At 67.3% G+C, this 57,671-nt stretch carries 41 protein-coding genes, 3 pseudogenes and 1 CRISPR repeat array; of the genes and pseudogenes, 15 read left to right on the top strand and 29 right to left on the bottom strand.

The window, feature by feature from the left end; translation table 11 throughout:
• Window positions 1-318: 318 nt before the first annotated feature.
• From CG723_RS41180 to CG723_RS41160, 5 genes are all read right to left on the bottom strand, one after another.
• Entirely contained in the window at window positions 319-3,249 is a 2,931-nt protein-coding gene (locus CG723_RS41180) for a hypothetical protein (protein ID WP_100598678.1), read from the bottom strand.
• Window positions 3,246-6,005, bottom strand: a complete 2,760-nt coding sequence (locus CG723_RS41175; protein WP_100598677.1) for a DUF1156 domain-containing protein — start codon at window positions 6,003-6,005, stop codon at window positions 3,246-3,248. The genes CG723_RS41180 and CG723_RS41175 overlap by 4 nt, the downstream gene beginning before the upstream one ends.
• Entirely contained in the window at window positions 6,002-9,211 is a 3,210-nt protein-coding gene (locus CG723_RS41170; protein ID WP_159032663.1) for a helicase-related protein, read from the bottom strand. The genes CG723_RS41175 and CG723_RS41170 overlap by 4 nt, the downstream gene beginning before the upstream one ends.
• A gap of 475 nt (window positions 9,212-9,686) precedes the next feature.
• Window positions 9,687-10,508 carry a helix-turn-helix domain-containing protein gene (locus tag CG723_RS41165; RefSeq protein ID WP_100598675.1) on the bottom strand — a complete coding sequence of 274 codons (822 nt, stop codon included), beginning with the start codon at window positions 10,506-10,508 and terminating at the stop codon, window positions 9,687-9,689.
• A 33-nt stretch (window positions 10,509-10,541) separates the two neighbouring features.
• Complete coding sequence (locus tag CG723_RS41160; RefSeq protein ID WP_100598674.1) at window positions 10,542-10,799, bottom strand: hypothetical protein; 258 nt, start codon at window positions 10,797-10,799, stop codon at window positions 10,542-10,544.
• A 613-nt stretch (window positions 10,800-11,412) separates the two neighbouring features.
• Here CG723_RS41160 and CG723_RS41150 point away from each other — a divergent pair.
• Window positions 11,413-12,581 (top strand): annotated as a pseudogene (locus tag CG723_RS41150) (IS3 family transposase).
• Between the two features lie 327 nt (window positions 12,582-12,908).
• Here CG723_RS41150 and CG723_RS41145 read toward each other — a convergent pair.
• Together CG723_RS41145 and CG723_RS41140 are read right to left on the bottom strand one after the other, a co-directional pair.
• The gene (locus CG723_RS41145; protein ID WP_100598671.1) at window positions 12,909-14,501 is read right to left on the bottom strand and encodes an SsgA family sporulation/cell division regulator; all 1,593 of its coding nucleotides are present in this window, start codon (window positions 14,499-14,501) and stop codon (window positions 12,909-12,911) included.
• Window positions 14,498-15,349: a hypothetical protein gene (locus tag CG723_RS41140; RefSeq protein WP_234374796.1), complete on the bottom strand. Its 852-nt coding sequence runs from the start codon at window positions 15,347-15,349 to the stop codon at window positions 14,498-14,500. The genes CG723_RS41145 and CG723_RS41140 overlap by 4 nt, the downstream gene beginning before the upstream one ends.
• A gap of 214 nt (window positions 15,350-15,563) precedes the next feature.
• On the opposite strand from CG723_RS41140, the gene CG723_RS41135 reads away from it, so the two are divergent.
• On the top strand, window positions 15,564-15,752 hold the full coding sequence (locus CG723_RS41135; RefSeq protein WP_100598670.1) for a hypothetical protein: 189 nt from the start codon (window positions 15,564-15,566) through the stop codon (window positions 15,750-15,752).
• A gap of 66 nt (window positions 15,753-15,818) precedes the next feature.
• On the opposite strand, the pseudogene CG723_RS48335 reads toward CG723_RS41135, so the two are convergent.
• Window positions 15,819-16,022 (bottom strand): annotated as a pseudogene (locus CG723_RS48335) (kinase); the annotation flags it as partial.
• A 666-nt stretch (window positions 16,023-16,688) separates the two neighbouring features.
• On the opposite strand from CG723_RS48335, the gene CG723_RS41125 reads away from it, so the two are divergent.
• From CG723_RS41125 to CG723_RS41080, 9 genes are all read left to right on the top strand, one after another.
• A complete protein-coding gene (locus CG723_RS41125; protein WP_159032662.1) occupies window positions 16,689-17,237 on the top strand; it encodes a hypothetical protein in 549 nt (182 codons plus the stop codon).
• A 1,794-nt stretch (window positions 17,238-19,031) separates the two neighbouring features.
• Window positions 19,032-20,375, top strand: a complete 1,344-nt coding sequence (gene mycP / locus CG723_RS41115; protein ID WP_234374795.1) for a type VII secretion-associated serine protease mycosin — start codon at window positions 19,032-19,034, stop codon at window positions 20,373-20,375.
• Between the two features lie 31 nt (window positions 20,376-20,406).
• On the top strand, window positions 20,407-20,835 hold the full coding sequence (locus tag CG723_RS41110; RefSeq protein ID WP_442802635.1) for a hypothetical protein: 429 nt from the start codon (window positions 20,407-20,409) through the stop codon (window positions 20,833-20,835).
• Window positions 20,836-20,930: 95 nt separating this feature from the next.
• Window positions 20,931-22,256, top strand: coding sequence for a hypothetical protein (locus CG723_RS41105; protein ID WP_159032661.1), 1,326 nt, complete (start codon window positions 20,931-20,933; stop codon window positions 22,254-22,256).
• A gap of 27 nt (window positions 22,257-22,283) precedes the next feature.
• A complete protein-coding gene (locus CG723_RS41100; protein ID WP_100598665.1) occupies window positions 22,284-22,781 on the top strand; it encodes a hypothetical protein in 498 nt (165 codons plus the stop codon).
• Between the two features lie 2 nt (window positions 22,782-22,783).
• Window positions 22,784-23,299, top strand: a complete 516-nt coding sequence (locus CG723_RS41095) for a hypothetical protein (protein WP_100598664.1) — start codon at window positions 22,784-22,786, stop codon at window positions 23,297-23,299.
• A 1,014-nt stretch (window positions 23,300-24,313) separates the two neighbouring features.
• On the top strand, window positions 24,314-24,478 hold the full coding sequence (locus CG723_RS46630) for a hypothetical protein (RefSeq protein ID WP_159032660.1): 165 nt from the start codon (window positions 24,314-24,316) through the stop codon (window positions 24,476-24,478).
• Between the two features lie 174 nt (window positions 24,479-24,652).
• Window positions 24,653-25,729: a helix-turn-helix domain-containing protein gene (locus CG723_RS41085; RefSeq protein ID WP_100598663.1), complete on the top strand. Its 1,077-nt coding sequence runs from the start codon at window positions 24,653-24,655 to the stop codon at window positions 25,727-25,729.
• On the top strand, window positions 25,726-26,208 hold the full coding sequence (locus tag CG723_RS41080; protein WP_159032659.1) for a hypothetical protein: 483 nt from the start codon (window positions 25,726-25,728) through the stop codon (window positions 26,206-26,208). The genes CG723_RS41085 and CG723_RS41080 overlap by 4 nt, the downstream gene beginning before the upstream one ends.
• A gap of 161 nt (window positions 26,209-26,369) precedes the next feature.
• On the opposite strand, the gene CG723_RS41075 is transcribed toward CG723_RS41080, so the two are convergent.
• The 6 genes from CG723_RS41075 to CG723_RS41050 all read right to left on the bottom strand — a co-directional run bounded on the left by CG723_RS41075 (window position 26,370) and on the right by CG723_RS41050 (window position 34,465).
• Window positions 26,370-26,930, bottom strand: a complete 561-nt coding sequence (locus CG723_RS41075; protein ID WP_100598661.1) for an SUKH-4 family immunity protein — start codon at window positions 26,928-26,930, stop codon at window positions 26,370-26,372.
• Between the two features lie 49 nt (window positions 26,931-26,979).
• Window positions 26,980-28,557 carry a nucleic acid/nucleotide deaminase domain-containing protein gene (locus tag CG723_RS41070; protein WP_100598660.1) on the bottom strand — a complete coding sequence of 526 codons (1,578 nt, stop codon included), beginning with the start codon at window positions 28,555-28,557 and terminating at the stop codon, window positions 26,980-26,982.
• 77 nt (window positions 28,558-28,634) lie between these two features.
• Window positions 28,635-30,143, bottom strand: coding sequence for a hypothetical protein (locus CG723_RS41065; protein WP_234374794.1), 1,509 nt, complete (start codon window positions 30,141-30,143; stop codon window positions 28,635-28,637).
• A gap of 188 nt (window positions 30,144-30,331) precedes the next feature.
• The gene (locus CG723_RS41060; RefSeq protein WP_100598658.1) at window positions 30,332-31,210 is read right to left on the bottom strand and encodes a nucleic acid/nucleotide deaminase domain-containing protein; all 879 of its coding nucleotides are present in this window, start codon (window positions 31,208-31,210) and stop codon (window positions 30,332-30,334) included.
• Window positions 31,211-32,091: 881 nt separating this feature from the next.
• Complete coding sequence (locus CG723_RS41055) at window positions 32,092-33,312, bottom strand: hypothetical protein (protein ID WP_234374793.1); 1,221 nt, start codon at window positions 33,310-33,312, stop codon at window positions 32,092-32,094.
• Between the two features lie 253 nt (window positions 33,313-33,565).
• Window positions 33,566-34,465, bottom strand: a complete 900-nt coding sequence (locus CG723_RS41050) for a phosphotransferase enzyme family protein (RefSeq protein WP_234374792.1) — start codon at window positions 34,463-34,465, stop codon at window positions 33,566-33,568.
• Between the two features lie 324 nt (window positions 34,466-34,789).
• On the opposite strand from CG723_RS41050, the gene CG723_RS46625 reads away from it, so the two are divergent.
• A complete protein-coding gene (locus CG723_RS46625; protein ID WP_159032658.1) occupies window positions 34,790-36,145 on the top strand; it encodes a NucA/NucB deoxyribonuclease domain-containing protein in 1,356 nt (451 codons plus the stop codon).
• Between the two features lie 40 nt (window positions 36,146-36,185).
• Here the strand turns inward: CG723_RS46625 and CG723_RS41040 are convergent, their stop codons facing one another.
• The 5 genes from CG723_RS41040 to CG723_RS41020 form a co-directional block, all read right to left on the bottom strand.
• Window positions 36,186-36,704 (bottom strand): hypothetical protein, encoded by a 519-nt coding sequence (locus tag CG723_RS41040; RefSeq protein WP_159032657.1) that lies wholly within the window; start codon window positions 36,702-36,704, stop codon window positions 36,186-36,188.
• A 151-nt stretch (window positions 36,705-36,855) separates the two neighbouring features.
• On the bottom strand, window positions 36,856-38,358 hold the full coding sequence (locus tag CG723_RS41035; RefSeq protein ID WP_100598696.1) for a UvrD-helicase domain-containing protein: 1,503 nt from the start codon (window positions 38,356-38,358) through the stop codon (window positions 36,856-36,858).
• Window positions 38,355-38,834 (bottom strand): hypothetical protein, encoded by a 480-nt coding sequence (locus CG723_RS41030; protein WP_100598656.1) that lies wholly within the window; start codon window positions 38,832-38,834, stop codon window positions 38,355-38,357. Before CG723_RS41030 ends, CG723_RS41035 begins: the two co-directional genes overlap by 4 nt.
• Window positions 38,831-39,688: a DUF6083 domain-containing protein gene (locus CG723_RS41025; protein ID WP_100598655.1), complete on the bottom strand. Its 858-nt coding sequence runs from the start codon at window positions 39,686-39,688 to the stop codon at window positions 38,831-38,833. Before CG723_RS41025 ends, CG723_RS41030 begins: the two co-directional genes overlap by 4 nt.
• A gap of 157 nt (window positions 39,689-39,845) precedes the next feature.
• On the bottom strand, window positions 39,846-40,109 hold the full coding sequence (locus tag CG723_RS41020) for a helix-turn-helix transcriptional regulator (RefSeq protein WP_100598654.1): 264 nt from the start codon (window positions 40,107-40,109) through the stop codon (window positions 39,846-39,848).
• 176 nt (window positions 40,110-40,285) lie between these two features.
• On the opposite strand from CG723_RS41020, the gene CG723_RS46620 reads away from it, so the two are divergent.
• Both CG723_RS46620 and CG723_RS41010 read left to right on the top strand, forming a co-directional pair.
• A complete protein-coding gene (locus CG723_RS46620; protein ID WP_159032656.1) occupies window positions 40,286-41,299 on the top strand; it encodes a hypothetical protein in 1,014 nt (337 codons plus the stop codon).
• 5 nt (window positions 41,300-41,304) lie between these two features.
• On the top strand, window positions 41,305-41,619 hold the full coding sequence (locus tag CG723_RS41010; protein ID WP_100598652.1) for a hypothetical protein: 315 nt from the start codon (window positions 41,305-41,307) through the stop codon (window positions 41,617-41,619).
• Window positions 41,620-42,135: 516 nt separating this feature from the next.
• On the opposite strand, the gene CG723_RS41005 is transcribed toward CG723_RS41010, so the two are convergent.
• The 8 genes from CG723_RS41005 to CG723_RS40970 form a co-directional block, all read right to left on the bottom strand.
• Entirely contained in the window at window positions 42,136-42,939 is an 804-nt protein-coding gene (locus tag CG723_RS41005) for an ATP-binding protein (RefSeq protein WP_100598651.1), read from the bottom strand.
• Entirely contained in the window at window positions 42,926-44,512 is a 1,587-nt protein-coding gene (locus CG723_RS48805; protein ID WP_100598650.1) for a Mu transposase C-terminal domain-containing protein, read from the bottom strand. Before CG723_RS48805 ends, CG723_RS41005 begins: the two co-directional genes overlap by 14 nt.
• Before the next feature lie 23 nt (window positions 44,513-44,535).
• On the bottom strand, window positions 44,536-45,210 hold the full coding sequence (gene cas6e, locus CG723_RS40995) for a type I-E CRISPR-associated protein Cas6/Cse3/CasE (RefSeq protein WP_100598649.1): 675 nt from the start codon (window positions 45,208-45,210) through the stop codon (window positions 44,536-44,538).
• Window positions 45,192-46,007: a type I-E CRISPR-associated protein Cas5/CasD gene (cas5e, locus tag CG723_RS40990; protein WP_100598648.1), complete on the bottom strand. Its 816-nt coding sequence runs from the start codon at window positions 46,005-46,007 to the stop codon at window positions 45,192-45,194. Before cas5e ends, cas6e begins: the two co-directional genes overlap by 19 nt.
• Window positions 46,004-47,167 (bottom strand): type I-E CRISPR-associated protein Cas7/Cse4/CasC, encoded by a 1,164-nt coding sequence (gene cas7e, locus CG723_RS40985; RefSeq protein ID WP_100598647.1) that lies wholly within the window; start codon window positions 47,165-47,167, stop codon window positions 46,004-46,006. The genes cas5e and cas7e overlap by 4 nt, the downstream gene beginning before the upstream one ends.
• Window positions 47,168-47,773: a type I-E CRISPR-associated protein Cse2/CasB gene (locus CG723_RS40980; protein WP_267893771.1), complete on the bottom strand. Its 606-nt coding sequence runs from the start codon at window positions 47,771-47,773 to the stop codon at window positions 47,168-47,170.
• On the bottom strand, window positions 47,773-49,293 hold the full coding sequence (gene casA, locus CG723_RS40975; RefSeq protein WP_100598646.1) for a type I-E CRISPR-associated protein Cse1/CasA: 1,521 nt from the start codon (window positions 49,291-49,293) through the stop codon (window positions 47,773-47,775). The genes CG723_RS40980 and casA overlap by 1 nt, the downstream gene beginning before the upstream one ends.
• A gap of 488 nt (window positions 49,294-49,781) precedes the next feature.
• Window positions 49,782-52,658: a CRISPR-associated endonuclease Cas3'' gene (locus CG723_RS40970; RefSeq protein WP_100598645.1), complete on the bottom strand. Its 2,877-nt coding sequence runs from the start codon at window positions 52,656-52,658 to the stop codon at window positions 49,782-49,784.
• A 933-nt stretch (window positions 52,659-53,591) separates the two neighbouring features.
• On the opposite strand from CG723_RS40970, the gene CG723_RS40965 reads away from it, so the two are divergent.
• On the top strand, window positions 53,592-54,797 hold the full coding sequence (locus CG723_RS40965; protein WP_100598644.1) for an IS110 family transposase: 1,206 nt from the start codon (window positions 53,592-53,594) through the stop codon (window positions 54,795-54,797).
• On the opposite strand, the gene CG723_RS40960 is transcribed toward CG723_RS40965, so the two are convergent.
• The gene (locus tag CG723_RS40960; RefSeq protein ID WP_100598643.1) at window positions 54,790-55,275 is read right to left on the bottom strand and encodes a hypothetical protein; all 486 of its coding nucleotides are present in this window, start codon (window positions 55,273-55,275) and stop codon (window positions 54,790-54,792) included. The genes CG723_RS40965 and CG723_RS40960 overlap by 8 nt on opposite strands.
• Before the next feature lie 78 nt (window positions 55,276-55,353).
• Window positions 55,354-55,682: a CRISPR direct-repeat array (repeat unit 24 nt; unit sequence GTCCGCCCCACGCACGTGGGGGTC).
• A 698-nt stretch (window positions 55,683-56,380) separates the two neighbouring features.
• Window positions 56,381-57,671, bottom strand: a pseudogene (locus CG723_RS48320) (hypothetical protein); the annotation flags it as partial.

The following is a 57,671-nucleotide window of genomic DNA, read 5'->3' as shown; positions in this document are numbered from 1 at the left end:
CTGGCATGGCCGCACCGCACTGGCGCCACCACCCAACACGATCAATCGGCAGTAGCCAGGAACCCTCCGGCCACCTTCGACTGATCGGCCGGAACACGGCGTTCCGCGACTACTGGTAGGCCGCGCGCCATCATCGCGCCTACCTCAAGGCGGAGTCGAAAGAGGCACAGGTGAGCCGGATGACGGACGTCTCACCCCGATTTGGACGCCGCGAACACCGAGGAATAGTGGGTTGTGGGCGAACGTCCTGCCGCAGGAACCGCCGCCGACGGGGACAAAGCGCCAACCGAGTGAGGCCAGTTGACCTAAAAGCCCCCCTCAAAAGTCGAGTTCCTCCCCATACCAGGAGACTTCCGCCGCTTCGGCACTCTGCTCGATCTTTTCGACCGCGTCGGGGACCGCGGTAAGGCTCAGTTGCAGATCTAGGAGCTGGATGTCACCGCCGACCTCTGGGTCCACGACATCAAGTACCTCTTGCAGGAGGTTGGCGATGGTGCGGCGGGCCTCATGAGAGACCACGCTTCGATTCGGTATCTCAAGTCGGTAGTTGCGGTATTCGGGGGCAGGTGTGGCCTCATCACCCTCCCCAGGCCCAGCCGGAAGCAGCTTTCCGTGGATGGCACCAGTGCCATGGGCTGGGCGTAGCGCTGGCACGGGGTGGCGGTTGGGGGCTCCTGCTGGATGCGCAGGAGTACGTGGGGTGCCGTCAGCCGGGATGACGGGCGCCTTACGCAATCTGAGTTCCATCGAACCGATCGACAACTCATCTGCGGATGAGATGTGCTGCGCTGTGCCTTCGCCGTCGATGACCTGATAGGGCTCTGGGCCGCTCAGCGTCTGATAAACGGCGCGGCGAATGTCGTCGACGGAAGGGACCAGTGGGAAGGCGGGGTTCTTGTAGAACTGCTGGCCGATCTCCTTAAGGGTCAGGTCGCGGGCGATCTTGTTCAAAAGGGTCTTCAGGTATGTGCCGGAGAGCTTGCCGGGATAGACGGCGCGGCTGAAATTAGCGAGCGCGTCCCATACGTGTCCGCCCTTGAGAGCGGTCTTGGTGTCATCATCGAATCGCTGCCAGTCGACCTCGATCTGGTCGGTGCGGGTCAGGTGAGCGAAGTGCTGGAAGGCTTTCTGCAGGTCCTCGTCGACGCGCTGAGTGGCGGTGCGGAGTTCGGCTTGTGCATCGGCGCGCTTGTCGTCCTCGGGGTCAAACTGCGCAATGACGGCTCGCCAGGCCAGCACTTCGACGATGCGCTTGCGGACGGCATCGCGGCGCTGGGTATTGACGCAAGCGATGACGCAGGAGGCCGCGTTGTCGACGGGCAGCGCCTGCTCTCCGACGCCTAGGAGGACAGCAACCTCGGCACGGGTGGGGGTGTCGCGGCCGTTGTGCAGGGTCCACCGGCGTGGGTCGAGGATGACCAGGCGGGTCTTGCTGTTCTGGTCGACATCGCTGAAGACCAGGGACAGGGACCTTCCGGCGGCGTCTGGTGCAGCCACAGGGATGACCTGGTCGAAGGGGCCCTGGTGGACCCGGGCAATGGCCTTGGCCCGTTCCCACAGGTAGGTGTCGCGGTCGGCAGGCTCGATGGCGTTCTTGGCCTGCTTGTAGAACATGCGGAGGGTTTGGGCAACGGCGAGGTGGTAGCGGGTGGTGCCCCGGCCCATCGCGGTATCGGTCACGTCGAGGGCCCCGAGGCCCTCGTCGTCACTGATAAGGGTATTGAACACCTCCTCCGCAGCGTGGAACTCAACCCCGGGAGCATAGACAGCGGCAAGCAGCTCCGGCTTGGTGGCGCCCCGCTTCGCCTGGGCACGTGGCACAAGCGAGTAACAGAACAGAGCGGTAGCCATGCGCAGCGCCGGAGCCGCCTGTCCGGCGTCGACACCTCGCTCGGTCAACAGCTCGTCCAGCGCACGTGCACGGCCTTGGGCACCGTCCTTCGTGGTGACGTCGGTGGCAGCCACTTGCCGGTACCCCTGGATGACACGCTCATTGCCGTGCAGGAGTCCGGAGGAGAGGATGTTCTCGATCGCTACGTGCAGGGGAAGGTCTCCGACCCCGATGAGGTCGGGCGCCCACCGGCCGGCGTCACGCTCGCGCTTCCAGTAAAAGGCTGTCGCCGAGAAGATTTCGACGGTGGAGCGGACCCGCTGGAAGCCGGCATGTCGGGACCAATCATCCCGGACGAGGGCCATGAGGTCCGGTGAGAACGGGTAGCTGGCGGCGAGGCGGTCCTCCAGCCCTGTCAAGCCGCGGCGCGCGCCAAGCCGGCCGAAGACCTGCTCCGCCCACGCCTGTCCAGTGCTGGACTGCCAAGCAGCGGCGACGGCGGGAACTGGCAAGTTTCCGGCCGGCTTGAACACGCGGCGGCGGATGATGGCCGAGAAGTCCTGGGGCTCAGTAACGGAATCGCTGATGCCGTTGCGTTCGATGCCGCTGGTGACGAAGGTGCGCAGGCTTTCGGCCTCGGCGGGATAGCCGCGGTCGTCGCGGTCGGAGCGGATCATCACGATGACGAACGCGACGCGGTCGACCTCGTCCACGGCGTCCATCAGGCTGTCCAGGAAGAACTTCTCGCCCGGCATGGAGCCGAGGTGGCGTTCGTCTGCGAGGGCCAGGGCGTATTGCATGAGCTCGTCTAGGAGGACGAGCACAGGACCGCCAACCGCTTCCAGCGCGCGGGCCAGCGCCGCCTTGTTAGCCCCCTCTGCGAGGTGCTGAGCGTACATGGCCCGGTCCCCCTTGAAGAGGGACCACAGGAACCTCTCGTAGAGGGTGGTCGCCGGCCCGAATTCCGGACTGGTCGCCCCGGGAGTCATGTTGTCGGCTGACAGCACGACAACCCGTGCCGCGCCCAGGTCGAGACTGGCGCCCCTCTGTTCGGCCTCGGCCTTGACCTGTCGGCCAAGTTCGGTAGTCAGAAACACCTCGGGAGTGTTGGCCAGGTGGTACAGACCGACGAGGGCGTGGCTCTTGCCGCCGCCCATGCCCTGATCGAGGTGGAACAGCGCCTTGCCGCCGCGTACACGGGTACCGAGCCTGCGGGCGACAGTGCTCATGAACTGCACCAGCCTGGGCGTCGGTTCGGTGATCTCGGCGTAGTAACCAGGGTCGGCGTAGGGCACGTAGCGGTCCGTATAAACCGCGCTGTACAACGACATCTGAAGATCGGCGATCTGTCCGTCCGCGTCCGTGATTTCGGAGCGGAGTGGTAGCAGGTCGGCCCAGTGCGGGTACAGGGAGGTCATCGGGCTTCCTCAACATCGAACAGGGTCGGGCTGCGCATCGGGGCGCTCTGGGCGAGAGCGCCTGCGAGTCCCCGGGCGAGGTTTTTGATCGCGCTGGTGTTGCGCTGCAGGGCTACCAGCGACTTGGCGATCGCGTCACTGGGAGGAAGCTGGGCAGCCAGATCCCCTATGACGGCCCACAGGTGCTCGTCGTCGACAGGGCGCTCCCACTTGGCCAGAACAGCGGAGGCAGCTTCGGTTCCCCCCACCGCGTACGCCCCAGCCAGTGCGCGGGCAACGTCGAACTCGGCACTGTCCGGACTGATGCTGGCAGGAGGGTCGAGAACGAGCCTGAATCCCTTTCGGGTCTCGGCAAGCAGGTCGCCGCGGACGTCCTCCAAACGCAGGCTGTCGACCTGGGCGAGGAAGAGGGCTTCGCCCTTGGGGACGACGGTGCGCCCGTGTACCCGCATCCAGAACACCGCGAATCGTGTGATCGCGTCGAAGGTCTCAATGGGGATGCGGTCCAGGCGCAGCGCGGTCGCCTCGCGTACGCACCGGCGGGCCAGGGTCAGGTATCGCTCCAGCGGAGCCGTTTCCCCATCGGGCTGAATGACTGCTGAGTGACGGCCGTATACCTCCATGGCGGGCCCGTAGGCGGCCATCATCTGGTCCGCGAGAGCGAGTCCGTCTGTCGTCCAGCCGCGGACCCGAGATCTGATCGCGTCGGCGACCTCCTTGTCGACCTGGGCGGCGGTGGCCGCTTCGCGGCCTTCGGGGGCGACGCGGCACCCGATAGTAATGGTGACCTTGATCGAGGCCACTCCGGTGTTTGCTGACTCGGTCCGGCTCGGCCACGAGCTGGTGACTACGAAGCCCGCGTCGTGCAAGGCCGCGAGCAGCCGCTTCCAGGCGTCGGGGTCGGAGTGGCCGAAGACGACGACGAGATGGCCGTCCGGGCGCAGGACCCGCCTGCACTCCTGGAACGCCTTGGACAGTGACGCCTCGTAGAAATCCTTGTCGTGTCGGATGCGGCCGGGCTCGTGCACGCGCCGGACGATGATCTCGTCGTCCTTGTTCTGCAGGCCGTCCCTTGTGCGCACTGCCTTGGGGGCAAAGAGGTCAGGCTCGACGTCGAACAGGATGCGCTTGAGCCAGACGTGCATGAGGTCGGAGGCGTCGGCGTACTCGATCATGTCGTAGTACGGCGGGTCGGTGACCACCGCGTCGACGCTGTTGTCGCGGTAGGGAAGCCTCATTGCGTTGGCCTGGCGGAAGCGCGCGGCCGAGCCCTGGAGAGCACGGACGTGGGCCAGGTAGGGGCCGAGCCCGGTCTTCGACACCGACGCCCACGTGCCCGGCCCGCTTCCCGGACCGGTCTCCACCCAGTCGAACTGGAAGTTCAGGCTCGCCTCATTGGCGAACAGGTCTGAGACCTTGATCCGGTTTTGCTCGGCCCCATTGCCCTTCCCCATAGCCTGGACTCGGCAGCCCCGGGTGGAGTACCGAAGCCGCCGGGCGACCGTCGCCGAGGCGAAAGCGGTTAGCGCCCGCGCGTAGTCCGGTGACACGCCGGCCGCGAGGACGTCGTTGTGGCAGGAACGGATGGCACGCACCGTCTCAGCGAACTGCAGCGCCTGCCGGTCGCACATCAAGTCTCCGAAGGTCCGGTAGCCGTAGCCGCTGGCCATCACCGTATGCACGTTGCCCGCAGGGATCGGCTCGTCTGGCACAGCACTCAGCGGACCGCTGTCTTCGAGCGCGGTTGTGTCCACCCCGCGGGCTGCTGTCCGCTCGTCCTGCCGCAATGTCCTGAAGACGCGTTTGGCCTCGCCCTCAGTGTCGATCGCCAAAAGAACCTCGTCGCGGTACTCAGCTGCAGCTCCCTTGGCCTTGACTGTCTCCAGGCTGTGAACGTGGCTGCAGAAGAGGCAGCGGGCGCTTTTGCCCTTGCGCTTTCTGCCATCGCCCAGATCCGTGGAGGAGTAGGTGGGAGCCTGGTCGGGGAGTCCGTCGACCACCTCGGCACGCCAGGCATCGCCGTCGACAACCAGCCTCAGTGCTTGGCCGGCGTCCTTGGTCCTGGCGTAGGGGTGGCGCAGGACGAGGCTGCCAAGGAGCGGAAAGCGGCGCTCACATCCGTCGCACGTGATGCTGATCGCCCACAGGTAGCCCCATGGGAAGGATCCGTCGGGGTTCCTCGGGTAGTACGGTTCAACCGCCTCCTGGACGCGTTGGCCTATCTCGTCAAGGAACACTTTGAGGTCGGCGATCAGCCGGGGTGTGCCGTCCTCCTCGAACAGGGTGGCGCTGGCCTCCTGGCTGTGCGTCCAGCGCAGGGGGGGCTCGCCCGACCAGTCGCGCATCGGATAGTCCGCGAGGATCCGTCCGGCGAGCGTCGCCACCGGGCTCAAATCAAGACCGACTGCCTTCGCACCTAGCCGTGCAGCTTCCAGGGAGATGATGCCCCTCCCGGAGAAGACGTCGAGAACGATTGGTCTCCCTTCCGGGTAACGCTCAGCAACGAGAGCGGCCACCTTCGCGACGGCTCCTGGGTTGCCGCGCACGGCGTCGTCGATCAGCGGACGGGTGTCGGGTTCGTCGGGGAGGAGAGCGGTAGCCACGGCCGCCCGGGCCTGGGCGATGGGCCGGGAGGCGAACCAAGTGAAGATGGCCTTCTCGACCTGCCCTGAGCCCGCACGGTTGCCGCAAGCTTCGTCGACTGCCGCACAGGGGAACCACGAATCGATGAGTATGCGGCCAGGGTCGCTGGTCATTCACTCTCCATGAGGTGCCGGAGCTGAGAAACGGGGATCTTGAAGCGTTCGATTCGACGGGGGCCGGCCAGGGTCCCGGCGGGGTCCTGGCAGCGGATGACGACCGTCGGCTGCTCTGCGCAGTGCAGCACCACGTACAACCAGTAGTCGTTGCCCCGTTGTTGGGCTTGGGCCCATTCGTGCTGCTCAAACACAACCGGCTTGATGCCAGCGGCGAATCCCTTGACCTCGATGAGCCGCTGGTCGGTGGTCCCGGGGCGCCGGGCGAGCAGGTCGTATCCCAGACCCGCGGTCTGCCGATCGTCGACGGACCAGCCCAGTCCTTCGAGTTCTGTGACGACCTTGGCGATGGCGACCTTCTCGGAGTCGGGGTCGTGTCCGAGCTCGTCCGTCCGTGCCCCACCGCTGACCTGGACCCAGCCCAGCAGGGTTGGTGTGGTGTGGGAGACGTCGTCGAAGAGATCGAGCAGGGCAAGGCGGTCGGCCCGGAGCGCGGCGAATCGGTCGAGTGCCTCGCGCCTGGCGGCAGGATCCAGAACTCTCACTTGGCGCTTGTAGCGGCGCTCGATATCGCCCAGGTCCGCGCGGGTCTTGGCGGTAATTGCTCGCTGTTGCCGCTCCATCTGAGCGGCCTCGGCAGTGACGGCGTCGCGGGCGGCCTCATCGGCCTCGATCCGGGCAGCCGGCACCGGCGCGATCGGCGTGGTGGTGGCCCTGCTGAGGTTCATGACCGATTCCCATGCGGTAGGGAAGGCGCCCGCTCCGGAGTAGCGGATGAGAAACGGCACGGCTCGGCGGACGCGGCGGATCCCGTCGTGGTGCTCGAGGTCTGCCGTGTAGACGAACAGCGTGTAACCAGTGAGCGAGGCCAGGTCCACGGCCGCGGCCCCGGCGAGCAGGTCGCCCTCGCACCTGCGCACCGCCCGCTCGACCAACTCCAAGAACGGATCCTCGGTGGGGCCGAGGACGACCACGTCGCCGGCCCGGCGAAACTGGTCCTCCTGTGCCTTGGCTACAGCAGCGGCGTCTGCGGCGATCAGACACTCTTCGCCCCCGCCGAACGAGCCGGGCAGTGGGCCACTGCCGGACCGCAGGATGCGGATACCCGGGGTGGGACCGGTCGTGACATTCCAGTCCTCGACCTGGACAGCCTGGTCGACGAAGGCCGACACGATGACGGGGTTGATGGCCTGGAGGCGGTCGGCGGCTAGCCGTTGCATCGCCTCAGCGGGGTCGACTGGCGTCTTCAGCCGGTCTTCATCAGCGACGATTTCCTGAGCGCGGGCGACCAGCGTCTCGGCGTCGGGAACTGCCGCAATCACCGCCCCTACCGCACTCGGATCGCGATATGTTGCGGCCATCGCCGCACCGAAGTTGAATCCGGTCCGATCGACGGTCGCGTCCAGCAGGTCGTACAGACGGCCGTCCAGAGCCCGGGACGCCGCGGTCAGGTTGTCGAGCATGACCTGCTGAACACGGCCCTCGCGCGTGTCGGCCGCGACCAGGTGGTAGACGAATACCTCGTGCTGCTGGCCAATGCGGTGCAATCGTCCGGCCCGCTGCTCAAGCCGGACCAGGCTCCACGGGATGTCCCAATCGATCATCACATGGGCGGACTGCAGGTCGATGCCTTCACCACCGGCATCTGTGGACACGAGCACCTGGAACCGGTCGTTGAGGAAACGCAGTTGCAGCTCTTCGCGGCCTGTTTGATCCACCGTTCCGTCCAGCACCTCGGTGCTGAACCCGGTCGCACGAAACACCTCCGCGAGCCACCGCGCGGTGTCGGTGAACTCAGTGAAGACCAACAGCTGGCCAACTCCTGGGGAGATGCCGTGATGTGTCATGATCGCACGGGCCATCTGCCACTTCGCTGCCTCATCCTTGGACGTCAAGGCCCGCTCCAGCTGGCCAATCACCGCTGTGACCGCCTCGAGCTCCGCCCGCCGGTCGCTGCTGCGGGCCTGCAACACAGCCTCCTCGGCGTCGTGCCATGCCTCGTCGGAGTCCAGAGCGGCGCGGGAGAGATCAGAGCTGTCGAACCCCTCGGGTGCGATGGGGGCGACCCGGCCGGCCTGACTGCTCGACAGAGCAGCTCGCCGACGTCGCAGCGTCTCCAGCGCCGCAGTCACCGACGAAGCGGCACGCTTGCCGTAGATGGAGCGAGCCAGCACCGAGTCGGAGGAGTACCAGGTGTCGACGTAGCCCATCACCGCTTCGTAGGCGTCCGCCTCGGCTGGGGTGAGGAACACCTCGCGGGTCTCGGCGAAGCGGGGCCGAAACAGCAGCTCACCGTCCAGACCTCGCAGGTCCTCCTTCATCCGCCGCAGGAAATTGTCCCGTCCTGGGCGCAGCGCGTGGTCGTACGTCTTCTCTGCCGGGTCCCACGGGTAGATCGCCGGGTCGAGCAGGTGCAGCAAGGCACGGAAGAATTGCTCCTTGCCACGGTGGGGCGTCGCGGTCAGTAGCAGGAGGTGGTGAGTGGCGTCGGCGAGCTGACGCGCGGCGCTGAGGTACTGCGAGGTGGGTGTGAGCCTGTGAGCCTCGTCGAATACAGCGAGTGACCAGGACGCCCGGCTACCGACGATCTTGCGGCGGACATCGGTGTTATAGGTGTACAGGTCCAGGGAGACCACCCAAACGTCCACGTCTCCGCGGAGGTCAAGTGGTTCCCTGCCGATCTCGGCGGTGACCCGGTGTGCATCGATACCGAAGAACCGCTTGAGTTCACCGATCCACTTACCGACCAAATGAGCGGGTACGACGATGACGGTCTTGCCCGGAACCAGCCCGCGCCGCCGCCCTTCCGCAAGGTACATGCCCGACATCAGGGTCTTGCCCGTCCCGGGCTCGTCAGCCAACAGGAACCGCAGCCTCGGCTGCGACAGCATCACCCCGAAGACCGCGTCGTCCTGGTGCGCGTAGGGACGCAGCGGGCGCGTTGCCAAAACAGCGGACCGGATCCGCGGGATCGCCCAGCGCATCCACTGGGCCCACACAGCTGTGATGGCGCGGCTGCTGTCGCCGCTGCCGTCAGACGCCGGAACCCTGCAACTGGCGACATCACCGAAACGCACGAAGACCTCGTCCAGTCCACGTATCGGAGACCTAACGATGCACCTGAACCCTGCACGTTCCTGCGACACCGCCACGACTGTCACCAACTCTCCATCAATCAAGAGCCGATCGTCCTTGGCTATGTCCACGCCCATCCCCCTCCCCCGGGCTTGCAGAACGCTCACCCTAGACGGCGCGCAACTACCGAAGCGCCTTTCACTACAACGTAACTGACTGCACCTCAGGCGATGATGATATTGGAGGTAGCACTCAACGCAATGCTCAAGGCCTTTGGATCGGGATCGAGTTGGCATGCGAAGGGCGTACCCCCGGATGATCCTGTGATGGTTATCGAGGCCGACGCTCACTGCGTCGGTCGGCCCCGTGCTCACAGTAGTTCCCGCGGTACACCGTGCTGATGAGCCCTCCAGCGCCAGGCACGCGACAAGACCATCCCAGCGGGTGGACTTCTGAAGGCTCAGTTCGCCGGGGGCGCGGGCTCCCGCTCTTTCCTGGCCTTCTTCACGACCGTCTTCAGGGGGAACACTCATGGACCGATTGGCGTCCACGCAACGCGTCGCCGTATTCGGCGCCGGCTACATCGGCCTGGTCGCCGGTGCCTTGTCAGGCGGTCCCTGACGATGGAGGTCCTTCCGGCTGCCGAGGCTTGGCATGGCACACGGAACAACCTGTTCCGCGGCGCACGTAATCGAGGCGGACGCGGGACAGTTTGCCGCATCTCACGCACTGCGCAGTCCAGGGCCGCGCAGTGCCGGGAAAGTCGTCAATGGGCCTGAGGCCGGCGGCCCGCATGATCTTCGCGGCTGTGGCTGGCTCGGTGGAGTCCGGCCGACGGGTTCGCGTCTGCGGTGCTCGGCGCAGGGTTGCCGATTGGGCGCCGGCCTTGGCTCGACGCCAGGCCCGGACCCATTCCGGGAAGGCGGCTTCGGATACGTTGCAGGCGATGAGGAACGCCCTTAGCTGATTCTCCGTCGTGGGCAGGACCTTGCGGTGGACGATGCGCCAGGCCGTCATCCGGTCCAGCCGCCCGAAGCCGCCATGCCTCTCGGCCCGGCGCTCCATCTCCCTGAACGCAGGGCGTGCGTTGTCTTCATGCGCCCGCAGCAGCGCCGCTCCGAGGTCCGCCTCGTTGCGGACGAAGTTGACTGCCGGGGCCTGCGTACGTTTCGTTCCCCGGGCCGGCTTGCCTGCCGCCTCCCACAAGTCGGCCATCTTCTCCTCGTCCAGGCCACATGCCCGGGCAAAAGCGCGGGTCACCGACTGCGTCGGTCGCTGCTTGCCAGCCTCCGCCCGCTGAACTGTTGCCAGCGAACACGGGATGGCATCCGCGACCTGTTCCCGGCTCTTGCCGCTCTTCTCGCGCCCCCGGCGCAGGGCGGCAGCCAGGCGCCCCGCGCCATACTCCGGCACGGCGACCGGCCTCATGGGCCGGCCCCTTCGCTCCTTCACGTCCGTAGCTCAGATCTGGGCCGGGGTCAGCAGAGCCCTTCCCGCGCGTCGCAGCGCCTTGAACTCCCTGGCGTTGAGCCGAACTACGAGGATGGCTACGAAGCCCACGCTGGCCAAGAGCAGCAGGAGTTCGGACAGCGGCATGCCGTCGCGGGTCATCACGGCAGCCACGATGACGATGATGATGACGACCGCGGCATCGCCGGGCGACAGCCGGGCGTCGGGAACGCAGCTTGAGCCCCCATACATCAGGATGTTTCTGGACATACATGTCCCTACTCGCTGGGCACCCACGCCGTCGGGCAGCGGGGGTGACGGATCATGTGTACTGAACTGGCTCCAACCAGGTACCGCGGGCGTTTGGCTCCGCCCTCACGCGGCGGACCACATCGTGCCAGCGTTCCGGTGTCCCCCGCGCTGCTTGCGAAGTATTCGTTCACGTCTGTCACTTGCTCCTCTATGCCTCAGGATTGGCAAGTCACCTCTGGCCGTTGGCCAAAGCACGGCTCTGTCGAGACGCCGTACCCCCGTGAACTGTGACTTCCTCAAGCACCTCTTCCGGAACAGCCGTCTCCGCTACGTGCCGATCGGGTATTCATGCAGCCTTGGCACAACACTCCCTTGCCCCTCTCCCTCAGCGCCTGCGACGATCCAGCCAGCGTCTCCGGATTCCGTGGCGCTCCCCTGACTCGCTATGGCTCCAACCAGGCAGAACAGGGAACTTGTGGGGGCGTGTTGGCTCACCCCTCACACAGAAGAGCCGGCGTCCCCAGTGGGCACGCCGGCTCTTCGCGTTTCTGGTCGAAACTGGGCTTGATCCGGTTTGACGGACATCCGAGATCAGGGGCCCTGCCCCGGAAGGATGTCCATCATGGAGAGCATGGGGAAGAAGAAGCCACGTCATCGCCGCTCGTTCACGGCGGAGTTCAAGGCCGAGATCGTCGAGCTGTGCCGACGCGGTGACCGCTCGGTCGGCCAGATCGCCAAGGACTTCGACCTGACCGAGACCGCGGTACGGCAGTGGGTCAGCCAAGCTGAGGTCGACGCCGGTGAGAAGGATGGGCTGACCAGTAGCGAACGCGAGGAATTGGCAGCTTTGAGGCGGGAGAACCGCCGACTGCGCGAGGACGTCGACATCCTCAAGCGGGCCACGGCTTTCTTCGCGAAGGAGACCCGGTGACGGTGCACCCGTTCATCGAGGCGGAGAAGCAGGACGGTCACAACGTCAAGCGCGCATGTGAACTGCTCAAGGTCTCCCGCACCGCCTTCTACGCCCGCCGCAGCAGCAAGCCCGGTCCCCGCGCCGTCCAGGACGCCGAGTTGACCCAGCAGATCACCTCAGTCCACGAGCGTTCACGCGGAACCTATGGAGCCCCGCGCGTCCATGCCGTGCTCAAGCAGGAAGGTGCTGGCTGCGGCCGCCGCCGGGTTGCCCGGCTGATGCGGGCGGCCGGGCTGGAGGGCCGACACCGCAGACGACGGCATTTGACCACGATTCCTGATCCACGAGCCGCCCTGCGGCCCGACCTCGTGGTCCGCAACTTCGCTCCTGACGCCTCCGGACGCGATACCCGCTGGTGCGGCGACATCACCTACGTCCCGACCGAGGAGGGCTGGCTCTATCTGGCCACGGTCATCGACATCGCCTCGCGGCGCGTGGTCGGATGGGCCACCGCCGATCACCTGCGGACCGGTCTGGTCGCCGACGCTCTGCGATCTGCCTGCCGGCAGCGTCGCCCGGACCATCCGGTGATCTTCCACTCGGATCGCGGCTGCCAATACACCAGTCAGCAATTCGCTGCCCTGGCCGATGAGTTGGGCGTCCGCCTATCTGTCGGACGCACCGGGCAATGCTGGGACAACGCCCTCGCTGAGTCCTTCTTTGCCACCATCAAACGCGAGTTGCTCGGCATCGCCGCCTGGCCCAGCCGGGCCTCTGCCCGCACCGCGATCTTCGACTTCATCGAGGGCTGGTACAACTTGCACCGACTGCACAGCAGCCTCGGATACCGCAGCCCCGCCGACTATGAGACCGCGCTCGCAGCCTGACCACCACACCAACGGTGTCCGTCAAAGCGGAACAAGCTCAAAACCTCGCTACACAGCGATGCCTCAACTGATCGTGCCGCCAGCCAAATACACTGCGAGGTCGGCGACGGGTGGAGCGGCCACCAGGCCATCAGGTGAACCAACATCTACGGGTCGCACGGCGGACCCTCCGCGGCACGACCTGGAGATGGCCCAGCCCATGGGCCGCTTGGACGGCGACAGCGTCCGCGTGTCCGTCCGTAGCCTGCACTCGCTGCGCCCTCCTCGTCGCCAGCGTGAGTTCATGGCCGCCAGCCTCGGCCTCGCTGTGATTCCGGACGAAACGGCCTAGTCGCCAAATCCACGGCAGGTAAGTTCGCTGAGTTCTCCTTCAAACGCGTCCAGCGCTGCTCCCGCGTGCAAGTGCTCCATGCCCAGCGAGCACAGATGTTGGGTGCGTTCGAGGTAGCGCTTGAGCTGCTCGTGGCGGGCAGACAACAGTGCTGTTCCTTCAGGCGAGTTCAGTCGGATATAGGTGCGCTGTCCTTGTTCTTGGCTCTCCTCAGCGTTCCAGACGACCACATCCCCCTCTCCGGCACTGCCGCTCAGTCCTTCGATCAAGAGATCGCGGGCGAATACCCAGACCACGGGTTCGTCGTCATCGGTGTGGAAGGCCGCTTCCACTGCGTAAGGGTCGCGGAGGCGGTAGGTGAGCCGGGTGGGAAAGGATGCTCCCTTGCCGCCTTCTTCCTCATGGAATGCCATCTGCAGACAGGCGTGCAGAGCCGGTCCTTGCTCGTCTTCCTCTGCCCACACTGTGGGCGTGCCGCAGTCTGCCGGCTTCTGCGCGTCAGGGCCGGCGGGCGTTCCCGCGCGCAGTGCACCGTCAGTAGTGGGGGTAGGCGGTGCGCCGGGTGGGGCCCACAGCGTAGGCAGATGACTGGCGAGCAGCAGGCGTTGTGGCCACTCCAAGCGGGGAGTGTGTACCCGCAGGTATGTGGCTGGCCCCGCGCATGGCGGCATGCCGGATGTATCGCTCTGCTGGCCCACCTTCCCCATGTGCCGACGCAGTTGAGCGAGTGCCGCAAGCGGTGTGTCACCATCGGCCTTGTGGTCGATGCTCGGCCACAGTCGCGGTGGCATGCGCAGTGTGTCTGACGCCCTGTGGGTCCAGGCCCGGGCAACAGCTTGGACTGCCGTCTGAACCGCCTGATGGCGGTGGCTGCGCCCTGGTGCAGGCTCGGCCGAGTCACAGACGAAGGTCAGCAGTTCGGTCATGCGCGCCGTGTGCCATTGCCGGACCGACGGTGACGAAGCCATGGATTCCCCAGCGCAGCGGGTGGGGTCCAGGTGGGTGCATCGGATGAGGTAGTCCGCCAGGCGAGGAGTGTCCTGCACGTCTCTGTGGTGGTCAGCGCGTTGACAGGCAGTCGCCATGGCTGCGGCAAGGCCCGGCCCATACACACTGCCACTCAGTGTCAACAGGGCGTGCATCGCGTCTCGTGGGCGCTCAGCGGACATCATCCGCGCATGCGGGCTGATGACGAGCAGGCGCTGCGTCTTTGCGAAACTGGCGATCAGTGCGGCCAGAACGGCCGACTTCCCGCTGCCCACCGAGCCCCACAGGACAGCGAGCGGGGCAGACTCTCCGCCGGTGCGCCCAGCCGGTTGCTGGGCGGCGTACGCCTCAATGTCGACACTCACCGACATGGCCCTCTTCGCTTGCGCATGGCGGGCAACTTCCCGGCCCGGCGCGTCGTTGTCGCTGGCATTGGGGTGGGCGGCCGCCGCCTGGGCAAGGCGGCGGCGGAACTCGACGGGAATCGGTTCCGTCTCGGCCAGGACGTGTGGGGCGCCCAGGCTGGAGGCGTTGAGTAGGGCGTCGAAGTCGTCCTCGGTCACATTGGCGTTGTCCATGGTGATGTCCTTCTCAACGCTCATCGTGCTCCCCCTTCCCCGAGTTCGGGCTCACGCAGGTAGGCGTTCAGGACCCGGCTGCGGGTCCGGCTGAGGCGGCGCTCCAGCGCCTTTTGCGTCAGGCCGACCCGCTCGGCGGCCTCTGCCTCGGTGTAGCCCAGGGCACGCCAGCCAAGTCCTTCGCGGACCTGGGGGTCGGTGATGTGGGGCAGCAGGCGGGCAAGTTCGTCGGCGGTGGCGGCGGCGTAGTAGGGGTCGACGGCACGCTGGTCAGGGATGTCGCGCTGCGACTCGTCGTCGTGGGTGCCGGACTGGGCATTCAGCTCGGTGTGCCCCGTCTGCTGGTCGCGGAACCATGCCAGGTAGACGGGGCGGAAGGAGCGAACCGCCGCGCCGACGACGTAGGTGGTGAGGCTGGCGCCGCCCTCGGGGTTCCATCCGCCTTGCACGAGTCCGCGTTCGCGGAACAACTCCATGCCTCCAATCATGGTGTCGGTCGCCACCTGGTAGCGATCGTCCTTGCTCCATGACGTCGTGATCACGGACGGAGGGACGGGGCGGCCTGCCTTACGGCTGCGGGCGAAGATCTCGCCGGTGCGGGACCACTTGACCATGATGCGCCAGCCGTAACTCCACCAGCCCGCAGAGGCCTTGTCGTAGCGGGAGCCGGTGAATCCGTCGCTGCGCAGGATGTCGACGAGGCGCTGGTCGGCTTTCAGACGGGCGTCCTGCACGGACAGGCTCTGCCCGCCGGCTGGCTGGGCAAGGTCCTGTTCCAGGATCAGCAGACTGTCCGCGGTCGACTCGTGCAGGCCACAGTCGTCATGCGACTCGTCGTCAGGAGCCCGCTCCCCCCTAAACCCGTCCAGCACATTCGCTCCCTCGCCTCGCTGCGGTCCCGGCAGGACCGATCGAACCTGGCACCGGGGTCTTAGGCGGGTGCTTTGGAACTACCCCCGCCTTCACAGCAGATTTCTCCTGTGGCTCACGACACACGGGGGGAAGATGTGGTGCGACTGCTACAGCATCAGCGCCCCCCCAACCGCCGGGGAACGTCGATTTTCGCTGTCTGCACAGGAGTTGATGATGACGAACCAGAACCCGCAGCCGCTTCTCGGGCTGCGCACCGCGCTCGTTCTGCTGCTGGGATGCCTGGTGGCGCTCGGCGCCGGCGTGCTGACGATGCTCGCAGGTGGCCATGTGGCCAGCGCCGCCCTCGCCGGTGGTGCGGCCTTCGGTGCCGGCGTGCTCTTCTTCCACACGATCATCGCCTGACCGCAGAACCGGCTCAGGCCCCGCGGCATATGCGCATGCCGTGCATCTGCGGACTAGCTGGGTCTGGAGCATCCCACCGTAGCGGTCGGCGTACAGGATGCCTTCGATGACGACGTGGAAGCCGTTGTCCAGGGCGTAGCGGGCGGTGAGGTCGATCAGGCCGATGTTGGCTCCGCCGGGCCGGTCGCGTTCGCGCAGCACGATCCGGCGGAGGTTGTCCTGGCCGACGATGGCGAGGTTGCGGCCGAACTTCTCGCGCAGGCCGGCCGCTGGACACGCCACGGGCCCCGGAGGACGTTTCGTCGACGAGGGCGAGCTGCATGAGGGAGGTGCCCAGGTGGGCGAGGCTGGCGCCGCCGTCGTGGACGCGGTCGACTTGGTCGTTTGATCTTCAACTGGTTGGCATGAGCCAGTTGGAAGACAACCAGCACGGTCTGAGCGGCGATACCGCGGATCCGTCGAAGGTCAGACCCAGCGTGATGTAGAGGGCAGTCTGGTGTGCCAGCTCCGGATTCCGATCCCGGAGTGCGCGTACTTGCCGATCAGTGACAGTTAGATTGTCGCCCAGGAGTTCGGCTACGGCCCTGGGGTAGTCACTTTCAAGCCAACAGGGCAGGGCCTCGTCTGGTGCCTGCATCGTGCGGTGCAGGTGTGCCGTATCCCCGGGGCGGTCTCGAACTGTGCACTTCCTGTCCCGTGTAGATGAGGTCGGTGGCGATGTGGCGGAGGTGTGAGGCGCCGTGAAGTCCTTCGGAGATCACGCAAACGCGCATGAGTAGTTCGGCCATCGGTCGATGCCGGCGGCGGCGGGGACCGGTGTCAGGAGTAGCCCCCGGATACCGTTGCTGAGTTGCGTGTGTTAGGCATGGAGCAATCGATGTTGCTTCCGGTGGTCATGTGCGCACGCTGGGAAGCTGACCGTACGGGGAGGGCACGGTGTCGGCCGACGACGCGAAGGGCGGGGGCGCGGAATCGCCTGCGGTGAGTGGAGGGGTGTTCGGGGCGGTTGGAGCGGCTGCGGCTGGCGTCACCGCCGCGGCCGCGCAGGCGATGCGGGTTGAGGGAGAGACTCTGACGGCGTTCAAACGCCGCGTCGACGCCCTACTGCGGGACCTGGAGAAGTCGCACGCCGCGCCCTCGAAGATCGCCGGAGGAACACTCGGGGCGGGCCGGCTGGGTACGTTCGACGAGGCAGACCAACTGCACTCCTCTTACACGCATGTGCACACTCAGCTGGCGAACCTGTCCAAGATGCTGTCGCTCCAGATCGAGGCGTTGGTCGTCACCGTGGACGCGTCGAAGTCCGGATACCACAACCTGGACGACGACGTACGCGCCCGCCTGAGCCGCATCCGCACCAATGTTGATGCCCTGGTCGGCGGCGGTCAGCACACCAAGCAGCCGTCAGACAAGCGTGGTTCGGATGGCGAAGAGCGCAGCGAGCCGAGTCCTGAGGCGACAGACAGGGAAGCGGGCGGACTGTGATGCCGTGGGCGATGGGCGCCGCAACCGCTGAGACAGAGACTCGGCTCAAGGGACATCAAGACGGGGGCGGAGCATGAGTGGCGGTCTGGGATCCCGCATGTGGGGCATGGTCAACCAGTACCGCTTCGCCGTGCATACCCCGGAGGAACTGTGGGCGATGGTCGAGCCGGCGGACGGCTCGAAGCCTGCGGATCTCGGCGTGCTGTTGACGGCGGCGGCAAAGACGATCAAGAGCATCGGCGACGACCTCAAGACGCACAGCACGGCGGTTGAGTGGGACGGAGAAGGCGGCGAGGCGTTCCGTAAATGGGTCCACCAGGCCGCGCTCGCGACCCTGGGGCTGGGCGACTACAGCGAGTCCGCCGGCAAGTGGATGGCGCATGCGGCGGACACGCTGCACGAGGTCAAGCCGCAGCTGGAGATTCTGAAGAACTCCAGCGCCTCGGCGCGCTCGATCCCGGACGCGCACGCGGCCAAGGCCACGGATGTCGGCAACCACGATGGCGGTCCGGCGGACTCCTCCGTGAAGTCGGCCAAATCGCAGTACGACAACGACCGTACTGAAGCCGCGCAGTTGATGATCAAGCTGGCACAGTCGTACACGGCGTCAACGGAGCAGATCGATGCGCTGAAGGCCCCGAAGTTCCCGGAACTTCCCAAACAGTTCGTGCCAGAGAGCCGCGACGATCTCACCCACCGCCCCGGCACGTCTTCCGATGATGCATCGAGCACTGGGACAGCGGCTGCGGTGGGCGGCGTGGGCGTTGCCGCAGTGGGGGCTGCAGCAGTTGGCGAAGCGGCGCGTGGTGCTGCACTGGCCGCAGGAGACCGCCACGCAAGCACAGCTGCCCTTCCGTCGAGAACAGTTCCGGATCCTTCCCTGAGCGGGGCGAGCACCGCCCTCGACAGGGTCGGCACGCTCCCGTCCCCCACCGTTCCGCCTGCGGCACCCTCCGCGTCGCCACCGTCCGCGTTGCCGGGCGGCACCTCAGGCATCGGGCCCCAGGTCCCGGGTACGTCACCGCCGGTGTTCGGGGGCACAGGCCGATTCGGTGCTTCGCCGCGCGGAGTGAGCGGAGGCCGTATCCCCGCTGCCAACGGTCTCCGCGGACCGTTGGGCACACCGACGGTCCCACGTACCCCTGGTACCCCCGGCGCGTCGCGGGCGGTTTCGCCGGGGCGTGGAGTTCCCGGGGTGACGGGGACGCCGAGCGGCTCCGCGTCGCCGGTGCGAGGGCCAGGTGGTGCGAGCCCGGGGCATCCGTCCAACGGGATTGCAGGTGGTCGTCCGGCTGCACCGCAGACAGGCCGTGCGGCGGGTGCGATTCCGCGGGGCACGGTGGTCGGCGGTTCCCCGACGCAGCAAGCACCAGGAGTCCGCGGTGGTACCCCCGCGGGGGCACGTGCCGGAGCAACACCCAGCCGCGGCGCCGTGCCTGGCTCGGGACGTGAGAGCGGCGTGGCCGGTGCACGGATGCCCGCGCACGCCGATGGTGTCGTCGGTGGACAGCCTCAGCCCTCGAAGACGCGCCGGAACCCGCGGACCACGACCAGGGCAACAGGTCCCGTACGCGGAACGGAGAGCCGTACAACCCAGGTGCACAGTGGTGGACCCACTGGAGGCTCCTCGCAGGCGGCACGTAAGGATGGTGCTCGGCCGGTCCTGGAGGAGCGCTTGCAGGATGAGCGGCCTGTGGGTGAGGAAGCAGAGACGGATCAGACCGAGCCACCACAGCCTCCGCTGCGGCTGCCGGGCCTGCCCCCGACGACGCGGCGTGACAACGAAGGATGACGATGGGTTCCCGTTCCAAGCAGGTCCGCAGGCTCCGGCTGGCGTCGGCCCTGTCCGGCGTCGTGCTCGCGGGCGTCGTCGTGACACCCGCCCACGCCGAAAGTGTCCGGGACCAGCAGTGGTACCTCGACGCCATGCGAGCCGAGCAGATGTGGAAGACCAGCACCGGCAAGGACGTCACGGTGGCGGTTATCGACTCGGGTGTCGATCCCGATCTCGCAGACCTGCGTGGACAGGTACTGCCCGGCAAGGACTACTCCCGGCACCCTGGCGACGAGCACTCGGACTACGACGGGCACGGCACCCGCATGGCCGTCCTGATCGCGGCCACCGGCGCGAAAAGCGGCACGCAGGGCTCGTATGGGCTCGCTCCCGGGGCCAAGATCCTTCCGATCCGGGTACCGGACTTCATCGAGAAGAGCCGCATGGACGGCAACCCGGACGACTACCCCACCTATATATCCAAGGCCATCCGGTACGCCGCGGACTCCGATGCCCAGATCATCAATATCTCGCTGGGCAGTGAGGACCATGCCAAGAAGCTGGACGACGCGGTCGCCTACGCGCTGTCGAAGAACAAGCTGGTCTTCGCGTCCGTGGGCAACACCGGTGCCGGAACGAATCGGGTGGAGTACCCGGCAGGGACACCTGGAGTGGTTGGCGTCGGTGCGATCGACAAGAACGTCAAGGCGACCAAGGAGTCCCAGCACGGCCCGCAGGTCGACCTGGTCGCACCCGGTGCGGACATGGTCGCCGCCTGCAAGGGCGGCAGCGAGCTGTGCGACTCTCACGGTACGAGTGACGCCACCGCGCTCGCTTCCGCCTCCGCGGCGTTGATCTGGTCGAAGCATCCGGACTGGACGAACAACCAGGTCCTACGGGTCATGCTGAACACTGCGAGCGGAGCCGTGAGCGGGAAGAAGCGAACCGACTCCATCGGGTACGGCGCCGTGCGCCCCCGGATCGCACTCACCGAGCCCGGGGCCCCAGGCCAGGCCGACAAGTACCCGTTGCCCGACTACAAAGACGGGGCCTCGGCGGCGGCAGAGGGAGGCGCAACCGCTGCGCCGTCCGCGGGTGCCTCGACGGCCCCCTCCGCGGAGACTTCCGATGACGAGTCGAGCGCACTGCCGTGGATCTTGGCAGGAGTGGCCGGGCTTGTGTTGGTCGGAGCTGGTGGCGGGGCCGTCGCCCTGCGCAGCCGCAAGCGCCGCCGCGAGGCATTGACCGCACCGCTGCCTCCGATGCCGCAGCAGGGGTGGACGCAGCCGTCTCCCTCCGGCACGCAGTCGGGGCAAGGGCAGCCATGGCCGTACCAGGACACCAACCACACGGGCACGCCGTGACAGGACGAGGATCGAGCGGGGGCAAGATTCCATGACGGATACGACCGGGGAACAACATACGCCACGCAGCGGGCCCGAAAACATGGTCGGTATGCGGCTGAACCACCTTCCCGAGGACGCGCGGCCTGCTGGCGGCGGCCAGGAAGACCTGGCGTCGAGTCCGGCGGAGAAGAAGGCCGCCGCACGGGCCATTGAAGAGCACATCCAGCCGGATACCGGTAAAGCAGGCGACTGGGCGGACGTCGACACCGGTGCGGCTGTCAAGGAGTTCCGCGATGGATGGCTCACGTCAGGGGCGTTGAAGAAGGCCCACAAGACCTGGGGCGAGCAGGTTCACAACCTGTTGAACCGCCTCTCGTCGGAAAAGGCGGCGTTGCGGGGCGCCAACAACACTCTGCAGGGCACCGATGGCGAGGTAGGTGCGCGTACGCGCTCTCTTTCGGCACTGGACGGCTTCTGACGCAGATGGGCAGTAGCCCATTCCTGAACGTCACTTCGACCAGCAGGACGCCACAGCAGGACCACGGGGGAACCATGCCGACGTACCACGACATCATGACCGTCGACCTGTCCACACTCACCACGGCCGCGGACCGTTGGGACGGGATGGCGAAGGAGTTCCATAAGCAGGAAGTCGCCTACGACCGCGATGTTCACGGCATATCCATGGGGCAGGCCTGGACGGGGCTGAGCGCGGATGCCGCCAATCGACGGTTCGACATCACGCTGAAGGAATTTCAGAAAGCCCAGACGGAAGCCAAAGCGGTCGCCTCCCTGCTGCGGGACGCACACCACCAGTTCAGCGAGGTGCGCAAGAGACTCAAGTCCGCCCGCGCGGACGCTATCAAGGCCCGCATGGCGGTCTCCGACGAGGGCGTGGTGTCCTTCGACACCACCGATCTCACCGAAGGGGAACGTAACGCCCTCCATCACGACCCCTCGTACCAGGAATCCGTGGGTACTGCTGTCACAGCGTGGCAGGACCACCTCGATCAGATCGTCAAGGACGCAGAGAAGACTGACCACTCCGTCCAGACGGCACTCAACGCGGTGGTCATCGACTCCAAAGGGAACGACGGGACACTCGAGGGCTTCAACGGAGACGCCAAGGACCACCTCAAGGACTACAAGGCCGCTGGCAAGGGCGGCAAGAAGTCCGGCGGCTGGAAGGGCGACGGAGACTTCAAGCTGGACTGGTGGTCCCCGTCCTTCAGCGCCTCGGCAGATCCCAAGTACGGCAAGGAGGGCTCGGTCAAGGCGGCTTTCGATCTCATCCACATGACCGGAAAGGGCTCGCTGACCAATGGCGACTGGAAACTCTCCGGGATCGGCGACGCCTACGCAGGTATTCGCTCGAGCGCTAACTACGGCTTCAGCGACAAGGGCATATCGGGCAAGGCCGAGGTGTCCGCAGGCGCACGAGCGCTGATGGAAGGACGGGCCGAGTACGGCGACTGGGGCGGTGTCTATCTGCGCGGTGATGGCTTCGCAGGCGCCGAAGCCGGAATCTCGGGCAAGGTGAACAAGGACGAGGTCGGCGTCAGCGCCAAGGCCTTCTACGGCGCGAAGGCCTCGATCGGCGGCGGCGTCGAGGCGGCCGGGATCGGTATCGGTGGGAACTTCGAGGTCGGCGCCGGCCAGGGTGTCGAGGCCAAATTCGGCGTCAAGAAAGACGAGCACGGTGTGTGGAAACTGAGCACCGGCGCTTTCGCAGCCGAAGTCGTGGGTGCAGGAGCAGGAACCGAGATCACCTTCGACCCGAACAAGTTCGGCAAGACCGTCGACAGTGCGGCTGACGCGGTCGGGCTCGGTGGCGCAGCGGAAACAGTGGGACACGGCCTCAAATCCACCAAGGACACCGTCGCCGGCTGGCTCGACTGACCAGCCCCGATGAGAGGAGCAACTGAGTTGTCCAAGCCACTTCCCTTGGCAGTCGAGTTCCAGCTGTCTGACGGCTGGGCCCCGGCCTCAACCGAGACCATCGACAGCTTCGGCGTGGCCTTCGCCGCCCTGCATCCCCACCCCGATGCCGGATTCGCCGCCAACATCACCATCGATGGAGAGATTCCGCCCGACGACGTGTCGCTGTCGGACCTTGCCGATGCGTCCGTGAGGCGCTTGGAGCAGGCCGCTGAGTCCGTGCAACTGGTGGACCGCCGCGAGGTCGGTCCCGACGACGCGCCCGCTCTCGTGCAGCGTTTTCTCCTGTCAGCCGCCGTTAACGACGAGCTCCGCGAGCTCGCCCAGGTCCAGGTATACCTGCCCCTGGCCGACACCGTTGATCCGCACAAGTATGCGGTGATCAAGCTGGCACTGACCGCCACCACCGAACAGCTTCACGAAGTCCTCGAAGAGTTCCAGGACTTCGTACGCACCGTGCGACCGAGCACCTCGGAAGGAAACTAGCAATGGGCCGCTTTCGCGATTGGCGGACGGGAACCCGATACCCGGACGAGGGCGTGGAGCCGTTGGCGCGCTCCCACGTGGAGGCGGCCCTGTTCGCGCTCAACGGCCCGGACAAGCCCTACCGCGTACGCACCGCGCTCGCGGAGGAGAAGGCCGACGTGGTGGCAGAGTGGCACATGCTCGAGCCGGGCTGGGGCAGCGGGATGGGACGCCGACAGGTGGAGCGGACGTTCAAGTTCCGTATGCGTCTGGACGGAGGGGCCCACGAGGTACGGGTCTGCGCCGATGTCCGCGAGACGACCCGCGCCGGCGACCCGCCCACGCGTGTCGTAGCACGCAGGCACGGCAAGGGGCCTCGCACCCGAGTGAAGTCCTGGCGCGGAAGCTACAAGAAGGGCCCGGACGGCCGCCGCCAGCGCGTTGACGACTTCCGCTTCGACTCCAACGATCTGAGGGACCCGCTGCAGGAGGTCGTGCTCACGTCGGGTTGGACATGGCGCGGGACACACAAGCCGTGACTGCTTCAACTGTGAACCTGGGTTCGCGTTGGCTTGACAGGATTTGAGGAGGGGAGAATCTTGTCGAGTCTGACCTTCCCGCCGACGCGGGCGGTCGAACGCGGGGCGGCCTGGTACCGCGGGGACTGCCATGTCCACTCCGTCCACTCGGACGGGGAACTCGCTCCCGAAGAGTTGGCCGTTCGGGCGCGCGCCGCCAGGCTCGACTTCATCGCGACGACGGAACACAACTCAGCTGCGGCGCCCGGCGCATGGGGGCATCTGGCCACCGATGACTGGAGTGACTTCTGTAGGGAACTGCATCGGCCCGCGACCTGGGAGGGTTCGGGCCGAGCACGCTGTGTTTCGCGGCCCCTGGGGTGATCAGGCGCAGCGGACAGCGCAGTGCGAACCACACCGGCACCGAAGCCGCGGCCAGAGCGTCGTCACGCTCGGTGTGCTCTCCGCCATTGCGGGGATCGTCAGCGGGATCGTGGCCGTTCTCGACTACCTGCACGGCTGATCTCCGCGCGGCCTCGAACCGCGCAACAGCGAGCGAGGGTGTCACAGAATCCGGCCGCCCCCCAACATGACGGCACGGAGCTCCCGGACGACGCGCTGGAGTGCGCCGGTGGAACTGAGGTGCGGTGGACGGGGCACGCACCGGCGTGTGGGCTTGATCTGCCATCAACTGCCGTACATATGTGCCTCGTTGCGACTGCTCAAGGTTTGAATTTGAGCGCCGTGTGACCGGTTCGGCTCGGGCCTGCGAGAGATAACCGCAACTGTCCCATTAACGGTCTGTAGTGATGGTGTGTCGGATGCGTGAGCATGTACGTTCGGCGAGCACGAGGCGGCCCCGACCCGGACTCCACATCTGAACCGAGGCTGCCCCGCATCCGATTGAGACCTCAGCAACCAGGAGGGCGTATGCCTCCCGACCACTTCTCCGACCTGCCGGTCTGTGACCCGCTGTCGTGGCTCGAAGCTAGCATCCCTCGCCAGCCGTGGCCTAAACCTCGGCGGTGGCGTGACATGAACGTCAACATGCAGCTCGGCCCGTTCCTTGCCGTGCTTTTCGCGGGCATCGTGCTCGTGTTCCGGCCTAGCGAGGCCGAAGTTGCCTTGGCCGCGGTCCCGGTGTTCGTGGCAGCGCTGCGTCGCTCCTGGCTGCGCTACCGGCGCATTTCCGCTGTGTAGAGCGAAATCCGGGGTGGGCGGGCGTGATGCCGGCCCACCCTGGAGGCGCCTGCCCTTCCCTTTGCCGCCCGGCACCCGGGGGCGACGCACGCGTGACTTGCCAGTGGCGCTTTGCGGAACCCCCCAATTCCACCCCGTCTTTGTGGGATGCACCCCCGAAAGGGACTACGCACGATGAGCGCATCAGACCAGTGGCCGACTTCATGCGCCAACCCTGGCTGCTACAACACCGTCGAACAGGCGGTCCGCAGCGGCCGCCGCCGCCGCTACTGCTCGGACCGCTGCGGGCGCTCCTACCGCAAGCGCCAGCTCCCGGACCCTGGCGGAACCAGCGCCCGGGAGTACGCGGCGCAGGTCGCCGACGAGTGCGCCCAGATTCTGGACGCCGTTGTCGCCCACGCGGAGGGCAGCCAGCCGCTGGCCGCCCTGCGCCGGCTCGCCCAACTGCATATCGATCTCAAAGACTTGACCTCCGCCCTCGTGGAGCAGGCCCGCAGCGACAAGAAGAAGTCCTCGGAGATCGCCAGTGCGATGAGGGCCACGTCCGACACCATCAGCCGACAGTACTCAGCCGCGGACAACGCGCGCCGCCGCCAGTCCCGGCTGTCCCGGCTGCAGAACCCTCAGGCAGCCCCGTTGCCGACCCGCTCGAGGACCGTCCCTCACCAGCGCACCCTGCGCGCCGCCGCAGGCGCAGAGCAGGGTGCCGCGGGTGCCGATGACGCCACCGCGGACTCAGTGTCCACGTTCGGGAGGGCCCTGTCCCACCTGCACCGTTCCAGCGACAAGTCGATGCGCGTCCTGGGCGAGGAAGCCGGGGTGTCCGCTTCATACGTCTCCCGCATCATGAGCGGCGACCGGCTGCCCACGTGGGGAGTCACCCGCCGTCTCGTCCGCGCACTGGATGCGTCTCCCGAGGATCTGCGGCCTCTGTGGGACGCCGCTCACGGGCAGAAGCCACCCAGTCCCGATTCGTTGTCCGCTGCACTGCGTGGTCTACGGCTGGCCAACGCCCATCCCAGCTTCCGTCAGCTCAGCGCCCGCATCAACCACAGCCTCTCCCCTGGCGAGATCGCAGCGGTGATCGAGGGCGATCAGGTACCGGACTGGGAGCAGGTCGAGCATCTCGTCGCCGCCCTGCACGGGCGCCCCGAGTCCGTTCTCCCGTTGTGGAATGCCGCCGCAGTCACCCCGGAAGCCCGGAATCGAAGCGCCTTCTCCTCTGGCCTGCCTGCGGGGGCCTTCGGATGACCGCAGCCCTCCTCGCTCCCACAAAAGGCCTGCGGAACATGCCGCGCGCCACCCGCAGCCTGCCAGCCAGACGCCCGGCGACCCCGGGAAACGCCGACGCGCGCATAGCGCCCGCACTTCCACCCGCCTTCGACGCGTTCCGTGCTCTGCACAGCGGCTGCTACCTCGGCTACGCGCAACTCCACCTGCCCGCAGACGAGGCCGCCGACGCCGTCGCCCACACCCTGGGCCACCTCCTCACCCACTGGCCGCATGTAGTCAGCCAGCCCAGCCCAGCCACCTACGCCTGGCAGCAGCTGGTCGCCTTCACCGCCAGCCGGCACCACCCGCTCCCCCTCAACACCAGCTCGCCCCAGCAATACGACACCGTCGTCCTCCACCACGGCCTCGGCTACCCCCTCAAAGCCGTGGCCGACTCCACCGGACTGCACCCCGCAAAAGCCGCCTACCTCGCCCGCAGCTGGCGCCCCTCCAAATAGAACCGCACAACCACGACACGTCGCCGAACGCGAAGCCTTCAACGATGCCCGGCTTCCCCAGCCGACAGCGGAAGGATCTCCAGCGCGTGCAGGAGACGCTCGTGCTTAGTCGATCGGGCTCCGGTGAGAGAGCAGGAGTCCTCGCCGGGCGGTCCGACCGATCAGGTCCACATACCCATGGCGATCTCCTCGAAGGAGGCCACCCACTCGCTGTCTTCGCCGAAGGGAAGAGGATCGTGCCGTTCGATGTCCTGCTGAACGCGCTGGATGACGGCCTCGCGCCCATCGAACGACGACTGTACGGCGACCTCGGGCAGCGCCCGCTTGACTGCGTAGATCATGTAGGCGAGCGAGGAGACGTCCGCGTGGAGCGGGACAGGGTTTTCGGCTCCCTCATAGAAGCCGTACACGGTGCCGGTGACGGTGTCGAGGGCGATGGTCGTCGCTGTGAGGTTGCCGAGGACGATCCAGTTGCGTGACTCTTCAGGAACGGTCCACTGTTCGTCGGCCATCTCATCGAAGGCACGCAGGCTGGCTTCCTTGCTGGGAGCGCCCACCTCCGCCTTCGGTGTGGAGGGGATGCCGACGGAGCACAGGAAGTCGAGGGTGGGTCCCGAGAAGCCGAGAGCTTCGGCGTCCGCGCGTACGGACCGCTCGACGTTCTCGGTGCCGAACCAGCTCACCAACTCGTCATAGGTCAATTCGAACTTGAGGCCGTTCATGGTGCTCCACTCTACGGGGCCGTGTGGCGTCTACGGGGCTGTGTGGCGGTCAGCGGAAGCCGCCGCTCACGCCGTGGGCTTTTTGGTCCTTCTCGAGTTGGGAGCGGTACTTCTCGTGTTCCACGTCCCGGATTTTGGGCTCTTCGGAGTTGAGGTACTTCGCTGAGTGGGTGACTTCAAGGTCTGACCCGAAGTATTTGGCCGTCCACTTGTCGCACCATGAGGGGCGTCCCTGGCAGGGTTCTCGTTCGGTGTATACCTCTGTGAGGTTGTCCTGTTTTTCGGCTTTGAGGATGGGATAGCCGAGGGTGCGTTCGGAGTGGGGGCCTTCGCTGTTGGTGACCAGGACCATTTCTTTGCCCGAGGGGTCTTGGTAGCGGCCTGCGGCGTAGTTGCCGCCGCCCCAGTCCTGGTTGTGGTAGCGGGCGATCTGAGTGGCGCGGGACAGGTCGGTGCTGCCTGGTGCCACCTTGCGCGAGGTGACGACCGCCTTGTCTTTGCTGGGGCTGACGGGGTACGAGGGGCCCTTTTGCCCTTTGCGTGGTCGCCAGACGCGGCCGGCTTCTCCGGGTTTCTGGCCGGGTTCCGTCATGAGGTCACGGATGCCGGAGTTGTCGGTCTTCTTGACGGGGTCGGTGGAGCCGTCTGGGTTCAGCCGCTCTACGGTGCCGTCTGCGTTGAGCAGATACATCGGGGTGTCGTCATCGTCGACCTTGCATCGGTTGACGTCGTCGCGGGTCTTCTCGTCGCTCTTTTTGTGTTCCTTCTTGCTCGCATCGATCTTGCCGCCGTGCTTCTCGAGGACGTGCACGGTCTCGTCGGCTTTCTTGTCGACGGCGTCCTCGGCCTTGTCCATGACCGTGGCGAGTTTGTGGAAGCGGCTGTCCTTCTTGACTGAGCTGCGCCGTTTGCCGCCGCCGGTCTTGTGGGCGTTCTTCTTCTTGTCGAAGTTGCGCTTGGTTTTGTCGTAGTCGCCCGAGGCTTTGTCGAAGTCGTCGAACTCGATGGCGAGGTCTTGGGCCATGTCGCCGGTACCGACGGCGTAGTGGCCCAGGTCGTTGTCGTCGTGGGCATCGAGTTGGTCGGTGAAGAGGTCTTCGATCTTGTCGAGGATCTTTGCTTCGATCTTGTCCGTGACGATGGAGGTGATCTCGCCGGTCGCGTAGTTGATGGCTTCGTGCAGCGCGATGCGGCATGCGGCGATGGCGCCCGCGCTGAGTAGGCCACTGAGACCTGCAGTGAAGAACATGCCGATGACGCCGGCCGTGGCGGTGGCGGCGGTTGCGCTGAGTTCTGTAATGCAGACGATCTTGCAGCCCTCGATGAAGCCGGCGCAGTCGTCCAGGGCGTCGGCGAGGTCGTCGAGTGCTTTGATGAAGGTCGACAGGTCCTTGGTGGTCAGTTTGCCCCACCGGCGGTCGATGGCCTGGACCGTCTTGCCCTTGCTTTTGCCCCCCACGATGTGGGAGCAGGCTCTGTTGCCCTCGGTGATGATGTCGCGGATGCCGTCGGCGAGGTGGCGGTAGTCCTTGGCGCTGCCGCGGACTTCGTCCTCGTCGATGTTGGGCCAGCTGACACCGACTAGATCCATTACCGCGACAAGGTCGTCGGGCAGAGTCTTCCCCACTTGCCATTCCCCCGTAAGACGTCAACCCGCTTACCCTCTAGGGAAGCTAAAAGATCGTCAAGCTCGCATAGCTCGGGTCAAGCCAGCTGCTGCGGCTTGTCGCTCGTCGGCCTCAGACAGATCAGTGCCTGATCGGTGCCTATTACCAGGTGGCCTGCGGCGGTGAGTGTGACGGCCTGTACTGGCAGGCCGGGTACGAAGCGGCGCAGCGCTCCGGCGTCGAAGGCATGGTGTTCGACCAAGGCGTCGGCCCAACTGACGGCGAGAACAAGTCCGCAGGGGGTGTGGGCTGCGCTGAGAGACGTGACCGCACAGGGGCGCGAAATGATCGGTGAGGCGAGAGGGGCAGTATCGGTGCGCCAGGCGCGCACGTGGCCGTCGGCTCCGCCGCTGTAGAGCAGAGCACTGCTCGGTTGGCCGTCGGCGTCGGTGAGTTCGACTGCAGTCAGTGCGGTGACTGTTCCGTCGTGGAGCCGGCTGGTGCGGGGTACTGGGGTTTCGGCGCTGGGCAGGAAGGCGTGCACGGCGCCGGAGGCGTCCGCGACTGCGATCGTCTGGCCGGTCGCCGTCATTGCGGTGCCAGGGGTGTCTTTGAGGTGATCACTCGCGGCCTGGACTAGGTGATCGAGGGGGGTGGGCTGGTCGTCGAACAGGGCGTGCAGGCCGGTTGAGGCTGGCTGGGTCGCCTTGTGGCAGTGGAGGTGGCCGTGGTTGTCGAGCACGAGGACCGTTCCATCGGGCCATGATGCGATGGCGCGTGGCTGCGCTTTGGCCTGGGGCAATCGGCCAAGGGCGGCAGCGTCTGCTTCGTTCACAGCGCGCACGGTGCCCATGTGGTCGGCGACGAGGATTGTTCCGGCCCTCTGTCCGCGTCCGGCTGCCAGTGCGCGGGCGGGACCCGGCCAGGGCGGCCGGATGTCGCCTCGCACCCGTGTCCATGCCAGCTCCCAGGTGGAACCGGCATGAAGCTCTGCGAGCGACTGCGCGTGGCGTGGGTCTGCGTCGTCGCCCAGTGCCGCCCTGAGTACCAGGGCCCGGTCCGCGTGGTCTTGTTCACGGGTCAGTGACTGCCCCGCGCGCAACCAGGCCGCCCGCAAGCCGCCGTGCAGGTCGTGGGAGTGTTCGTAGAGTGCTGACACGCTCCACGGATCTGCCGTGCAGAAAGCACTGGGATCGTTCAGATCGACGTTCGGGTGCGCGCGCGGCGCCTCATGCTCGTCAGGGATGTCATCCGGGTGTTCCGCGGTCCATGCGGCGTATCGCACGCTGTCGGTCCATTGCGCCTCGTCAAGGTCCATCTGTGCAGGACTGCAGGTCGCCAGGGTCCGTGCCTGCGGGTGGCCGCTTCTTGTCTCGACGATGAGACGAACATGGTCCAGTTCGAGCAGGGCCAGAATGAGTTCGGTGAGACCGTCAGGGCCGTCCGCCGCGTGGAAGTCGGGCAGGACTATCACGGTGCGGCGGGGGTCGGCGGCCAGGGTCTGGATCAGCTCCCCGGGCGTGCGCGCTGCGATGGAAAGGTGTTCGGCAATGGCCCACGCGGCGGTCCGGGCGGTCTGTCCGCTCAGGGGGACGAAACTGTGCACACGGCGCTCGAGAGTGGTGCCCGGACGGGTTCCGTGTCCAATCAGCCAGGCCAGCAGCTGCGACTTGCCGCACCTCTTGCTACCTGTGACCAGGCACAGTCGGGGCGCCTGGGGGTCGGTGAGCCAGGCCAGCAGGGCCGCGGCGGCGGGCTCTCGTCCCGCGGCCGGCCGCGCCCACGTCTGAGCGTTCATCCGCGCCCTGCCCGCTGCGCGGTGTAGGTGATGAGTTCTTTCATGCCCTGCTCGCGTGATTCCGCGTCGTCGCCGTAGTCGAAGCTGTGGGTGAACTCCGCGTGCGGGAAGGTCGCCCGCATCCAGGCGGCGCAGTAGTGCCCCGGCATCATGCATGGCTGCAACTCGCAGTAGACGCGCTGCACTTGTTCTGGCTGGACGCCGGCAGCGGACAGTTTCTGCCACACCAGTTCTTCCGGGTGGGCAAGCCCTGGGCCAGTTGCCTCGGTGACGAGTTGGCTGGTGCCGGTGTCGTCTTGGTATTCGAAGGTGGAGGCGAAGGGGAAGTTGAGAGTGTGGCGGACGTCGTCGAGTACGCGTGGCCACCAGTTCTCCCGGCCGGCGAACGCGGCAGGATCGATCTGGCGGAGTTCAGCGTTCAGCTCGCGGAAGGCAGAGAAAGCCGAGGGGACATCCGTCGCCGCAGCGACCTCGGCCAGTCCACGGTCGAGCACTGCCAGGGACCGATTGAACGTCGAGACGTTTGAGCTGACGAACATGTCAGGCTGTTCGATACCAAGGAACACTCCTTGCACTGCGCCGTCGGGACGCAAGCACAACTGCACCGGCCCATCCGAGCCGAGCCGCAGCCAGTCACCGGCGTCATCATGCGGGACCGGGATCTGCTGATGCCCCGCGAACAATGCGAGGGTGTGCCCGTCCGTCATGCCGGCCGCTGTGAAGTAGAAGGCAACCTGCAGTGGAACACCAGTCTGCTCGAGCTGTCCGGCAGTCTCCTGAGTCAGCTCGCTTCGCTCAGCGCCCAAGAGACTGAAGCGGCGCATGCCGTCCCTGCCAAAATGGACAGTTGACGGATCCGGTGCGGACTCGGACATCGGAGAACCTCTCACGGTAGGGGTTGACTGCAACAACCCTAATCGGCGCACGACGACGACAACGCGTCGCCCGGGTGATCATGAGGTCACCATTCCTGCACCAGCCTTACCTCAGCCTGGACTCGACGGGCAGCGCCCCTTCGGTGACCGGATGTGGCTTGCCGGTGCGCATGGCCTGTCCTGGTCAGAGCTGGCTCACTCGCGGGCTTCGGCCGGGTTCAGCACCTGCCTCTTCTGGGCGGCGCCCCTGACGGCCTGAACGCGGGCCATGTGCCCCAAGTCGTACAGGCTTACCGCGAAGTGCCTGCGGCCGGGGCGCCTCGGGCAGCACTATGGCCGTGCGTGCAGAGGCCGCCCTGTCGTCCCCCATGCTGCTGTAGGCGTTCACCCGGGCGCTCGGGGCACCCTGCCTTCACCGCACTACATCACGCCGGTCAGACCGGCTGACTTGCCCGCAGGCTGGCCAGCCGGTCTGACTTGACGCTGGTTGCTTCTAGCCGATCGCGCTGCGCGTATTCCAGTAGCTCTTGGGGCTGATGATCCCTCTACCGGGCCAAGGAAGGGTTGTCCGGCCTCCTGCGCAGAAGCGGACAGATCCGTCGGCTCGCACGGTCCAGACGTCGGGGATGGAGTCATCGTTGGCGTCGGGTGTGCCGATCAGCTGCAGAATGCTGGTGCTCGACCAGCCGGAGGCCCCGTAGTTGGTGTCGGCGCCTCGACGAGCTCGGGTGCCACTGCGACCTGGACTGGACTCAATGCGCGAGCGACTCGGCGAAACGGCGATCCGAAGCAACCCCACCAAACGCTCAGTTGAAGAGAGCAACCGCACTCGCCAGTTGCCTGTCCACCCAGATCAGTCCGTGACAGTGATTAGCCCATGGCTACTGCGTGCGTGTTCCGGAACGCTGTGGTTCTTCGTCTGGTGGTCGGGGCCTGGTGGCGGGCACTCTCGGGTTCGGCGGAGGAGCCACCATGCGCGTGGGGTCAAGCATGACCGTGCCAAATTCGCGAGCCAGAAGACCATGGATGGTCTCCCAGGTGCGGAGCTGGCCATGCTCACGCCGTTCGCTCCAGCGCTCATGCAGCCGCATCCCGCTGAAGATCGCCAGTGCGCTGGCCAAAATGAGAGCAATAAGGCCGTAAATGGGTGTGTATCGGTCGTCGAACATCGACCGGCTTTGGTCCACCTGCTCGGCGTTGACACCAAAGAATCCGAAGAGCAGGCTCAAAGTACCGGTAATCGTGGTGACGAAGGTGACTGCCACGACGGTCCGGATCCGGCGGCGATCACCGGCTCGCTGCTCGGCGCTCTCCACCGACGTCAGCTCGGCAGCGATGGCGTTGCCCAGCCGGCTGAGCATCTGTCCGATGGTGGCGGAGCGTTCGGTGAGCCCCATTGTCGTGTAGAGGGCATTGTGGAAGCTCTCAACTCGCAGTGCAGGAACGAGGGTTCCGATGTCCCCGCCAGCTTCGACGCTGTAACTGAGCTCGAGTTCGAGATGGCTCAGGCCATCGGAGATCGACTCCAGCATGGTGCGCCGGTGGTGTGTGCTGCGTGTGCCGTCGGACCGGGCGCGGAAGCGGTGTCCGTAGGTGTGGGCGACTTCTCGGATCTCCCGCAGGCGTGCCGCCGATCCCACAGCCTGCACGGCGGAGAGTAGGACGGAGTTTTCGATGTAGTCCTGATGGCCGCAGATGAGGCTCGCGTACGGTCCCAGAGCGCCAACGGTGGTCGGGCGTCTGTTGAGTTCAGCCGGGTAGACGATGGAGCTGTGCTCCGGCCGGTACGGGAGGTCAGTACGGTAGATGACTCGCTGGATGGTGTCGTCGTCCGGGGCGTCTTCGGGTGACGGCACACTCCGGAAGACCAATTGGTGCCGTTCGGGGAGGAAGCCGGGCGCTTGTCCCTCAGAGTGCTCCGAACGGTAGCCAACGCGTTCGCCGGCGAGTTTCTCCAGCGACACACCGTCACATTCGACGCTCGCGTAGTAGAGATCTTCCATCAGCGGAATGCATTCAACAAGGCCTAAGGGGACGTCCAGCGTCAGGGCGACCAGAACCTGCCCCGAGGGATGCAGGAAATGCCAGAGTGTGGCGGCCACGGGCGGGCCCGGTTGCCAGCGTTGGCATACGAGAGATGCGCAGTCGAGGGGTTCCTTGCGAAGGACCCGCGGTAATTGCTCTCCGGCCAATTCGTAGAAGGGTGCCAGACGCCCGAACGAGAGTGCGTCCGTCGAAGCGTGCCTACCGGGGGGAAGCCGCGACGGGTCGCACACCCAAGACGTTGAGTACACGGTGGTGATGCGGAGGTGAGGCCGGGAAGCGTAAGGGGCGAAGAGTCCCCCGTCCGTTCCGTTAGAGCGCGTGCCAGCGGCGTTCAAGGTCACCCTTTCGAAGAGATTCCATGCGCAGCGCGAACTCATCTGCTTCCGGACCAGACTGGGCGTTCTGCATGAGCCAGGTCGTCATACCCAGTTCCCGCGTGGTACGCAAAACTGGGTACCCGTGCCATTCCGTGACATCCGTGCCGTACGTCCGAACAAACTCCGCGTAGTCCTTGGGCGGCAGACCAAACCGATCCACGGCGATGACAGTGGGTACCAGGTCCCAGGCCCGGGGGCCAATCGCCACCGCTTCATAGTCGATGAGCAAGGCGCGGTTGCCGTCCCAGAGGATGTTGCCGCGATGCGCATCACCGTGCACCAAGTGTTTGGGTGAGGAGGCAATGAGGGTGCGGAAGTCCTCTTCTGCGTTGTTGCAGGCTTCGGCAAGGAAAGCTACGTCCTCGCGCTTGATCCCGGAGACGACTTCGAGACGACTGCGCATGATGGGGAACGGATCAAGGACGGGGAGAGGGAAGTCCGGGTCCGGCAGATCGTGCAGGCCCCGGAGGAGCGCGGCCAGGATCGTGTTGGAGGCAGGCGGGGAGCTCTCCGGCACGTATTCCCAGAACGTCACGAGTCGACCGTTCGCCTCGATGGGCTGTGGGGTATCCGTCGGCTGCACGGACGGGAATCCGTACTCAGCAAGCCAGCGCGCCACGGCCAGTTCCTTGGCAACCTTGTCGGCCATTTCCGTTGATCGAGCGACCCTTGCTACGACGCCGATCTCCGGGAGAGCGAAGAGCGCGTTCTCCCCGAGCCGCAGGAGCTCTGCGTCCGGGAGGAGAGGCAGTCCAGCAGAGTCGCAGGCGGCAAGCATGGCACGCCGTGCGTTGCTCTCGTTCAACCCATCACGGGTTTCATAGAAGTCCATCTCGGCCAGCCTCCCGAGGTAGTTGACCAACTGTCAAGGGGCCAGAGGGCCATCTCGTCTGCACGAAACGCTGTCAGGCCGATGGGCGGGCGAATGCTGGCTACGGTCGGCTCTTGCGGCCCACAGGCGTGCCACTAATCGACCGAACCGGCGCTGCCAGCTTGGCGGGTTGGCTGAGACGTGTGTTGTTCGTGGCGGACTCTTCATGATCAGGTCGGTGATGTTCCGTCACGCATCAACCACAGCCATGGAGATACTGTGCGCCTTAGATCTGTAGCTCAGGCAGCCTCAACTGCTCTTGTTTCCCTCGGATTACTCGTCGGAGTGAGTCTGGAGCCGGCCGGTGCGGCCAGCACTTCCGAAAAGGGGCCTCGGGTCGTCTCGACGGTCGGCGCTCTGGGCGCCTCGTTGCCCAGCCTGCGCGAACTGCGGCAGGACTGGACTCATCGCCGTACCGTCGCCGACGCCAACTCCCTCAATGCCTCGTCAACGGCCGGCGAAACACCGCTGGAGACTGTCGGTCCGGCGGCGGCGTGGGCGTCCGAGTCGGATGAGCCGGCCGCAGTCGCACCGGGCGGTTCCGGCGCGCAGCGCGCCCGGACGCTCGCTGCCGACGACAGCCTGTACCCCGAGCCGGCGCACACCATGACGGCGCAGGAGTGCCGTGACGGTCTGGGCTCGGACAAGAAGTTCTTCATCAAGTCGCGCTTCGCCGTGTGCTCCGGCGCCTCGTTCACCCAGGAATGGATCAAGGACAACAAGCCCGTTGGGGCGAGCACGTTCGGCTTCCTGGCGATTGGCACGATTGCCAAGGGAAGCCGCACGATGAACGTGCAGTACCGGTACGTCCAGATGCAAACAACGGGTACAACCGGCGTCTCTACGTTCATGATCACGCCCAGTGTGACCATTCCTCAGATCTGGCCAGCCACGGCCAAGACCTCCCAGGGCGGGAGCGTGCCTGTGGCTCAGAGCTTCGCCGCGCTGAAGGCTCAGACCGAACCCGGCTTCCAGCACAATCTGACCGTCGCCAGCGGGCAGGGCGACCCACCCGACGACACCGTCTTCGCCGTCTACCAACCCAAGGTGAAGCTGCGAGTGGATGGGGGCTGGAAGATGAACGGCGCGCTGTCCGGCGAGCCCTTCTTCCTGGCACCGCGCTGGGACAAGGCCCAGTACGTCTCCCCCGACAACGGCGCGGCTGCCATGAGCTACACGGTGGCGATGCCTTTCAGCACTAAGACCGACGCTCCCGAGCGGCTCGCGGCCCAGCACATCAAGGACGCCTACGACAAGCCGGGAACGACCAAGCCGGACAATACCAGCAAGGACATACCCGGCCGGACAGCCGACAGGCCGCTCACTCGCCTCTACGCCGACACGTCACGGCGCAATGCCAACCGCCGTGCCGCGGTGGCCACATGCAAGAAGTACTGGGGCGACAATTACGCCGACGGCGGCAACGAATGCGACGAGTTCCCCTTCTCCACCACTTATGAAGGCGCGGCGCAAGCCTCAGCCAAGTACGACCCGCAGGGCAAAGCCCCCAAGAACAACTACTCGGCCCGCCCGATTCCCAAGACCGACAATGGTGCAGGCGGCACCCTGATGTCCCTCTTCTACAAGTACAACCGGATCATCGACGGCCCTAACGATGGATTCCTCGTCGAGGTCAACTGACTCGCCTCCGGGTGACGGTGCGCCATATTGTGGCGCACCGTCACGCGGGCCAGAACTGCACCAGGTAGTGCTCGATCCCCTCCGGGACATCGAGCTGCGCGAGTTTGTGCACCTCTTCCCTACCGCGCACATGCACCCGCACCCTCCATGTTCGACCGGGCTGACCGAGGACAATGTCTTCCTTGGTCATCGCGGCATAGGTCCACAGGCGCACCTGCCCGGCGGGGGCGTCGATCTGTGTCTGCGCCACCTTCTCCCATGGTCCGGGAGCCTCAGGGGGCTCCTCATCCCAGACTTCCGCGCAGAAGTCGGCCGTGTGCGTGTGGCCCCCGCTGTGAATCACCACGCGGCCGCCGGTCGAGGAGCCGAAGGGCGCATCTGGTTTCGGCTCGTCGTCGAATGATGCCCCGATGTCCTCCATCCACAGGCCGTAGAACATGACCTCGGCGTCGAGGTGCTGCGTAGCCAACAGGCCCATCTTCTCGCTCCTTCGCCAGCCGCCCTCGATCGGCGGAGCGCCTTCGGGGGACCTGGCGATCAGCATGACCTCGTTGTCCAACGGAGGCAACTTGCCCCATCAGGCCGGACCAAGCATCGTGTCTGCACGGCATGTAGAGGCTTCTCTCAACGCTCCACGCGATCAGGGAAGCAGCGGACTGACGACGCGGTTGGGTTCGTAAGCGTCAGTGGGCCTGGACAGGTTGCGGGCACTATGGCCGTTGGATGAGGTGACGGTCTTCATCGGCTGGTCCGGGGCCTGGCCCGTCGGGATGGCGGTTGATCCAGGACAGGCCACCCAGGTCGAGCCGCATGCGGGTGCGGGTCACCGCGACGTAGGCGAGGCGGGCTTCGGCATCGTCGATCGGCCCCGGCAGGGGGTTGCCTGCCGCATCTTTGTGGTCACTGTCTTTGGGCGGGAGGAAATCGCCGGCGATCTTCACTCGGGCCCATTCACGCCCCTTGGCCTTGTGCGCAGTGGAGACGGTGACCTCTGCACCGTTCTCGGGGGCGAGGCGGGAGACGGCGCTGAGGATGACGTCGGTGCCGTGGGTGTCGACCAGGTCGACCAGGGGTTGCAGGTCGCGGCCGGAAGGGTCGTGGGATGCGTAGTCCTGCAGGTCTCCCCAAGTGGCAAAGAGCACCAGTTCGGGATGGCTGGTCCGGCGTCCGTCCTTGAGGTCCTGGGCGGCCAGCGCGAGGCCCCGCAGGCTGTCTCCTCCCCCGGCCAGGCCCACGCGGAGTCCCTCTGCCATCAGGCGCATGACCTGGGTCATGGCGCCGACGTTCGTGCGGCACAACACCGCGTCGGGACGGGTGACGGGGCCCAGTTCAGTGGGTACGGCGTCGCTGCCGCGCAGGCGGATGGGGGCATCGGCGATGGCCAGCCATCGGTTGGCTTCGTGCGCGAGTGACGGGCCGAAGCGGAAAGACTGCGACAGGGCCATCGCGGTGGCGTCGAAGCCGGTCATCACGTCTTTGGCTCCGCGCCAGTGGTAGATGGCCTGGGCGGAGTCGCCGACCATGACTAGCTGGGCGTGCTCGCGCTGGGCCAGGAAGACCTGTTCGACGACGGAGTTGGTGTCCTGGGCCTCGTCCAGGAGTAGGAAGTCGGTTTCGATCTTCGGTTGGGTGAGGGCCCAGATCTTGAGGTAGTGGTCGTGGTCGAAGCGGACCGCGCCGTCGTCGAAGTGCTGCAGGTCTCTCCACGCCTTGCGGGCGAAGGGCACGATGTGGTCGGCGAGTTGGGTGTGCAGGGACTCGTCCTCCAGGCCGCGCAGGCGGGGGACGTGAAGGCGGGCAATCGCCGTGTCAGCGGTCTGACAGAAGCGGGCAACCGTGCGCAGGGCGGCGTTCGCGAGGGCTCTTTGGGACACTTCGCGGTTGCCGATGCGGACGGGTTTGGTCAGGCCGAGGGCGTGGCCGGTCCGCCAGGCGGGGCGGCGTGGGGCGTTGAGACGGCGTGTGTAGCGGTGACCGACGGCGGCGTAGGCCATGGCGTGGGCGGTTTTGCAGGTGATGTTGTCTGGGAAGCGGGTGCGGGCGTCGGTGGCGATGGCCCGGTTGTAGGCGAGGTAGCGGCCGCGGCGTTTGGTGGTCTGGGCGAGCAGGGCCAGGGTGGTGGTTTTGCCCGTTCCTGCGCCGGCTTGCAGGGCGAGGTGGTCTCCGGCTCGGAACGTGTCGGCTGCTGCGGTCTGTTCGTCGGTCGGGTTCAGCATGAGGGTGCTCCGGGGGTGGGAGTGAGGGCGCGGCCGACGGCCGCCAGGAGTTGCGATGCGGTGGTGGTGGCAAGTAGCCGCTGCACTGCGCTGTCGAGGAGACTGGCTTCCTCCTCGACGTGCTGGGCCAGGGCCTTGCGGAGGGCTAGCCGTACGAAGATGCGCCGTGTCTGGCCGGCGCGGTCGGCAGCTTGGCAAACGGCGGCGTCTGCGGAGGGTGAGAGCGTGATGTTGAGGAGGACGTGGCCGCTGGAGTCCGGGTAGTGGGTGGTGATCACGTCGACGGGCAGCGCTTCGCGGAGCCGACCGCGCACGCGGTGGAGGGCCCGGCCTGGGGTCTTGGCGTGCACGACGGTCATGAGGCGGGTGGCGTCGTGGTTGGCGGCCAGTGGCAGTGTGCGGGCCGCGTGCGCGAGTTCGTCGTGCGTGGCGGGACGGGTGAGGGTGATCTCAACTGCGTGGTGCAGGTTCATGCCTGCCTGTCTTTGCGGCGGCGGACCAGGTCGGGTAGCCGCGTGTGGATGTGCTGGTGGTGCAGGAGCGGGTCGAAGACCTCCCAGCCTGTGAGGGCCAGGTCGGCTGCTCCGTGTGCGGCGGCGTGGTGGGGGCAGCGCTGGGTACGCCAGCGCAGTTGTTCCGCGTAGGGCAGGTGGCTGAGGTCGTAGAGGGCCATCGCTCCGCCGGGCAGGGTCAGTTGCCCGCAGCTGGGGCTGAGGGAGTGCAGCCCCCAGATGCCGGATGGGGCGCCGGGGTGGTGTACGGGGTTAGGGCATCGGTGCCGGGTGCGGGCCTGGGCCACGCATCGGATGTCCTCCAGGGGCCCGTCAGCGAGGTAGTAGCCGTACAGGAGGTGTGCAATGGGCCGGGATGGCCGGCAGACGGCGGCGGCCGGCTGGGGCGGCGGCTGGTCTGTGGGTGGGGTGTGGGCGCCGGCGTCGATCAGGCGGCGGGTACGCAAGGCGAGTTGGCGGCGCAATTCGTTTAGGGGCGGCGTCAGCGTGGTGGTGTCGAGGCCGGGACAGATCAAGTGGTGCGGGATACGGCACCAGGCACTGCCGTCGCCTGCAGGGTGGGCAACGCCGCGACTGAGATGCCAGCGGCAGCGGGCAGGAACGGTGCGGGTGGTGAGTTCGGTCGGGTGCAGACCGATGGGGCGTCCGTCGCTGCGCTGGTACCACTCGAAGCGGTTGCCGCACAGGCGGCAGGTAACGCTCTGGGCAGTGCGCACGAGTCGGGTGGGGCTGTCGGGGTCGACGTGCAGGGCGCGCGGGCGGCGGGAGCCGGCGCGGCTGCCGTCCCACCGGCGGGGTGGGGAGGTGGGGCACATGGCGGTGAAGGTGGCAGGCGGCGCGCCGTCGGCACGCTGTGCGTGCCGCGGGTGTCCCGCGACCGGATCAACCGGCTAGAACGCGCACGCGAATCATCGATTGCGGGTTCTGTTTCCGTCGCTGGATCGGGTGGTCCGGCGAAAGGGGAACGGCGGGCTATCCGGCGTTGTCGCCGGGGGCCGGGTGGCCCTCGCAGAGGGTGGCGAAGAGGTGGTCGACGCTCACGTCCAGGGCGTGAGCGAGGGCGTGCCAGGTCTTGAGTGATCCGATGGTGCGCCCCTGTTCAACCTCGATGAGGGTGCGCCGGGACAGGCCGCTGCGGCTGGCGAGCTCGTCGTAGGTCCATCCGCGCTCACCCCTGAGCCGCGCCAGCTCCAGGCGGAGCGCGGTGAGGTTCGGGTCGGGCGGGAAGATCGTCACCCCACCATCCGAAGGTGCAGACCCCTGCCCTGTCAGTGCAGACCTCTGCCCTATTTCTGCAGGTGACCACAACTCACACAGGGCAGAGGTCTGCACTACGGTGTGCCGCCGGACCCGCCTATCGGACGGGCCACCCGGATCAGCGCCAGCACGAACGAGACAGAGAGGCGTGCACGATGAGGCTCTGCACGGCCAACCGCACGGTGCCGCGCATCTGGACCGTGGAGTTGCGGCCACAGCGCTGCGGCCCGGAACTCGTGTGTCCTCGGTGCCGTCCCGTCACCACGTCGGCCAAGGGCGGCGCGACAGCTCGTTCCGCGGTCCTTGCTCATCTGGCCCGGCATGCCCGCCTGGACGCACTCCCGGTGCACCTGCGGACCTGCCAGTGCCATGAGCGCGGCTGCCGCTGGCACCCCCGCCACCGCGGCTGCTCCGGCCCGATCGTGCTTGCCCTTGCCCGCGAGCAGGGCGGGCGCCTATGGCGGCTCGCCGACGTATGCACGGCCTGCGCCGGCGCCACTAACCACGCCGCTATCGTCCCCGAGCCCCAACTCGCCGCCGCGCCCTCACCTCATAAGACGGAACAGCCCACCAAGAACGGGCCCGAGGACCCCAGCGCGCGGGTCCGTGTGCGCGACATGCTCTCCTATCTCGCTGCCGCTCTCCCCTCCCCCACTGGCCCTCAAGCCCGCCTGCTCGCCCTGCAGTGCGCCCTGCGCGCCGACGACCGCGGCCGCACCCAACTCCCGCCCGGTCTCCTGCGCGGCATGCACCTGCACGGTGAGGGCATGTGGTGGCGCGAGCTGGAACAGGCCCACTGGCTGCACCGACCACCGCTCTCATCCACAAACAGGGCCGCAACGCAGCTGCTGGATGCAACCCTGCTCAGCCCCAGACCGGGACGCCGCGGCCGAGCCCGCGCCGCCGACTGGGCCCTGCGCACGGCAAGTGCACCCGCGCTGCGCAACCAGGGCCCCGGCCTGCAGCTGGCCGCGGTGGCGCTGGCCGTGCACGTCTCCCCCGGCACAGCCAGCGGCACCGCAGACGCCGGGCAAGTGGCCCGCAGCTGCGGGCTCACAGGCGACCAGCTGATCACAGCACTCGAACAACTCGCCACGACCGGCGTACTTAACGCCTGGACACTCGACGCCGCGATGGATGACCTGGCCTGGCAGACGGTCAGACAATGAATCGCGTGGCCGCACACCAAAACACGCAGCAGGAGGAAATTCCCAGTCTTCCAAGCAGCGGAATTCTCGCAGGGCAGCCCCGGCCCGCCCCTCGCACGCTGCCCGGCGCCGTCCAGCTCGCCGCGCTCACCGTGGCCGCACACCCCCGCCCCGACGGCGCCGGGAGCGCCGACCCGGACCTCCTCATGCACCTGTACGACCAGACACCACAGCAACTGACCCATCTGCTCGACCGGCCGGCCAGAGCGCACCCGCCCGCCTCCTGGCACCCCGCACCCCAGGAGGCCGAAGTCGTGTGGCAGCTGCCGTGTTCCGAGTGAATCACCGAGCACTGACAGCCCCCGCACTGCAGATCACAGGTCTCCATGCATGGTCGAGGGTTCACTCAAGCTGCGCAGGAGAGTTCACTCGATGATCAGCCACCTAGACTCGAGCAGGCCACAGGAGTTGCACCGTCCCCTGCACCAAGGCATGTCACACCCCAGCCATGACGGGTGGGCGCCCCGGCCCCCGCTTCATTCCCTGCCGAAAGGCCCTACCGTACCGGATACTTCCGCCCAGCCCTCCTCCGATCCATGGGGATCTTTGAATCTCCGGTGGCGTGGCAGCTGTCGCACACGGTCCTGATCCACCCGTGCGGTGCGTCGTGGCGACGCCGCCGGCACTCCGCGTTACCGCAGAACTCTCGGATGGCAGTCGACCGCTCTACGGCTGAGTGCGCTTTCTGCTGGCGGGGCGTGGCGGGTGTCCGTCCGGTGCCATGTGTATGCCGTCGTGCTAGACCGGCTCAGGTTTACGCACTCGGCGGTGACGGTCCGTGGCCGCGTGGCGGGCGGTTACATGTATCCCTGCGGGCTCTCACCGTCGGGGTGGGTTGTCCGGTCCATGTCGGTGAGGATTTCGCGGGCGAGCTTCCGGCTGAAGCCGGTCTCGGGGCGTTGGTCGTCGTCGACGATCAGTTGCAGGTGGTAGGTGAACTGGGTCCAGTTGCGGAAGTTGCCGTGGCACGCGGTGTCGTCGAGCCACAGCAGGTCTTGTGGGTCGGTGTCGGCCAAGAGCGGGTGGTAGCCGGGCATCGTGTCGACGACTTCGTCGGGGCGTAGTGGGGTGTAGGGCTGCCAAACGGTAATGCGGTTGCCGAAAGCGCCCAGGCGGCGGAGGCGGCGGTAGAAGGTGTTGGAGCCGACGAGGACGGCGGAGAGGTGGTTGGTGGGGTCGTCCCACAGGGCGCGGATGTACTCGAGGACATGGTTGCTGAGGCCTTGGGCTTCGTCGAAGACCAGGGTGAGGGGCTGCTTGGCGAGGGTTTTGCGGATGAAGTGTTCGATGGTGCGGCGATGTTCGGTGGTTCCTTCAGGCATGCCGAGGGCGTCGGCAAGGTCGATCTTGAAGTCCTGCATGGGGATGCCGGGGGCGTGCTGGAACCGCAGTGAGGCCTCGGGGGCGATGTCGTACAGGTTGGTCTTGACGGCGAGGGTCTTGCCCAGCCCGTAGCCTCCGTGGACGCACAGCAGTCCGGCGTCGCGGTGAATGCTTTTGAGGTGGTGGTGAGTGAGGCGGGAGGCGCGGGTGGGGCGCAGGCTTGCGCCTTTGAGACGGAGGTAGTGGTCGTGGGCTGAGGGCGGTTCAAGGGTTCGCATCACGGTCCTCGTCGTCGGACGGGGCGTCGGTGTCGCCTTCGGAAGTAGTCGGGGCAGCGGGTGTGTGCCATGAGGCGCTGGGGGCAGGCAGGGGGCGTTGGGTGTCCGGCGGGGCGGTCGGGTGGGGTGGGGGCTCGGTGGGCGGGTGGATCGGGGTGGGGGCGGAGGCAGTGGTCACAGGTCCGTAGCGCTCGCTGAGACTCTTGTTCGTCTTCTTCAGGCGGCTGGCGAGGTCACGGGCGGATCGCTCACGTTTGCGGCGTAGTGCGCGGCGGCGTTCTTCGGCTTCGGGGTCGGGGGTGGTCTGGTCGAAGCCGGGGCCGAGGTAGCGGCCGGTGGTGGGGTGGGTGAGTTCGATGCGCTGGGGGTGGTGGGGCATGTAGCGCACGACGGCTTTCGTGCCGACCTTGCCGTTCATCCAGTCATCGAGGTAGACGCGGTCGTGCCAGTGGATGCCGTCTCCCAGGATGGTGTGGCTCGTGCGGTTGGCTCGCAGGGTGAAGGTGTACAGGGCTTCTGGCGGCACGTCGCGGACGGGGGTGAGGTCGTCTGCCCATGCCTGGGCGGGGGTGCGGTTGTTGAGGGTACGGATGCGGTGCTCGTGGTTCCAGACGTTGACCCAGTCCAGCAGGCGGGCCACGAAGTCTTCGAAGGTGAGCAGGTCTGCCGGGTTCGGGCGGCGATTCTTCCCGCGTGGTTCGGTGGAGGGGCGTTGGGTGTAGCCGGGCAGGCCCTTGAAGTGCATGCAGGAGACTGCATTGTTGATGGCTTCGATGGTGCCTTTGAGTTCGGGGTGGCGCGGGGGCAGGTCTACGCGTTCGGCACCGAAGTAGCCGATGGCCTCTTCGACGGTGCTGCACAGGAAGTCCCGGCCGCGGTCGATGCGGATGAGGCCGGGAACGCCGCCGAAGGGGCCGTAGTGGGGGCCGCGCAGGATCGCTGCGCGCAGTGCGGTGAGGATCGCGTCGCGTGAGGGGGCGTGGGGGGTGACGGCCAGGCCGCAGATGACGTCGGTGCTGCAGTCCGCGAACCAGGTGATGACGGGGGTGACGATCTTGTTGCCGAGGGTGACGTTCATGTCGGCCGTCTTGTGATCGCCTTCCCAAGCCTCGTTGCGGTGGCCTCGCGGGCGGGTGTTGTGGACGTCGTGGCGGCGGCGGGCGGTTTCGCCGCCCTTGAGGCCGGCCAGGTGTCCGAGGTCGAGTTCGCGCTGGATGGTGCGGCGCAGGGTGGCGTAGGAGTAGTGGCGGCCAGGCTGGCTGGGGATTTCGAGGTGGCCTTCGGTGCGCAGTTCGCGGTATGCGGCGGCGATGTTGCCGCACCAGCGGGCCAGGGCGTCGTGGATGGCGGGGGTCAGGCGCAGTGTGGTGCGGGGCTGGGGGGTGTAGTGGCCGTGGTGCTGTTGAGCGTTTTTCATCCACTTTTCGATGGTTTTGATGTTGCGGTTGAAGGCCTGGGCGGCGAGGTGTTTGTGGTGCCGGGTGAGGGTTCCGCTGTCGTGCAGGTGCAGGAGTTGGGCGATAGCGGTCTGGCGCAAGGGGGTCTGGTCGAGGCGGGGTTCGTGGTCGGGCATGAGGTGTCTCCGGGGCTGGCGGGTCAGGCGGGGGCGAGGGAGAGCAGTCCGGCGCCGTAGGCGCGGCCGCGGCCGATGCCGTCGGTCAGTGCGGTGGCCAGAGCGTGCGGGTCGCTGATGTGGGCGGTGCCGTCGAACTGGACGAGATGGTGGTGGGGGCCGGGCTGGGCGCCGCGGGGGCGGCGGAAAGGGCGCGGGGTGTGCGTGGTGGTGGTGAGGGTGAGTCCGGCTTGGCGGGCTCGACGATGCCACCACTGGAGGGCGTCGGGTCCGTGTAGTGGGGTGATTGCGCCGCGGGGCAGGGTGGTTGGCCGGTGGCCCGGGCGTGGGTCGCGGTGGCGGGGCGGGGGGTTGTTGCCGATACGGGCGGTGGGGCTGGCGGTGATGCGGTAGCGGATGTGTCGGCCGGTTTGGAGGTGGGTGAGCAATGGGGTGAGGTCGCGGGTTTCGGCGGTGCCGTAGCCGGTGGGGAGGCGTTGGGTCAGGGGGGTTTGGCGGGTCTGGACGTAGAGGGTGGGGACGCGCTGGTCGGTTTCGAGGCGGAAGAGGAGGCCGGCCTGTTGGCGGGGGTGGGGGCCGAGGTGGTCGTCGGCCAGTGACATGAGGGTCTTGTGCAGGCGGGGGTAGTCGGCAAGGTCGCGGCGGACGGTGGGGTGGGTGAGGTTGAGGTGGATACGGGTCAGGCTGGCTTGGGGCATGTGCGGTCTTCCTCGAGGTAGGCGGCGAGGGCGTATTGGGGGCGGCTTCCTGCGTACAGGCGGGCGGGCAGGTGTTCGGTGGTGCGCCAGATGCGGCGCTGGGTGTGGTGGCGGGTGTGGGGGGTCAAGTCGCGGGGCTGGTCGGCGAGTTCGGTGTAGGTGGCGTGCGGCTGGTGGGCGGGCGGGGTCTCCCACCAGAAGGTGACGGGCACGGTGCGGGTGCCGAGTGAGGGTGGGGTGGGCAGGGCGAGGGGGACGTGGTGCAGGAGGTGGTGGACAGGGTCGGGGCGGGGTGGTCCCAGGACGAGGGGTTCGTCGGGGACGCAGGTGCGGCGGCCGAGGTAGGGGGCGTAGTGGGGGTGTTCGAGGTGGTCGGCGATGGCGTCGATGAGGGCTGGGGGGCCGGTGAGGGCGAGTACGAAGGCTGCGTCGTTGAGGTAGAGGCGGTGGGAGGGCAGGGCGGACTGGTCGGGTGGGCGGCGGGTGCCTGCGGAGGTGTGGAGTAGTTGGTGGCGGGGGTAGCCTCCGCCGGTGACGTGGTAGTCGGTGTGCAGGGCGCCCGGGCGGTCGGTGCGGATGGTGAACTGCAGTTGGTGGTAGGCGGGTTGGCCGGGCAGGTCGGTGAAGGGGTTGAGGGCGTGGTGGTGGGGGCGGCCGGCGGCTGCGGCAAGCATGCCGGTGATAGCGGAGCGGGTGGGGTGTTGGTGGGTTGCGCGGTAGGTGGAGACGGCGTGGGTGCCGTACGCGCTGAGCGGTCCGGCCAGGCGGAGCAGCAGTCCGTAGTCGGTGCTGGTCATGAGCGGGCAGGGGGCTGGGCGGCGGCCAGTAGGGCGGCGGCGGTGAGGTCTTCGAAGCCGTCGTGGTGGGGACCGAGGTGGTCCAGGGGGCTGGTGTGGGCGGTGGTGTGGCCGTGTCCGATGCGGCGGCGGGCGCCGATGAGCCGGTCGGTGAGGGCGGCTTGCTGGGACAGGGCTCGGCGGGTGGAGGCCAGGTAGCCGCCTTGATGGCTGGCGCGGACAGGCTGGTCGAAAGCGGCGGCGTAGGAGACGGGGCGGCGGTCGCGGACGACGTAGGCGGCGGTGTCGGGGAGGGTGTGGGGGGCGGTGGAGGTCTGCTTGGCGCCGGGGTGGGTGAGGAGGAAGGTGTCCATGAACAGGCCCGTGAGGCGGAGGGCCTCGTCTGTGTCGCCGTCGAGGTTGGCGGTGAGTTCGGTGAGGTTGACGCAGGCGTAGCGGTAGAAGACGCCGGCGGTCAGGAAGGCGGTGTCGAGGAAGGCGCTGCCGCGGTCGCCGGGTTCATCCCAGTCTTCCTTAGTGGTGAAGAAGTCTGGTTGCCGGTCACTGGTGTGGGTGGTGAAGGCCCAGGCCATGTGGACGGCGCCGCTGACGTGGCTGTCGTCGTGTCCGGCGAGCATGCGTCCGAACAGGGTGATGCAGGCGGTGCGGCGGGCCAGGATGGCGCCGAGTTCCTTGGCGGGCAGGCAGCGCGCGGGCTCGTTCTTCTTGCCCTTGGGCGCCGGGGTTCGGGTGGCTGCGAGTCCCTCTTGCAGGGCGGTGCGGTGGCGGATGCACACATCGGTGAGGTCGTCGAGGAGTGCCTTCTCGGCGGTGTAGATCAAGGCTTGGGTGCGGTGGGATTTCGTCTCGTCGCTGGCCAGGCCGCTGGGGGTTGAGCACTGGGCGATCTGGCTGCCGGCGTAGTCAGCGAGGTCGTCGGGCCAGCCGGCGCGCTTGAGGGCAGCGATGACGCGGGGCGGGATCCGGCGGGTGCGCACGGCGTACTCGTTCAGTTCCTCTTCGAGGGCGGTGCGGATGGCGCGTTTGAAGCTCTGGCTGGTGATGACGGCGCGGGTGGTGTTGCCCAGCTGGAAGGTCTTGGGCAGATCGTGCTCGCCTCGGTTGAGGCAGGAGGCGGGCAGCATCTCGGTGACGTGGAGGTCGAGGTAGCGGGCGGGCATTCAGTGCTCCTGTTCGTCGCGATTGTCGTCCGGGCCGTCGAGGTGGAATGCGCCTAGCCATCCGCTGGCCACGGCGAGCCGGTCGATGTCCCACAGGGCCAGATCGCTCAGCCACACGGCCCAGTCGGGCCGGCCTCCGGTGTGCAGCAGTTGGTTGGCCAGGCCTGGCAGCAGGGGGTGGAGGTGGTCGGCGGACAGGTGGACGAGGGTGTTGAGTTTGCGTTCGAGGGCGACGGCGCTGACCGGGCGGCATGCGGCGGCCTGGGCGAGGGCGGCACCGAGGTTGGGCCGGCGGTGCCAGGGCACGGGTGTGGCGTGGTGGACCTGCGGTCCCCGGGGCGCGAGGTGAGCGGCGTGAGGGTTAGGAGGTTCCAGGGCGATGAGCGCGGCCACGGTGTAGTGGGCGCGCCGGGCGCCCCAGCCGGCGACGAGTCGGGCGAGGTAGCGGTGGATATGGAGGCATTCTTTGGCGGGGCGGCCTTGGCCGCGGGCGAGGTCAGCGCGGATGCGGGGCGTGGTGCACAGGTTGCGGGTGTGGGCGACGAAGTCGTCGTAGTGGGCGTGCCGTTGGGCGGTGGTGGGAGTGGCGGGGGCGGGCATGGGCATCAGCGGTCCTTGGAACGGTCGGACTGGGTGGCCCGGAGTTTGGCGACGGCTTGGGCAAGGGCGGGGCCGGCGCCCTGGTGGTGCAGCAGGTCGGTGCGGGTGGCGGTGCGCAAGGCTGTGATGGCGAGGTGGGCGAAGGCTGTGAACGCGTCCGGTTCGCGGTCTTCGATGAGGTGCCAGAAGAGTGGTTCTGCGCGTGGCCAGTAGAGGGCCAGTGCGGTGCGGGACCAGGTGCAGGGGCGTGCCCGGGGGGCGTTGGTGGTCTGCTTCCAGGCTTGGTTGGCTGTGCTGCGCAGGGTGGCGGCGAGTGTTTCGGCGGCCCTGCGGCATTCGGCGATGCGGGTGGCGGTGTCGGGGTCGTGTTCCTGAGCCCAGTTCCAGATCGGTGGGGTCAGTGCGCTGTACCAGGTGCGGTCCTTGGTCTTGGGGTCCTGGTCGAAGCCGTGGACTTGGACGCGCAGGTGGGTGCGTACGGGGGCGGGCAGGTCGTTGAGGTGGTCGAACGCGGCGGGTCGGCGGGTGCTGGTGTGGGTGTTGGTGGTTTCGTCGTCGGTGAGCAGCAGTGCGTCCAGGTCCCGCCACATGGCGCGGTCGGCGTCAGCCCGGCGTGGAGTGTCCCGCTTGTCGGCGGATTTGTCCCGGTTGGTGTGGATGATGGTGTAGGGGTCGGCTGCGGGTGGGGGTATGTGGCGGCTGGCGAAGGAGAGGTAGACGTCGGTGACGTGGCTGCCGTCCCTGTCGGGGACCAGGAGCAGGGCGTGGCGGGAGCGGCCGGCCAGTAGGCGTCCGGGCCAGGTCACCTCGGTCGGTGGGGTGTGGGGGTCGGGTGGCGCCTCTTCCCAGGGGCAGCGGTCGGTGTCGGCGAGCTGTCCGCTGCCTTGGTAGGGCACCAGGTGCAGCAGGAGTGATTCGTAGAGGGTGCGGCCCACGGGGTGGAAGGAGACGGTGCCGCGCACGGGGCCGGCGCGCAGTTGCAGATGCTTGGGCGCGGGGGGTGTCAGGGTCCGCGTGGAGCAGGTGCCGGAGCGGCCGTAGTAGTGGTGGATGAGCAAGTGCCAGAACGCTTCGTGGCTGGGGGCGGGTTGGGGGCGGGTGTCGGTGTGGGCGGAGAACCAGGCGAGGTTGTTCCCGGCCGGCCTGCCCCAGACGAGGGTGTTGATACCGGAGGTCTTGGCGCACTGTGAGGCCAGGGCTGGGTCCTGCAGGAAAGGGCGGGTGCGATCGAACAGGTCCCAGGTATGGGCGGCGCAGTAGGTGTCGATGATGTCCGGGTCGAATCCGGTCGGGGTCTCAAGGAGCTCGGCGCGCCGTTTGAGCCAGGCCTCCAGTGGGGTGTCGGGCTGGTCGAGGCTGGTGATCCGGGCGGTGATCGCGGCCAGGAGCCGCCACAGCCCGGATGCGGCGGGCGGGATTGGCACGGCCAGGGTCTCGATGGCGTGGGCGTTGAGTAGTACCGAATGCAGGCCCAGCAGCTCCTCACCGGTGCGGGTGCGCACCAGGATGCTGGGCTGGGTGGCCAAGTCGAAACGGGGCTCGATCAGATCTCCTTGGTCTGCCGCCTGTGCCGTCCCGCCCGTTGTCCTGCCGCGGTGCAGGCGCGCGGCGGCCCGGTGCGCGGCGCAGGGGTTTCGGTGGAAATGGGTGCGCAGGGCCAGGACAGCACGGTGGTCTGGTGGCGGGACACTCCCTGCTCATTAGTCGTACGAACCTGTGGGGGTGCACATGTCGGCGCGGTAGCGCTTGTCCGCTGGGCGCACCTCGAGTTGTCGTTCTGCGCCGTGTACGCCGAGGGCTTCGGGGGTATGCGGCGGACCGTGCGATGTCGGCCCGCAAGGCAGCGCAGGGTGCCGCAAGGTGCGGTCGGCGCGAGAGGCGATGCTGGTTGGGGCGTCGTACCGCACCACCCCTGGCGGGCTGGACCAAAGCGGCCCAACTCGCCTGCCCCAGCGGTGGGATGCCCGGCGCCTCGGCGACTTGAGGGCCGGGCACCGGGGGTGCGGGAATGCGGTTAGCCGTCTTCGGTGTGGACGAGGCCGAGTTCGTGGTCCATGTACAGGCCGTGGATGCCGAACGTGCTGGGGCCGGGTCGGCGTGGATCGTCGACGAGCAGCGTCAGGTCGGCGAGGAGGGGATGCTCGGCCCATGCCGTGGGGGGTTGGGGGGTTTCCTGGCCGGGTGGGCCGCTCACCCATGCCGGGGGGACGGAGACGACGTGGTTGAGCAGGCGGCGGATCTCGTCCGCCTTCAGGCGCGGGCCTTGCGGCAGGTCGAGTTGGCCGTGAATGTCCAGGGTCAGGCGTCCCCCGGGGTGGCGGTGGCAGGGCAGCAGGCGCTTGGCACGGTCACCGTCGCGGGTGGGTGCCTGCCCAGGCAGTGCGGGTCGGCGATGCAGGTCAGACAGTGACCCGACGCGGTTGGGCGGCGGCACGCTCTGAGTGTCGGCGAGCCAGACATCGTTGCGAGTTGTGGCCTGGTGGGCGTCGTGCAGGGCCGTGAGTGTCTCGGCCTGCCCGGTTTCCTCGCCGGGGCAGTGGAGCTGTTCGATCAGAGCGGGCACGTCGTCGGGCAGGGTCACGGTGCGCTTGCTGCGCAGAAGTTCGGCTGTGCGGTGCAGCAGAAAGTCCGAGTCGCCCGGGGCCCGGTGGTCGGGCAGGGTGGTGCGGCCGGCGTGGGCGGGGTGCAGCACGGTCATGTGCGGGCCGCGTTCTTGGATCCAGGCGGGCCGCTGTGGTCGGTCGCTCCGGTTGAGCCAGCTCTGCTCGAAACGCCACAGGCGGCCCAGGCGATGCATCAGGCGGTGCAGGGCGGCCAAGTCGCTGATCACGTGGTCGAGGTCGACGTTCAGGCTCATTTCCAGCAGGCTGGTGGTCACCACGATCAGCCTCTTTGGCCGCGCGTGGCCCCTTGGCCCCAGGCCTTCTCGCAGGGTCCGCAGGAGCGGCTCGCGCCGGTGTCCGGCGATGCGGGCATGCAGCAGGACCAGGTCGGTGCCAGGGCGCATGCCGGTTCCTGCCAGTTCGCGCTGCAGGTAGCGGTAGGTGTCCTGGGCGTCGGTGACGGTGTCGGTGTGAATGCTCACGCAGCCTTGTTCTTCGGCAACGCGACCGGCTTCGCTCAGGATGAGGGCGAGGCGTTCGCCGCGGTGGACGGGGCGGGCGGCGTCGGCCAGTGGCCGGTGCTCGACGTCTGCCAGGGAAACGGTCGGGGTCGAGCGCTGGTCCTTGGCATGCCGGATCCGGGTGGCTTCGTCGATGCGCACCACGGTGGCGTCGCGGCCAGCGGCGAACAGCCAGCCGGGGTAGGCGGGAGTGAGGTCGCGTTCCGTAAGAGCGGTGCTGGGGTGTCCGGCTCCGGCCAGGTAGGCGCGGGTGAGAGCTGCGGCCGCGGCGGCGGGCAGGGTTGCGGACAGCAGCACGACGGGGCAGCCGAGCGCGCCCAGCCAGTGCAGCAGCCGTTCGGTCAGGCGCAGGGTGTAAGAGCTGTAGGCGTGGGCTTCGTCCAGCACGACGGTCCGCCCGGACAGGCCTAGGAGCCTCAGTGCATTGCGCCGGGTGGGCAGCACCCCCATCAGAGCCTGGTCGAGGGTGGCGACGGTGAACTGGGCGAGCAGCGCCCGGTCAGAACCCCGCAGAAAGCCGTCGGGCACGGTCACCCTGTGGGCGGGCCGGCCGTTGGGATCGGGGGTGTCGGTGAAGTACTCATCGAGGGTGATCTGGCTGCCGCGGGTCAGCGCGTTGTTGCTGTAGGCCGCATTCAACCAGCTGTGCACGAGGGTGGTCGGCGCGCGGACAGGCTGGTGCGCGGCCACATACGCAGTGAGCGTGTCGTACATGGCGTCCGCGATCGCGGTAGACGGCTGCAGGATCGCCACGCCGCGCGTACCCAGGTGCGCGGTAAAGATTCTCTGGGCCTCCAGCGCGACCACAGTCTTGCCCGCACCGGTCCGGTCCGTGACAATCAGGATCCCAGTCCCGTGCCGGGCAACCGCGTCCTCCAGCGCCTGCATGACCGACTGCTGCAGTGCGTTCGGATGCGTCAACGGCGCATGCACCGTGCTGAATTCGGCGTCCGGAAGGTCAACGCGTTCCAGTCCGGAGGCGGAAGTGACGCGGTCCGCCCAGGACCGCCCCGTCGAGGAAAGGCTGGGACGGACGGCGCAGGCGTAGTGCTCCGCCGCGCCGAATTTCGGCGCCAAAGCCCGCCCCATCCACGCGTGCGGCTGACTCGCCAACTGGTCCGCCACCATCACCAATCCGGCGATCAGCACACCGGCCGGCACCGACACCCTCGTCGGCACGGCTGACGCTCCGGTCAGGTGCCTGATCTGCGCCGCGTACCGGAAGCGGACGTCCTGCCACAGGGCTCCCCCGAGTTCGGCGGCCACTCGTGCCGGGCTTGCCGCCCCGTGCACGTCCACCTGGTGGAACCAGCCGTGGTGGCCGCCCAGGATCTGAGCGGCCCGCACCGCAGGGCTGGCATTGCCGGTGCAGGGGTAGCCGAACTGGGCGAGAATCACAACCATCGCGTGCATCGACGCGCGCTCGTGCCGCATCAGGCGCCACCGGCCAGTGTCCGCGCGCAGTTCCTCACTCACCCGCGCCCAGCCGACGGGCTCGCATTCCTGGAACCGGCTCACCTTGCCCAGGTCATGACAGCCTGCCCAGAACATCACCACCGTGCGCGCCTGAGCCGTTGTCAGGCCAAGCCCCTCAGCAATCAAGCTCCTCTGCTGGCGCGTGAGGAAGCGATCCCACAACTCTCCTGCCAGGGCTGCCACATCGAGCATGTGGAAGAGAACCGGATAGCCCAGCTGTAGCGTGGCGCTGAACTTGCCCCAGAGACACAGCGGCAGCCCCCCAGACCGGCTGTCCTCAACAACCCCCACCAGGCTGCCCCTCCCTTTTGCGATGCGGTCGGCAGCCGCTGACCGGTCATACCGTCGCAGGCGTCAGCAGCCATGCGCAGCCGCGCATGGAGAGTTCACTTGAAGCGGGGCACTTCTCGTCGCCGGGTGTCGGCAGGACCCAGAATGGGTAGCGTCGAAAGCATTCCAGGCCCGGGGCGCCGACCTATACACGCCACACCACAGTGCGGGGGCTTCACGCGCTCTTCAAAGAGCAGATTTAGTCCGCCCCGTTCAACTTCCAGCCCACAGGGCACCAACTGCACGTCACGTGAGGCAGCCAGGTCACGGCTCTACGTCTAGCACGTGCTGGGCCTCTCGCGGGGTCATGCGGCTCTACACCGACCGGCGATGCAATTCGCCCCACACGCATGGGGGATCGCATTGATCAAGCCCAATTTGGGTAACTGCACAAAGAAGCGCACAGGGACCGACCAGCTCACGAAGGGTCCGCCCCACGCACGTGGGGATCACCCCGTCGCCCGAGTCGGCAGCGGAGCGCGACCTGTCCGCCCCACGCACGTGGGGGTCGCCCCAGCTGTTGAGCGCTTTCCTCGACCGCCTGGTCGTCCGCCCCACGCACGTGGGGGTCGCCCCTGCCAGGCGACGTCGTCGTCCAGGCTGGCGCAGTCCGCCCCACGCACGTGGGGGTCGCCCACAGGAGAACACCAACCCCCTCCGTTACCTTTTTCGTGGCTCCGCAATGGGGCCTCCGGCCTTCGGGTCCGGCATGACTTCCCCCTCCTGTTGTTGATGATCCGGGGGGTGGTGTCACCGGGCCCGGAGGCATCGACGGACCGCTGATGAGGGGCTTGAGCACCGGCTTCACCCAGGCTGGAAGAGCTCTCCGTAACGTGGATGTGGCAGCTCGGTGCCGTGGCAGGCCGGACGAAAGCGTGATGGAGGGGCCTGCACGTGATCGACACCGGCGACATCGACGTCTTCCTCGGCCTGGACGTCGGCAAGGGCGAACACCACGCCACCGCCATCACCCCAGCCGGAAAGAAGGCCTTCGACAAGCGGCTGCCCAACACCGAGCCCAAGCTCCGCGAACTGTTCGCCAAACTCCAGGCCAAGCACGGAACCGTGCTGGTCGTGGTCGACCAGCCGGCCTCGATCGGCGCCCTGCCGCTGGCCGTCGCCCGCGACATGGGCTGCCCGGTCGCCTACCTGCCCGGCCTGACGATGCGGCGGATCGCCGACCTCTATCCGGGCGAGGCCAAGACCGACGCAAGGGACGCATTCATCATCGCCGACGCGGCCCGCGCGATGCCTCACACGCTGCGGGCGATCGACGGCGAGGACGAGACGATCGCCGAGCTGGAGATGATCGTCGGCTTCGACGACGACCTCGCAGGGGAAGCGACCAGGGTCGCGAACCGGCTTCACGGCCTGCTGACTCAGATCCATCCCTCGCTGGAGCGGGTGCTGGGGCCGCGGTTGCAACACCCGGCCGTCCTGGCCCTGCTGGAACGGTTCGGGTCACCGGCCCAGATCCGCAAGGCCGGCCGTCGGCGCCTGGTCACCCTGCTGCGGCCGAAGGCACCGAGGATGGCCGAGCGGCTGGTCGAGGAGATCTTCACCGCCCTGGACGAGCAGACCGTCACCGTCCCGGGCACCGAAGCAGCCGCGCTGATCGTCCCGAGCCTCGCCACCTCGCTCACAGCCGTGCTTGACCAGCGCAAGCTGCTAGCCGGGCGGATCGAGGAACTCCTGGAGGCACACCCTCTTTCGAAGGTCCTGACGTCCATGCCGGGAATCGGCGTCAGGACCGGAGCCAGGATCCTGATCGAGGTCGGCGACGGCAGCACCTTCCCGACCGCCGGCCACCTCGCCGCCTACGCCGGACTCGCCCCGGCGACCCGCAGTTCCGGGTCGTCGATCCGCGGTGAACAGCCCTCCCGGAGGGGAAACAAGCAGCTCAAACGGGCTTTCTTCCTCTCCGCGTTCGCCGCCCTGGCCGACCCGGCATCGCGCACCTACTACGACAGGAAGATCGCCCAAGGCAAGCACCACACCCAGGCCCTGCTCTGCCTCGCCAGGCGCCGGGCCGACGTCCTCTTCGCCATGCTCCGCGACGGGACCTTCTACGAACCGCAGCCGTCGGCCTCAGTCACCTGACCTGCGGGTCTGCGAGGAGAACGACTCGATCGGCCTCGACATCGAAGCCGAGCAGCGGATGGCCATAATCGCCTTCCGGGTCCATCAGCACGGGCTTGCCCAGCCGCCGCCCGATCTCCCGAAGGAAGCCGCAGAACACATCAAGTCGATCCTGGCCCTGCAACTCCCGCAGGTCGACGTCGAAGTCGACTTCATCGTCGGCACGGAATCGGAAGATCGCCAACACGTCGGCAGTCGGCCACACCCGCAGGTCCGGGCACTCGGCATCCGCCGGGCGGGACAACGCGGCCTCCGCCCGGGGCACCGGAAGCACTGTCTCTCCCTCGGAGTATTGGCACTTCCAGCCCTTCTCCGCGACAAGATCGAGGGCCGCCTGCCAGTCCTCCACCGAGGCATTCGGGACACGCACGTCCGGCAGCGACCCCATCAAGTCCGGGTCGAAGAAGGAATTCACGTCATCCCACAGCAGATCAGCCACCCCGCCATGCTGCCCGGCTTACCGACTCAACGCACCCCCGTTTCCCTTGACCAAAGACATAGGGGCACCCCCCTCCGCGTCCGCCCCACACACGTGGGGGTCGCTCCATCTCTCCGATCCGGATCGAATGCGCCAACACGTCCGCCCCACGCACGTGGGGGTCACCCGCCGTGGCAGACGTCCACGCCTCCTACCGGCCCGTCCGCCCCACGCACGTGGGGGTCACCCGGCCATCAGCAACGCGGCGGCGCGCCGCGCAGAGTCCGCCCCACGCACGTGGGGGTCGCCCGTCTCCGATCGTGTCGGTCAGCGGCCCGTCAGGGTCCGCCCCACTCACGTGGGGGTCGCCCCTGCCAGGCCACGTCGTCGTCCAGGCTGGCGCAGTCCGCCCCACGCACGTGGGGGTCGCCCCCCTCACACGGGGGTCGCTCGATCTTCGGAAGTTCGAGGGTGCGCGACAGATGGACGTCCCACGGACGTGAGGGTTATTCATCGCTGTTGTAGGCCACAACCGGATAGCAACCTTCTTGGCATTGGTGGCCTGTCACAGGTGACGGGCTCCGCACTCGCTAGGCCCGGCCACGCGACGTTCAGCCGCCTGTGCGACAGACACCCGCGCATCCGAAGGAGGTCTACTTAGGCTTGCAGTGAATTGACCTGGACTTTTGCACGGAGTGTCCCTCGCGCTCTTAACAACCTGCTCGCCGCCGAACAACTAAGCAGCAGCTCAGGCGACATCGCGGTGGGACATCCAAATGCAACTTCGACGGGCATCCAGCTGCAAGTTAACAAGTGCCCTCCCGTCGGGATGCAGCAAACCCTGGGATCGTCCGCTGCGCAGTATCTGATCAACGTAGTGCGCAGTGCGCTCCGGCCGGAGCCGGTTCGCTGCACTGCCAAGTGCATCAGGCCTCCGAGTTGCACAGTGGCCGGTCCCTCGTTGCGCAGTCATTACCGATGGCATCGCGTTGACAAGTTGAGCAGTGAGAAAGTACAGGTCAGGGCACTGCGCAACTTATTGGAACTGCGCAACGCCTCGCCTGCAGCCCCCGCCTACTCCGCAGATGGAGTGCGCAACTCCCCCTGTGTTGCGCAGCAGGTACGGCTACAGGTGCGCAGTGCTGTCATGGGTGCGCAGTGCGTCGTAGCGGCGCTCGAACCCGGAGGCGAGATGCTCGCCGCGCTGCAGATCGTCGAGGGTCAGCTGCCGGTTGCCCGCCTTGACCTTGTCGTGGGCGAGCCGATTCAGCAGCGCCTCGTATGTCGGCGGCTCACCCAGGCGCTCGTATTCGTCGACCCACCGGCGGTAGATGCGCTGCTCCAGTGCGTACCGGCGCAAGGTGCTGAGGCTGACCGGCTGTCCCTTGTCGCCCAGGACACCGGACACAGCAAGCTGTTGCGACACTTCCTCCCAAGCTGCTCCGCCCTTGGGCTCCATGCCGCGGGTGACCACGTAACGCTCGTAGGCGAGGTAGTACCGGTCGGGATTCGTGAGCCGCGCGAGCTCCTCCCCCGCCTCCCCTCCGTCGTCAACCGTCGCGGAAGAGTCGAGGGCTACGTCGATCTGCGCGCGGTCCCGCTGCGAGGGAACCGGCACCAAGTCGTCCGACGGAGTCTCGGCTCGCGCCAGCCCTTCGCGAGGACTCATGTCCGCGGCACCGGGGACGGGGAGCTGCTCTGCTGCGACCTCGGCGGGCAGCAGGTGCGGTTCAGGAGTGTCCAAGTTGTAGCGCTCTCGCAGGTACTGCGCGAACGCTGCCCGGTCAGGTGAGGCGCCGAACTCGTCCACGTAGGCGCGGGCCACGTCCCAGTAGAACGCCGCCCACGTCTCCTCCGAGACCGGTACCTCAGCCTGCGGCTCTTCCGCGTCGCCGGTGTCCTGGTGGCCCACGCTCGCCTCGAGCCTGGCGGCGTAGACGGCCAGGAGCGGCGTCAGCTCTTCCTCCGGCAGCGGACTGCCGTCGTCCTGGGCGGCCCCATGCTCGTCCCGGAGGAAGTGGGCGAACTGGGCTGCCGTCGGCACGACCTGATACTCGGCCAGGAAATCCTCATAGGCGCCGAAGTAGTCGATTGAATTTGTCGTCTCGACTTGCTGCGCCGGCAGCTGTTGGGCGAACCACGGACTCGAAGGCCCTGCCGCAGGAGCCTCTGCGGCTTCGATCGGCAACTCCAGCTGCGGGGTTGTCTGCTGCGGTCCAGCCGGCAGCAACCGCGGTGCGATCCCCGCTGCCGCGAGCCCTTCCGGAGCGGTCTGCGCGAGCGGGACGCCGTAGCGCGCCAGGCGCAGCGGCATCAGGGACTCGACGGGAGCCTTGCGGCGCCAGGCGCGGCCGACGCGGGACCGCAGCCGCGCCTGGTAGACGAGCCGCTCCTGCTCCAGCTTGATGACGGCCTCG

Source organism: Streptomyces sp. CB01635, assembly GCF_002803065.1.
GTDB lineage: Bacteria > Actinomycetota > Actinomycetes > Streptomycetales > Streptomycetaceae > Streptomyces.
The sequence above is the reverse complement of the archived record's forward strand: the minus strand, read 5'-3'. Positions and strand labels throughout refer to the sequence as shown.

Bases quoted from the DNA above. Each gene is read 5' to 3' on its own strand.
- CG723_RS40980 (WP_267893771.1), bottom strand. From the start codon at position 47,773: ATGCCCATGCCCGCCCCCGCCACTCCCACCACCGCCCAACGGCACGCC.
- CG723_RS41085 (WP_100598663.1), top strand. From the start codon at position 24,653: ATGAGCGCATCAGACCAGTGGCCGACTTCATGCGCCAACCCTGGCTGC.
- CG723_RS41160 (WP_100598674.1), bottom strand. From the start codon at position 10,799: ATGTCCAGAAACATCCTGATGTATGGGGGCTCAAGCTGCGTTCCCGAC.
- CG723_RS41180 (WP_100598678.1), bottom strand. From the start codon at position 3,249: ATGACCTCCCTGTACCCGCACTGGGCCGACCTGCTACCACTCCGCTCC.
- CG723_RS41175 (WP_100598677.1), bottom strand. From the start codon at position 6,005: ATGACCAGCGACCCTGGCCGCATACTCATCGATTCGTGGTTCCCCTGT.
- CG723_RS41030 (WP_100598656.1), bottom strand. From the start codon at position 38,834: ATGAACCTGCACCACGCAGTTGAGATCACCCTCACCCGTCCCGCCACG.
- CG723_RS41060 (WP_100598658.1), bottom strand. From the start codon at position 31,210: ATGTCCGAGTCCGCACCGGATCCGTCAACTGTCCATTTTGGCAGGGAC.
- CG723_RS41135 (WP_100598670.1), top strand. From the start codon at position 15,564: ATGACGAACCAGAACCCGCAGCCGCTTCTCGGGCTGCGCACCGCGCTC.
- CG723_RS41095 (WP_100598664.1), top strand. From the start codon at position 22,784: ATGGGCCGCTTTCGCGATTGGCGGACGGGAACCCGATACCCGGACGAG.
- CG723_RS48805 (WP_100598650.1), bottom strand. From the start codon at position 44,512: ATGCCCGACCACGAACCCCGCCTCGACCAGACCCCCTTGCGCCAGACC.
- cas5e (WP_100598648.1), bottom strand. From the start codon at position 46,007: ATGACCAGCACCGACTACGGACTGCTGCTCCGCCTGGCCGGACCGCTC.
- CG723_RS46630 (WP_159032660.1), top strand. From the start codon at position 24,314: ATGAACGTCAACATGCAGCTCGGCCCGTTCCTTGCCGTGCTTTTCGCG.
- CG723_RS41145 (WP_100598671.1), bottom strand. From the start codon at position 14,501: ATGAGCGTTGAGAAGGACATCACCATGGACAACGCCAATGTGACCGAG.
- CG723_RS41080 (WP_159032659.1), top strand. From the start codon at position 25,726: ATGACCGCAGCCCTCCTCGCTCCCACAAAAGGCCTGCGGAACATGCCG.
- CG723_RS41165 (WP_100598675.1), bottom strand. From the start codon at position 10,508: ATGAGGCCGGTCGCCGTGCCGGAGTATGGCGCGGGGCGCCTGGCTGCC.
- CG723_RS41075 (WP_100598661.1), bottom strand. From the start codon at position 26,930: ATGAACGGCCTCAAGTTCGAATTGACCTATGACGAGTTGGTGAGCTGG.
- CG723_RS41005 (WP_100598651.1), bottom strand. From the start codon at position 42,939: ATGCGAACCCTTGAACCGCCCTCAGCCCACGACCACTACCTCCGTCTC.
- CG723_RS41050 (WP_234374792.1), bottom strand. From the start codon at position 34,465: ATGGACTTCTATGAAACCCGTGATGGGTTGAACGAGAGCAACGCACGG.
- CG723_RS41025 (WP_100598655.1), bottom strand. From the start codon at position 39,688: ATGTGCCCCACCTCCCCACCCCGCCGGTGGGACGGCAGCCGCGCCGGC.
- CG723_RS46620 (WP_159032656.1), top strand. From the start codon at position 40,286: ATGAGGCTCTGCACGGCCAACCGCACGGTGCCGCGCATCTGGACCGTG.
- mycP (WP_234374795.1), top strand. From the start codon at position 19,032: ATGGGTTCCCGTTCCAAGCAGGTCCGCAGGCTCCGGCTGGCGTCGGCC.
- CG723_RS41110 (WP_442802635.1), top strand. From the start codon at position 20,407: ATGACGGATACGACCGGGGAACAACATACGCCACGCAGCGGGCCCGAA.
- cas7e (WP_100598647.1), bottom strand. From the start codon at position 47,167: ATGCCCGCCCGCTACCTCGACCTCCACGTCACCGAGATGCTGCCCGCC.
- cas6e (WP_100598649.1), bottom strand. From the start codon at position 45,210: ATGCCCCAAGCCAGCCTGACCCGTATCCACCTCAACCTCACCCACCCC.
- CG723_RS41105 (WP_159032661.1), top strand. From the start codon at position 20,931: ATGACCGTCGACCTGTCCACACTCACCACGGCCGCGGACCGTTGGGAC.